General features: G+C 38.9%; 49 protein-coding genes and 1 pseudogene (1 of these 50 only partly in view). 24 read left to right on the top strand and 26 right to left on the bottom strand.

Annotation, left to right across the window (positions count from 1 at the left end; genetic code table 11):
- On the bottom strand, nt 1-297 hold the 5' portion of the coding sequence (gene adhE / locus BTO22_RS03995) for a bifunctional acetaldehyde-CoA/alcohol dehydrogenase (RefSeq protein WP_105054375.1). It extends 2,355 nt beyond the left edge of the window; 297 of the gene's 2,652 nt are visible here — the first part of the coding sequence; its start codon is at nt 295-297; the stop codon falls past the left edge of the window.
- 584 nt (nt 298-881) lie between these two features.
- Between adhE and BTO22_RS03990 the strand changes: the two genes are divergently transcribed.
- Nucleotides 882-1,727 carry an ion transporter gene (locus tag BTO22_RS03990; protein WP_105054374.1) on the top strand — a complete coding sequence of 282 codons (846 nt, stop codon included), beginning with the start codon at nt 882-884 and terminating at the stop codon, nt 1,725-1,727.
- Between the two features lie 23 nt (nt 1,728-1,750).
- On the opposite strand, the gene BTO22_RS19915 is transcribed toward BTO22_RS03990, so the two are convergent.
- Together BTO22_RS19915 and BTO22_RS03985 are read right to left on the bottom strand one after the other, a co-directional pair.
- The gene (locus tag BTO22_RS19915) at nt 1,751-1,900 is read right to left on the bottom strand and encodes a hypothetical protein (RefSeq protein WP_181044556.1); all 150 of its coding nucleotides are present in this window, start codon (nt 1,898-1,900) and stop codon (nt 1,751-1,753) included.
- A 137-nt stretch (nt 1,901-2,037) separates the two neighbouring features.
- On the bottom strand, nt 2,038-2,322 hold the full coding sequence (locus tag BTO22_RS03985) for a YeaC family protein (protein ID WP_181044555.1): 285 nt from the start codon (nt 2,320-2,322) through the stop codon (nt 2,038-2,040).
- A 118-nt stretch (nt 2,323-2,440) separates the two neighbouring features.
- Between BTO22_RS03985 and BTO22_RS03980 the strand changes: the two genes are divergently transcribed.
- Nucleotides 2,441-3,283 (top strand): DUF2989 domain-containing protein, encoded by an 843-nt coding sequence (locus tag BTO22_RS03980; RefSeq protein WP_105054372.1) that lies wholly within the window; start codon nt 2,441-2,443, stop codon nt 3,281-3,283.
- A 57-nt stretch (nt 3,284-3,340) separates the two neighbouring features.
- Here BTO22_RS03980 and msrB read toward each other — a convergent pair whose 3' ends face one another.
- Nucleotides 3,341-3,751, bottom strand: a complete 411-nt coding sequence (gene msrB, locus BTO22_RS03975; RefSeq protein ID WP_105054371.1) for a peptide-methionine (R)-S-oxide reductase MsrB — start codon at nt 3,749-3,751, stop codon at nt 3,341-3,343.
- Nucleotides 3,752-4,086: 335 nt separating this feature from the next.
- On the opposite strand from msrB, the gene gap reads away from it, so the two are divergent.
- The gene (gene gap / locus BTO22_RS03970; protein WP_105054370.1) at nt 4,087-5,079 is read left to right on the top strand and encodes a type I glyceraldehyde-3-phosphate dehydrogenase; all 993 of its coding nucleotides are present in this window, start codon (nt 4,087-4,089) and stop codon (nt 5,077-5,079) included.
- A gap of 197 nt (nt 5,080-5,276) precedes the next feature.
- The gene (locus tag BTO22_RS03965; RefSeq protein WP_105054369.1) at nt 5,277-6,152 is read left to right on the top strand and encodes a D-hexose-6-phosphate mutarotase; all 876 of its coding nucleotides are present in this window, start codon (nt 5,277-5,279) and stop codon (nt 6,150-6,152) included.
- Nucleotides 6,153-6,233: 81 nt separating this feature from the next.
- Here BTO22_RS03965 and BTO22_RS03960 read toward each other — a convergent pair whose 3' ends face one another.
- Nucleotides 6,234-7,538: an inosine/guanosine kinase gene (locus BTO22_RS03960; RefSeq protein WP_105054368.1), complete on the bottom strand. Its 1,305-nt coding sequence runs from the start codon at nt 7,536-7,538 to the stop codon at nt 6,234-6,236.
- A 183-nt stretch (nt 7,539-7,721) separates the two neighbouring features.
- Between BTO22_RS03960 and BTO22_RS03955 the strand changes: the two genes are divergently transcribed.
- Nucleotides 7,722-8,045 (top strand): HI1450 family dsDNA-mimic protein, encoded by a 324-nt coding sequence (locus BTO22_RS03955; protein WP_105054367.1) that lies wholly within the window; start codon nt 7,722-7,724, stop codon nt 8,043-8,045.
- Nucleotides 8,046-8,188: 143 nt separating this feature from the next.
- A complete protein-coding gene (trxC, locus tag BTO22_RS03950; protein WP_105054366.1) occupies nt 8,189-8,623 on the top strand; it encodes a thioredoxin TrxC in 435 nt (144 codons plus the stop codon).
- A gap of 88 nt (nt 8,624-8,711) precedes the next feature.
- Here trxC and serS read toward each other — a convergent pair whose 3' ends face one another.
- The 5 genes from serS to lrp all read right to left on the bottom strand — a co-directional run bounded on the left by serS (nt 8,712) and on the right by lrp (nt 16,198).
- Entirely contained in the window at nt 8,712-10,019 is a 1,308-nt protein-coding gene (gene serS, locus BTO22_RS03945) for a serine--tRNA ligase (protein WP_061028376.1), read from the bottom strand.
- A 121-nt stretch (nt 10,020-10,140) separates the two neighbouring features.
- Nucleotides 10,141-11,487 carry a replication-associated recombination protein A gene (locus tag BTO22_RS03940; protein ID WP_061028374.1) on the bottom strand — a complete coding sequence of 449 codons (1,347 nt, stop codon included), beginning with the start codon at nt 11,485-11,487 and terminating at the stop codon, nt 10,141-10,143.
- 29 nt (nt 11,488-11,516) lie between these two features.
- Complete coding sequence (gene lolA / locus BTO22_RS03935; protein WP_105054365.1) at nt 11,517-12,128, bottom strand: outer membrane lipoprotein chaperone LolA; 612 nt, start codon at nt 12,126-12,128, stop codon at nt 11,517-11,519.
- A gap of 30 nt (nt 12,129-12,158) precedes the next feature.
- Nucleotides 12,159-15,428 (bottom strand): DNA translocase FtsK 4TM domain-containing protein, encoded by a 3,270-nt coding sequence (locus BTO22_RS20445; RefSeq protein WP_181044608.1) that lies wholly within the window; start codon nt 15,426-15,428, stop codon nt 12,159-12,161.
- Between the two features lie 278 nt (nt 15,429-15,706).
- Nucleotides 15,707-16,198, bottom strand: a complete 492-nt coding sequence (gene lrp / locus BTO22_RS03925; RefSeq protein ID WP_045101653.1) for a leucine-responsive transcriptional regulator Lrp — start codon at nt 16,196-16,198, stop codon at nt 15,707-15,709.
- A gap of 156 nt (nt 16,199-16,354) precedes the next feature.
- On the opposite strand from lrp, the gene ald reads away from it, so the two are divergent.
- The 4 genes from ald to cydC all read left to right on the top strand — a co-directional run bounded on the left by ald (nt 16,355) and on the right by cydC (nt 22,241).
- Nucleotides 16,355-17,473: an alanine dehydrogenase gene (ald, locus tag BTO22_RS03920; protein ID WP_105054363.1), complete on the top strand. Its 1,119-nt coding sequence runs from the start codon at nt 16,355-16,357 to the stop codon at nt 17,471-17,473.
- Between the two features lie 154 nt (nt 17,474-17,627).
- A complete protein-coding gene (gene trxB, locus BTO22_RS03915; RefSeq protein ID WP_105054362.1) occupies nt 17,628-18,593 on the top strand; it encodes a thioredoxin-disulfide reductase in 966 nt (321 codons plus the stop codon).
- 152 nt (nt 18,594-18,745) lie between these two features.
- The gene (gene cydD, locus BTO22_RS03910) at nt 18,746-20,527 is read left to right on the top strand and encodes a heme ABC transporter permease/ATP-binding protein CydD (protein ID WP_105054361.1); all 1,782 of its coding nucleotides are present in this window, start codon (nt 18,746-18,748) and stop codon (nt 20,525-20,527) included.
- Nucleotides 20,520-22,241 (top strand): heme ABC transporter ATP-binding protein/permease CydC, encoded by a 1,722-nt coding sequence (cydC, locus tag BTO22_RS03905; RefSeq protein ID WP_105054360.1) that lies wholly within the window; start codon nt 20,520-20,522, stop codon nt 22,239-22,241. Before cydD ends, cydC begins: the two co-directional genes overlap by 8 nt.
- Nucleotides 22,242-22,407: 166 nt before the next feature.
- On the opposite strand, the gene serC is transcribed toward cydC, so the two are convergent.
- Nucleotides 22,408-23,490, bottom strand: coding sequence for a 3-phosphoserine/phosphohydroxythreonine transaminase (gene serC / locus BTO22_RS03900; protein ID WP_105054359.1), 1,083 nt, complete (start codon nt 23,488-23,490; stop codon nt 22,408-22,410).
- A 209-nt stretch (nt 23,491-23,699) separates the two neighbouring features.
- Complete coding sequence (locus BTO22_RS03895; protein ID WP_105054358.1) at nt 23,700-25,001, bottom strand: DUF945 family protein; 1,302 nt, start codon at nt 24,999-25,001, stop codon at nt 23,700-23,702.
- Between the two features lie 275 nt (nt 25,002-25,276).
- Here BTO22_RS03895 and BTO22_RS03890 point away from each other — a divergent pair, with 275 nt between their 5' ends.
- Complete coding sequence (locus BTO22_RS03890; protein WP_105054357.1) at nt 25,277-25,828, top strand: hypothetical protein; 552 nt, start codon at nt 25,277-25,279, stop codon at nt 25,826-25,828.
- A 75-nt stretch (nt 25,829-25,903) separates the two neighbouring features.
- Here the strand turns inward: BTO22_RS03890 and BTO22_RS03885 are convergent, their stop codons facing one another.
- Nucleotides 25,904-26,488 (bottom strand): TfoX/Sxy family DNA transformation protein, encoded by a 585-nt coding sequence (locus BTO22_RS03885; RefSeq protein ID WP_105054356.1) that lies wholly within the window; start codon nt 26,486-26,488, stop codon nt 25,904-25,906.
- Between the two features lie 427 nt (nt 26,489-26,915).
- Here BTO22_RS03885 and BTO22_RS03880 point away from each other — a divergent pair, with 427 nt between their 5' ends.
- The 7 genes from BTO22_RS03880 to BTO22_RS03850 all read left to right on the top strand — a co-directional run bounded on the left by BTO22_RS03880 (nt 26,916) and on the right by BTO22_RS03850 (nt 34,774).
- Nucleotides 26,916-27,842, top strand: coding sequence for an HDOD domain-containing protein (locus BTO22_RS03880; RefSeq protein WP_105054355.1), 927 nt, complete (start codon nt 26,916-26,918; stop codon nt 27,840-27,842).
- Between the two features lie 90 nt (nt 27,843-27,932).
- Complete coding sequence (locus BTO22_RS03875; RefSeq protein WP_105054354.1) at nt 27,933-28,832, top strand: lysine exporter LysO family protein; 900 nt, start codon at nt 27,933-27,935, stop codon at nt 28,830-28,832.
- A gap of 104 nt (nt 28,833-28,936) precedes the next feature.
- Nucleotides 28,937-29,449, top strand: coding sequence for a hypothetical protein (locus tag BTO22_RS03870; RefSeq protein WP_105054353.1), 513 nt, complete (start codon nt 28,937-28,939; stop codon nt 29,447-29,449).
- Between the two features lie 176 nt (nt 29,450-29,625).
- The gene (gene panP, locus BTO22_RS03865; protein ID WP_105054352.1) at nt 29,626-31,269 is read left to right on the top strand and encodes a pyridoxal-dependent aspartate 1-decarboxylase PanP; all 1,644 of its coding nucleotides are present in this window, start codon (nt 29,626-29,628) and stop codon (nt 31,267-31,269) included.
- A gap of 328 nt (nt 31,270-31,597) precedes the next feature.
- Nucleotides 31,598-32,452 carry a MurR/RpiR family transcriptional regulator gene (locus BTO22_RS03860; RefSeq protein ID WP_105054351.1) on the top strand — a complete coding sequence of 285 codons (855 nt, stop codon included), beginning with the start codon at nt 31,598-31,600 and terminating at the stop codon, nt 32,450-32,452.
- 230 nt (nt 32,453-32,682) lie between these two features.
- A complete protein-coding gene (locus tag BTO22_RS03855) occupies nt 32,683-32,946 on the top strand; it encodes a GrxA family glutaredoxin (RefSeq protein WP_105054350.1) in 264 nt (87 codons plus the stop codon).
- 145 nt (nt 32,947-33,091) lie between these two features.
- The gene (locus BTO22_RS03850) at nt 33,092-34,774 is read left to right on the top strand and encodes an aspartate:alanine antiporter (RefSeq protein ID WP_105054349.1); all 1,683 of its coding nucleotides are present in this window, start codon (nt 33,092-33,094) and stop codon (nt 34,772-34,774) included.
- Between the two features lie 123 nt (nt 34,775-34,897).
- Here the strand turns inward: BTO22_RS03850 and fabV are convergent, their stop codons facing one another.
- The 6 genes from fabV to BTO22_RS03820 form a co-directional block, all read right to left on the bottom strand.
- The gene (fabV, locus tag BTO22_RS03845) at nt 34,898-36,100 is read right to left on the bottom strand and encodes an enoyl-ACP reductase FabV (RefSeq protein ID WP_105054348.1); all 1,203 of its coding nucleotides are present in this window, start codon (nt 36,098-36,100) and stop codon (nt 34,898-34,900) included.
- Between the two features lie 537 nt (nt 36,101-36,637).
- Nucleotides 36,638-37,783: a Na+/H+ antiporter NhaA gene (nhaA, locus tag BTO22_RS03840; RefSeq protein WP_105054347.1), complete on the bottom strand. Its 1,146-nt coding sequence runs from the start codon at nt 37,781-37,783 to the stop codon at nt 36,638-36,640.
- A gap of 165 nt (nt 37,784-37,948) precedes the next feature.
- Nucleotides 37,949-39,070: a lipocalin-like domain-containing protein gene (locus tag BTO22_RS03835; protein ID WP_105054346.1), complete on the bottom strand. Its 1,122-nt coding sequence runs from the start codon at nt 39,068-39,070 to the stop codon at nt 37,949-37,951.
- A complete protein-coding gene (locus BTO22_RS03830) occupies nt 39,070-41,523 on the bottom strand; it encodes an ABC transporter permease (protein WP_105054345.1) in 2,454 nt (817 codons plus the stop codon). Before BTO22_RS03830 ends, BTO22_RS03835 begins: the two co-directional genes overlap by 1 nt.
- Complete coding sequence (locus tag BTO22_RS03825) at nt 41,504-42,175, bottom strand: ABC transporter ATP-binding protein (protein ID WP_105054344.1); 672 nt, start codon at nt 42,173-42,175, stop codon at nt 41,504-41,506. Before BTO22_RS03825 ends, BTO22_RS03830 begins: the two co-directional genes overlap by 20 nt.
- A 125-nt stretch (nt 42,176-42,300) precedes the next feature.
- Entirely contained in the window at nt 42,301-43,680 is a 1,380-nt protein-coding gene (locus tag BTO22_RS03820) for an MATE family efflux transporter (protein WP_105054343.1), read from the bottom strand.
- Nucleotides 43,681-43,806: 126 nt separating this feature from the next.
- Here BTO22_RS03820 and BTO22_RS03815 point away from each other — a divergent pair, with 126 nt between their 5' ends.
- A complete protein-coding gene (locus tag BTO22_RS03815) occupies nt 43,807-45,249 on the top strand; it encodes a DUF2867 domain-containing protein (protein WP_105054342.1) in 1,443 nt (480 codons plus the stop codon).
- 88 nt (nt 45,250-45,337) lie between these two features.
- Here BTO22_RS03815 and BTO22_RS03810 read toward each other — a convergent pair whose 3' ends face one another.
- The 5 genes from BTO22_RS03810 to BTO22_RS03790 form a co-directional block, all read right to left on the bottom strand.
- Nucleotides 45,338-46,027 carry a DUF2913 family protein gene (locus BTO22_RS03810; RefSeq protein ID WP_105054341.1) on the bottom strand — a complete coding sequence of 230 codons (690 nt, stop codon included), beginning with the start codon at nt 46,025-46,027 and terminating at the stop codon, nt 45,338-45,340.
- Nucleotides 46,028-47,233, bottom strand: coding sequence for a Bcr/CflA family multidrug efflux MFS transporter (locus BTO22_RS03805; protein WP_105054340.1), 1,206 nt, complete (start codon nt 47,231-47,233; stop codon nt 46,028-46,030).
- A gap of 210 nt (nt 47,234-47,443) precedes the next feature.
- Nucleotides 47,444-48,148 carry a 16S rRNA pseudouridine(516) synthase RsuA gene (gene rsuA, locus BTO22_RS03800; protein ID WP_105054339.1) on the bottom strand — a complete coding sequence of 235 codons (705 nt, stop codon included), beginning with the start codon at nt 48,146-48,148 and terminating at the stop codon, nt 47,444-47,446.
- A gap of 69 nt (nt 48,149-48,217) precedes the next feature.
- Nucleotides 48,218-49,822, bottom strand: coding sequence for a DHA2 family efflux MFS transporter permease subunit (locus BTO22_RS03795; RefSeq protein ID WP_105054338.1), 1,605 nt, complete (start codon nt 49,820-49,822; stop codon nt 48,218-48,220).
- 2 nt (nt 49,823-49,824) lie between these two features.
- The gene (locus tag BTO22_RS03790) at nt 49,825-50,865 is read right to left on the bottom strand and encodes an HlyD family secretion protein (RefSeq protein WP_105054337.1); all 1,041 of its coding nucleotides are present in this window, start codon (nt 50,863-50,865) and stop codon (nt 49,825-49,827) included.
- A 159-nt stretch (nt 50,866-51,024) separates the two neighbouring features.
- Between BTO22_RS03790 and BTO22_RS03785 the strand changes: the two genes are divergently transcribed.
- The 4 genes from BTO22_RS03785 to secF (BTO22_RS03770) all read left to right on the top strand — a co-directional run bounded on the left by BTO22_RS03785 (nt 51,025) and on the right by secF (BTO22_RS03770) (nt 55,398).
- Nucleotides 51,025-51,939 carry a LysR family transcriptional regulator gene (locus tag BTO22_RS03785; protein ID WP_105054336.1) on the top strand — a complete coding sequence of 305 codons (915 nt, stop codon included), beginning with the start codon at nt 51,025-51,027 and terminating at the stop codon, nt 51,937-51,939.
- A gap of 105 nt (nt 51,940-52,044) precedes the next feature.
- Nucleotides 52,045-52,551 carry a hypothetical protein gene (locus BTO22_RS03780; RefSeq protein ID WP_258132433.1) on the top strand — a complete coding sequence of 169 codons (507 nt, stop codon included), beginning with the start codon at nt 52,045-52,047 and terminating at the stop codon, nt 52,549-52,551.
- A gap of 120 nt (nt 52,552-52,671) precedes the next feature.
- Nucleotides 52,672-54,495: a protein translocase subunit SecD gene (gene secD / locus BTO22_RS03775; protein ID WP_105054334.1), complete on the top strand. Its 1,824-nt coding sequence runs from the start codon at nt 52,672-52,674 to the stop codon at nt 54,493-54,495.
- A gap of 3 nt (nt 54,496-54,498) precedes the next feature.
- Nucleotides 54,499-55,398 carry a protein translocase subunit SecF gene (secF, locus tag BTO22_RS03770; protein ID WP_105054333.1) on the top strand — a complete coding sequence of 300 codons (900 nt, stop codon included), beginning with the start codon at nt 54,499-54,501 and terminating at the stop codon, nt 55,396-55,398.
- 125 nt (nt 55,399-55,523) lie between these two features.
- Here the strand turns inward: secF (BTO22_RS03770) and BTO22_RS03765 are convergent, their stop codons facing one another.
- Nucleotides 55,524-56,303: a hypothetical protein gene (locus BTO22_RS03765; protein ID WP_105054332.1), complete on the bottom strand. Its 780-nt coding sequence runs from the start codon at nt 56,301-56,303 to the stop codon at nt 55,524-55,526.
- Entirely contained in the window at nt 56,296-57,408 is a 1,113-nt protein-coding gene (locus BTO22_RS03760) for an AAA family ATPase (RefSeq protein ID WP_105054331.1), read from the bottom strand. The genes BTO22_RS03765 and BTO22_RS03760 overlap by 8 nt, the downstream gene beginning before the upstream one ends.
- Nucleotides 57,409-57,554: 146 nt before the next feature.
- Between BTO22_RS03760 and secF (BTO22_RS20110) the strand changes: the two are divergent.
- Nucleotides 57,555-57,668, top strand: a pseudogene (secF, locus tag BTO22_RS20110) (protein translocase subunit SecF); the annotation flags it as partial.
- Between the last annotated feature and the right edge of the window lie 3 nt (nt 57,669-57,671).

Here is a 57,671-nt window from a genome sequence, read left to right as displayed (position 1 = left end):
AGTGATCGTGCCGCCTTCATCGTTACGGTCGATGATGCCACACGTAAGCTCGTCTTTGTATTTATTGTAAATAAACTCAGAAGCAAAATGGTTTTTGATTACTTTGTCTTCCATGATACCCATGCCAGACTCAGTTGCCGCCATTTTTGCTAGTTCAATACGAGCTGTTGAAGCTGCTAGAGACGCTGCACGGAAGATTTCATCAACTTTCTCTTGTGGAAAGTTCGCAAATTCTTTTTGCGCCGCTTTAACGCGTGCTACTAGAGCATCAAGTTCAGCTAAATTAGTTACAGGCATATTGTTTCTCCTAAAAATAAAAACTATAAAATTCATTAAAAACTATTTAGTAAGGACTCTGCTTTTCATCCTTGTTCGCAGTTAAGCTTAACCATTTGTCTTGGTTATCTTGCTTTACCTTCTTAGTAAATTGCTTTCAAAACTGATTATATTCTTTCACAATTTGAAAAGTATTGATTCAGATCAGTTATGAGAATTTATTTACCACTTTCGACTTACCCCTAACGGGTAGCACAATATAATTATGATTTAGATCAAATAGTTACATCTAATCACAATCCAATTCAAACTAATTACTATTAACAATTCAATTGTTAACAAAATCACAAGTTGTAATAAAGTTACACAATTGCGGTCGTAAATGACAGATTATGGCGAAATACTCGTGCCACTAAAGAGTAGTATAACTAGAATAAAATTCACATCTTTTATCTTTCAAATAACTTGCTCTAGATCACTTTATTATTATTCTTTTATGCATGAATAAGAGCCAATCTAGATTGAAAAACAAATATATAGTGGAGAGACGCTCTTTTTTTCATTATTCTTATTTAAGAGCAATAGGTTGGAATGCAGTGATAACTATGAAAACAAAACGTATAAAACATTATTTATATACCACTATCTTTGGTACACACACTAAAGGAGGGAAAAGATTCGATATCACATTGATAATCTTAATCCTTGCCTCTCAAGCTACGTTGGTTTTAGATTCGCTCAGCTCAGTAAAAGCGGTTTACGGGGATGTATTGTGGAGTTTAGAGTATATTTTTACCGCTATATTTACTTTGGAATATCTTCTAAGACTCTATTGCTCTCCAAGACCAAGTTCTTACGCTAAAAGTTTTTATGGTGTAATTGATTTACTAGCGATTTTGCCTACCTACTTAGCTCTATTTTTCCCAAGCGCAAGTTACATTGCTATTATTCGATTACTTCGTGTGATGAGGATTTTTAGAATTCTAAAACTAGTACGCTATCTGCAAGATTCTAATATTCTTTTACGATCATTATTGATGGCGAAAAGAAAAATACTGATTTTCTTTAGTACCGTTGCAATTTTAGTGACTGTTTTTGGTTCTTTGATGTTTGTAATCGAAGGGCCTGACAATGGCTTTAGCAGCATTCCACAAAGTATCTATTGGGCAATAGTGACAATAACAACTGTAGGCTATGGGGATCTTGTTCCCCATACCGCATTAGGAAAAGCAGTCGCATCACTCACGATGTTACTAGGTTATTCAATTTTAGCGGTACCAACAGGTATTATTACTGCAGAGTTAAATCAAGAAATGAATGCGCACAGAGATTTAGTGCGCTGTCCGAACTGTGTCAAAGGTGGGCATGAATCTGATGCTATGCACTGTAAGCATTGTGGCAGTGAACTTCCTGAACCACATAAAAGAATAGTGAATACAAGCTCACATTAATCAAACTTAGGTGGTTGGCGCTGTTATTCTGAATACAGCGTTAATGACCCTTGCGATATGTTATTTTCAGACCCATTATCAAGAAATTTTGGTGCTGCAATAACAGCAAGTAATACAAATACAACAGCAAATGCTGCAAATTTAGTCAGGACTTGTCCCTTAGTCTTTTTCATTATTGTTTTTCTTAAATTTATTAAACTGCCGATAATCTACTTGAGTAAGCCCTTATCGACAATTTTATAAATTCTTTTTGGGATCAATGTGGCATTAAAATTCTTATTGTTGAGATATTAAGCAAAAAAAGATAAAATCAGTCAGATGACACATTTACACGAACAATATCTTCTTGCCCTTTAGTAAACTGTTTTTTTAATTCAGATTTTGATTTAAAACTAATTTCACCACCTTCAGCAACAGTCATATGTTGTGCCTCTTTATTATGCTTTGATTGATACAACATCATCGCTTGCATACAAGTACTTCTTTGCTCAGCAGACAGTAAAGTTCCGTTATGCCATTTCCCTGTTTCGACTGCATATTGCAAATTTTCAAAGACTTCAGGTGTCATTGATTCTAATAATTTATTAATATCCATTATTCACTCTCTATATTAACTGCCCACAAACGATAGCTTTTCATTAATGTTAGTCAACAAGGTGCCGATAAATAGGTGTAATGGATCACGTTTCCTTTTTTCTATCTATAGGATCATCATGTTTTTAACTATTCAACGACTTTCTTTTCTTACTCTGAGTACCCTCTTACTATCTGCCTGTTTTGGAGTAAAACCAACAACCGAACAGTTGTGTGAAGATCATGAAGCTTTACAGTGTAGTCAATTAAATATGCGTGATGGTCAATGTCGCTATCAGCGTGATTCTCTCATCCTTAGTCGATTTGATGTATTAAAAAACAATAGCGATTTAGATAAATTAAAAACAATTAAGGCGACCCATGAATATCAAATCTGTTTAACCTCTGCTGCACAAATTGAGCCTATTACAGCAAAAGAAATTAAATCTAAGCGCAGCGAAGCATTACTTCATTCTTACGATGCTATTGATGCATTATCGTTAGAGCTGCAACATTCTAAAGAGCCTAAAGTTCTTTTCTATCTTTGGACGACAGGTGATAAAAATGCATTACGCGAGTTTTTACAATTAGAAGGAAGCAAAGCTCTTGAATCGACCGAGATGCAATATGCACTTGCAACTTTCTATACTCAAAGAGACGGTAAGAAGACCATCTCAATCTTAAATCATTCATTAGAATTGTTAACAGAGCAAGACTACAAGGATGGCCGACATGCGATCATCATTAAATCATTAGCTAGCATTAATCATAAAGAAAATAATAAAAAACTTGCTTATGTATGGGCGTTAGTCGGTAAAGAATTTAAACTAAAAGTCGCTTCAGAAAAACAACTTAACTTATTATACCAATTCTCTGATGCCGAAAAGACACAATTAAAGCTTACAAGTGACGTAATAAAAGAGAACATTGATAATCAAACATTCAGATCTTCATTATTGCCAAATTTAGATAAGACGATTTAGAGCGGACTATATTATGATTTACAAAAGGAGCGTGTTTCGCTCCTTTTTTTTAAGTGATTATTCCGCTTCACCATCAAAACGTAAAGAGACCGAATTAACACAAAAACGCTCACCTGTTGTTTTAGGTCCATCATTAAATACATGGCCTAAATGACTATCACAATGACAGCATCGGATTTCAATTCTTTCCATTCCATGACTTGTATCTTTAATATAACGAATAACTTGATCATTAATTGGTGCATCAAAACTTGGCCAACCACACCCTGAATCATATTTGTTATCAGACTCAAATAAAATCGTCTGACAACACGTACAAGCATAAGAACCGGTTGATTTATTGTGTAATAATTTACCAGAGAAAGGTGCTTCAGTTCCTTGTTTGCGACAAATATTGAACTCTTCTTGCGTCAATCGTTCCTGCCAATCGACTTCTGTAAGTTCTAAAAATGGTTTTGATTTATTCATCTGAAATACTACCCCTTAAGACTTATTTAAATTAAACCTTGCTAACTATCACCTTTGTAGCACATAATTTGCTAAAGTAATTTTACAGCAGCCTAGCAAAATGACATTCATAGTTATGTAACTTTTTTTCATAACATGTCATTAAGGTCACTAAATAACCGACTTTTCTATAAATTACGTAAGATTTTTTCTTTATGTTAACAGAATAAGGTGTTTTTTTTGATTTTAAACAAGATAAATGGCATTTTCGCTTGCAGGTTGGCTCAGGATTTTGTAATTTTACTACCAGTTAATTTAAACCTGAAAATCAAATTTAAGTTGTGGAGCAACATATAATGACTATCAAAGTAGGTATTAACGGTTTTGGCCGTATTGGACGTTTTGTTTTCCGTGCATCTGTAGAGCGCAACGACATCGAAGTTGTTGGTATCAACGACCTTATCGACGTTGAATACATGGCTTACATGCTTAAGTACGACTCAACTCACGGTCGTTTCAACGGTACAGTTGAAGTAGTTGACGGTAACCTAGTAGTAAATGGTAACACAGTACGTGTAACTGCTGAACGTAACCCAGAAGATCTTAAGTGGGATGCAATCAACGTTGACGTTGTTGCTGAAGCAACTGGTCTTTTCCTTACTGACGAAACTGCTCGTAAACACATCACAGCTGGCGCTAAGAAAGTAGTTCTTACTGGTCCTTCTGGTGACGTTCCAATGTTCGTTATGGGCGTTAACGCTGCAGATTACGCTGGTCAAGATATCGTTTCTAACGCTTCTTGTACTACTAACTGTCTTGCGCCAATGGCTAAAGTACTTAACGACAAGTGGGGCATTGAATCTGGTCTTATGACTACAGTTCACGCAACTACAGCGACTCAAAAAACTGTAGATGGTCCTTCTGCGAAAGACTGGCGTGGTGGCCGTGGTGCTTCTCAAAACATCATCCCATCTTCAACTGGTGCAGCTAAAGCAGTAGGTAAAGTAATTCCTGAGCTTAACGGCCTTCTAACTGGTATGGCTTTCCGCGTACCAACTGCAAACGTTTCTGTTGTTGACCTTACTGTTAACCTAAAAACTGCTGCAACTTACGAAGAAATCTGTGCTGAAATGAAGCGTGCTTCTGAAAACGAATACGCTGGCGTTCTAGGCTACACAGACGAAGCTGTTGTTTCTCAAGACTTCATCGGCGAAACACAAACTTCAGTATTTGATGCTGCAGCTGGTGTTGCTCTAACTGACAAATTCGTTAAGCTTGTATCTTGGTACGACAACGAAATCGGTTACTCAAACAAAGTTCTTGACCTAATCGCTCACGTTTCTAAGTAAGCATTAGTTTAGACTTTCTTTGAAAGCTAACTTAAAAGATTTTAGTATCTTTTAAGAATGAAAGGCGACTTTATTGTCGCCTTTTTTGTATCTGTTATTTAGTCTCCCCCCCAATAAGTATCTATTCTTTTTCTAGGCCATTATTCCGCTCTTCTGCCTGAAAAAAGAATATGTATTTATCATTTTAGGAGTTACCTATGAACATTACTCACCTTCCAACAATCAGTGTGTTATCTGATAGTGTTACTATTGCTCAACTTGATGACATTAAGATTGTACGCATCATCCATGAAAAAGCAGAGGCAGCGATCTCTTTGCATGGTGGCCATGTTTTATCTTTCACTCCAAAAGGCCAAGAAAACCTTATTTGGATGAGTAAAGAAGCTATTTTTAACCCAGAGAAAGCAATTCGTGGCGGTGTTCCTGTTTGTTGGCCTTGGTTTGGTCGCATTGCAGATCCTGCTCATGGCTTTGCTCGCAATAGCACTTGGTCACTAATTGAGCATCGTGAAAATGATAACGGCGTTATTGTGGTTCTTGGTTTAAAAGCATCAGAAGAAACCAAAGCTATTTGGCCTTTTGAGTTTGAGGCTCGCTTGACTGTCGAAATTGGCGATGAGTTACTTATTACTCTAGATGCGAAAAATACAGATGATAAAGCGTGGAACTGCTCAGGTGCATTGCACACATACCTAAATATTTCAGATATTAACACCACAACAATTACTGGTATGGGTTCAAGCTATATTGATGGCTTACAGGAAGCTAAAGTATGCTCTGGCGGCGATACGCTATTTATTGATGCCGCTATTGACCGTGTTTACACCCAACCAGAAAATACAGTTCTAATCTCAGATACACAACGTACGCTATCTATCACTAATGCTGGACACAATGCAGCGGTTATCTGGAATCCGTGGGGTGAAGGCGCTGAATCTATGGGTGACATGAATAATGATGGTTATCAAACGATGGTGTGTGTTGAATCAACGTATCATGCAACAAGCCTAGAAACAGCTAAGGTTATCCCACCGGATGAGTCGTTCCTATTAACGACTACAATTAAGGCTTAACCTTAAACTACAAATAAAAACGGAAGCACTTAGGCTTCCGTTTTTTATATCATCAATTCTTATAATAAGTAGATACTGAAATTATCTTTCCCAGTATGACTCTTCTAATGAATCTTCACGTTCAGGTAAACCACGAGACAAACGTGGTGAATGCTGCGCTAATACTTCAAAGCTTACACGGTTCGAATACTTACATACTTGAGAGAACGAAGAGTATGTTAAGTAAGAGTGCTGGTGCTTGCTTGAATTAGGCACATTATTACGGTGGTAATGATTTGCTGCCATATCATGCAATAACGCAGATAAAGCGCCATCACCAGCTCCATTGGTGTTCTTAATTTTCTCTGGTCCACCCATGTATGGTGAAATATGAGAATACACCTTCATTGGATTTTCACAGCTGTCTTTAATCGCAGGACGACTAAACTCAAATTGGTTGAATTCTGGGATCGTACCAGGAAGTAATGGCAATGAAGTCTCACGCTTCGCTTCATCCTCTGTATAACCTGCCATATAAAGGCCTACAGGGCCCGCAGTACATAATACAAGATCAACCCACTCAAGTGCTTTATCTGCTGCTTGTAGGGGATCTGAAGCACCAGTAAGCGCCTCACCTTCCTCTTCATTCATTGCAACAACAGTTACATGATCATTTAAAAAGTCACGCCAGTATTGTGGATCATCTTGAACAACAAACTTAGTTCCCATCGTTAATACCACTGGTACATCGTATTTTTTAGCGTACTCAATCGCTTTCATGGTCGCAGCTGGCATTGGGTCACCATCTTTACAGCGAACTAAGTAAGCAGTTAATACAAGTGCTGATGCATTTTTGAAAATCTTTTCAGGAATACTTTCTGCACGAAGTTGATTCATATCGCCTTCACTGATCGCAAACGTACGTTCACCGTCTTGGCTGATAAGAGCAAAACAACGGCCAATTGCGCCCGGGACCGGTTGAAGATAATTCAAATCCATACGGCTAGACGTATTACATAGGTAACGATATGAGTAGCTACCAATATGAATGTCTTCACTCATCACACCTAACAGAGTTGATTTATCATCAGCCAATACTGAATAGTTGTGAAGTGTATTACCAATCGTACCACCAGCGAACTCGTTGGTGATCATATTGTTATCTTTAAGCTCGTTATAAAGCATTTCCGCTTTATCATTATCGATAACCAGAGAGTGTCCTTTACTCAAGCCATACTTTTCAATAAAAGCATCATCAATTCGAGCTTCAATATCCACTAACGTTTGATCAATACCAATAATGTGCGTACGCGACATTTTTTTGGTTTCTTGAGCTTGGCTAACTAATGGATCACGAGCGTGAACTGGGAAATAATGCTTGGATTTACGCTGACCTGGAAATTTCATAAAATAATCATTCAACTGGCTAATGGAAGAAGTGCGAAGTTTAGCCGCTCAATAACTCTGCCGCAACTACTGATATTAGCCCCAACGAAAGGCAAACGTTTGCTCTTTCTATTTGTTGATAGCTCTAGCCTTATAGAGGACATTCGTGATAATTTATGGGCGTATTTTTTAAAGGTAATCACCATGACAACTGAACTAATTAGCTATGATGACGTAATCGAAGTCGCTTACGATATTTTCCTTGAAATGGCTCAAGACAATCTTGAACCGGCTGATGTTGCATTATTTACTCTACAATTTGATGATCGCGGCGCTGCTGAAGTTGTTGATACTCGTGATGATTGGGCTGGGCACGTTGGCTTTGAAGTTGATGGCGAAGTATACGCGGAAGTTCTCATTGGCTTGGTCAATGAAGAATCAGACGTATTGGATGATGTATTTGCTCGTATGCTAGTCAGCCGTGATCCTGAACACAAGTTCTGCCACATGTTATGGAAACGTGATTAATTTTATCGTTCATCTTTAACATACTAAGGAGCTATCATTTGCTCCTTTTTTATTATCCTCTCTCATTGAATCTCTTACTTTACACCCCCATTATTTCTTTATGCTCACAAACTGCTTATTGCAGAAAATAATAAAGGAATACCATGTCTCAATTTCAATCTAGATGCCCATCATGCAATGGACTCAACCGCCTTCCTATTGAACGCATTAATGACACACCTACTTGTGGTCGCTGTAAAGAACACCTATTAGATGGAAAGCCGCTAGAAGGTACCACTGATAATCTTGCTGCTTTAATGAATAGTGATAAACCTGTTGTTATCGACTTCTGGGCCCCGTGGTGTAATCCATGCGTTGGATTTTCTCCGGTATTTGAAGACGTTGCTGCCGAACGCAATGGCCAAATTCGCTGTGTAAAAGTAAATACGGAAGCCCAACAACAAATTGCCGCACAATATCAGATCCGCTCTATCCCTACGATCATGGTCTTTAAGAACGGCCAACGTGTAGATATGATTAATGGTGCATTACCAAAAGGTCAATTTGATCAGTGGTTGAATCAAGCATTAACGAAATAGTACAGCTATATAAATACTAAGATCAAAAAAGCCCCTTTACTGGATAACCAATAAAGGGGCTTTTAATTTCTATCTATTTAAAAACAGATTAACCGATGAATTCTACACCGTTCATGTACTTACGTAGTACTTCTGGGATAGCAATCTTACCGTCAGCTTGTTGGAAGTTCTCTAAAATCGCAACCATTGTACGACCTACAGCAAGACCTGAACCGTTCAGTGTGTGAACTAGTTCTGGCTTCTTCTCACCTTGACGACGGAAACGCGCTTGCATACGACGAGCTTGGAAATCCCACATGTTTGAACAAGAAGAGATCTCACGGTACGTTTCTTGTGCTGGAACCCATACTTCTAAATCGTAAGTTTTACGAGAACCGAAGCCCATATCACCTGTACAAAGCACTACTTTACGGTATGGAAGCTCTAGAAGTTGAAGTACTTTCTCAGCATGGCCTGTTAGCTCTTCAAGCGCTGCCATTGAATCTTCTGGTTTCGTAATTTGAACTAATTCAACTTTGTCGAATTGGTGCATACGGATAAGGCCACGAGTATCACGACCGTAAGAACCCGCTTCAGAACGGAAACATGGTGTGTGAGCCGTCATTTTCAGAGGTAAATCAGCTTCTTCAGTAATTGTGTCACGAACCATGTTTGTTACTGGAACTTCAGCTGTTGGGATAAGTGATAACATCTTAAGAGGAACATCACTCACTTGCTCTGTTAATGGGCTTGTGTGGAATAGATCTTCACCAAACTTAGGTAATTGACCCGTACCATATAGGCTATCGTGGTTTACTAAGTAAGGTACGTACATTTCCATGTAACCGTGTTCTTCTGTATGAAGATCAAGCATGAATTGTGAAAGTGCACGGTGAAGACGCGCAAATTGACCTTTCATTACGATAAAACGAGAACCAGAGATTTTAACTGCGCTCGCAAAATCAAGGCCATCAGCCATTTCACCAAGCTCAACATGATCTTTTACTTCAAAGTCATACGCTAGAGGGTTACCCCAACGCAATACTTCTACGTTTTCTTCTTCATCTTTACCAAACGGTACTGAATCATCAGGAATATTTGGAACAGACAAAGCGATAGTTTCGATTTGTTGTTGAAGATCTGCAAGTGCTACTTTTGCTTCATCTAATTCAGAGCCTAGGTTTGCAACGTCAGCCATAATGCGATCTGCTTCTTCGTGATCGCCCTTCGCTTTTGCTTGACCAATGGACTTCGAACGGGAATTACGCTGCGCTTGAAGCTCTTCAGTTTTAACTTGAAGGGACTTACGTTGTTCTTCAAGATTGCGAAGTGTCTCTACGTCTAGCTTAAAGCCACGACGTGCCAGTTTCTCTGCTGTTTCATCCAGCTCTGTACGAAGTAATTTTGAATCAAGCATTTGTAATCCTATGCCTTATGGTCATTGTGTATTCAAATAATACAGAACACACTGAGTAATAAAATTTTATGCAATTTTCAGTTCCAAATTGCGATTCGAATAAGATACCGAAAATGGCCTTTTATTGGTAGCGTTTTAAGGTGCTGTTTTGATCTAATTGGGCTAAATATTCTAGCTTTTCGCTAATTTTGGTTTCTAAGCCACGTTTTGTTGGAAAGTAGTACTTACGATCCTGCATTTCTGGTGGAAAATAATTCTCACCAGATGCATACGCATTTGGCTCATCATGAGCATAACGATAGTCTGCACCATACCCCATATCTTTCATTAATGACGTAGGCGCATTACGTAAATGGTTTGGTACGTCGTAATCTGGTGAGTTAATCGCGTCCATTTGTGCTTGTTTCCACGCGGTATAAACAGCATTACTTTTAGGAGCACATGCCAAATAAACCACCGCTTGAGCAATCGCTCTTTCGCCTTCAGCAGGACCAATGCGAGTAAAGCAATCCCACGCATTCATCGCTATTTCCATTGCTCTTGGATCAGCATTACCAATATCTTCAGAAGCAATAGCCAATAAACGACGAGCAACATACAAAGGGTCACCACCAGCGGCAATAATACGCGCAGTCCAATACAAAGCCGCATCAGGATTAGAACCACGAATTGATTTATGAACCGCTGAGATTAAGTCGTACCACATATCCCCTTTATTATCGAAGCGCGCCAGTTTTTCACCTGCTACTTCCGCTAATAAAGGCAAATCCACCACTTTCTTACCATCATGATCTTCTTCTGCCATGTCATGCAGAAGCTCAAGATAATTGAGTGACATACGAGCATCACCCGAGACTAAATCTGCTAGCTGTAATTTCACATCATCAGGAAGTACAAAATTATCATCGTTTAAGCCACGATCTTTATCTAAAAGCGCCTGATCAATAACCTGAACGATATCTTGCTTTTCTAATGACTTTAATTTGTATACTCGTGCACGCGATAGCAAGGCGTTATTAAGTTCAAAAGAAGGATTCTCAGTCGTTGCACCAATAAAGGTGATCGTGCCATCTTCGATATGTGGTAAAAAAGCATCTTGCTGACTTTTATTAAAACGATGGACCTCATCCACAAACATGATGGTTCTTCGGCCTGTAGTTTGATTCTCTTTCGCTTTTTCTATTGCAGCACGAATGTCTTTCACACCAGAAGTGACAGCCGATACTCGCTCCACTTCTGCATTAGTATAATTCGCTGCAACTTCAGCCAATGTTGTTTTACCAGTGCCAGGAGGGCCCCATAAAATCATAGAATGGATTTGACCCGCCTCAAGTGCACGGCGCAACGGCTTACCAACACCTAATAGATGTTGTTGACCAATATATTGCTCAATATTTTGAGGGCGCATTCTAGCAGCAAGGGGACGAAAATCGTCCCCTGCTGAAAAATCTAAACTAAAATTACTCACGTTTATCCTTTTAGTTGCTTAGGCATCTATTAACGTTGATCGTCAATATCAACACCCGCAGGGACCGTAAAGCTAAAATTATCCTGTGCTGGTTTTTTTGCTTCAAATTTTGAGAAGCTAAAATCACTGCGTTGTCCATCTTGCTCAACGACAGAGAAACCTGTCACTTCACCTGATGCTTGAATACGTACAATGAATTCGCTTTTAATTGCAGAGTCAGCTTTAGGTGAAACCGTAAATGCATCACCATTTTGAGTAACTGAATAGTTATCCCAGTCAGACGCTTTATTACGAGTTAACAAAACAAATGGCGTTTGTGTCGTTGCTTTGTCTAGCCCCATCAGTGTCACTTGTTCGACAAATGGGTTGTAATACCACAATGTTTCACCATCAGTAACTAACAGATTTTTATCAGGTGTTTGTGTATGCCAGCGAAATAAATTAGGACGTAATATTTTTACATCTCCCTCACCTTGCATTAATACATCACCCTCTGGGCTCACTACTTTCTGAGTAAAATCAGCTTCAAAGCCTGCATTCTGATTTAAACGCCCTGTTAATTCACTTTGAGGTGAAGCGAACACTGTCGCACTAAACATACCTGAACTTAATAAACACAAAGAAATCAAAAACTTTTTCATTATTAATTATCGCTTATCTAAAAGAGAGGATTAATCGCCACTGCCTACTGGAGGCGGGGCAATTACTTCACGGTTACCATTATGGCCCGGAGTACTAACAATACCGTGAGCTTCTAGCTGCTCAACAATTCGAGCTGCACGGTTATAACCAATTCTAAATTGTCGTTGAACACCTGAAACAGAACCTCTTCTAGAGGTCGTTACAAACTCAACCACTTGATCAAACAGTTGATCAAGCTCTTCTTCACTGTCTGATTTTTCACCTGGAAGCAAAGATTCAGCGCCTTGCTCACTCTTAGTAATCGCTTCAATGTAATTTGGACGACCACGCGCTTTCCAATCATTAACCACTGCATGTACATCATCATCAGATGCAAAAGCACCGTGAACACGAACGGTATGGTTAGATCCTGGTGCTAAATACAACATATCACCCATACCGAGTAGTGATTCCGCACCACCTTGGTCAAGAATGGTTCTTGAGTCAGTTTTCGTTGATACCGTAAACGCGACACGTGTTGGAATGTTCGCTTTAATCAAACCCGTAATAACATCCACCGATGGACGCTGTGTTGCTAATATTAAGTGAATACCTGCCGCACGAGCTTTTTGAGCCAAACGAGCAATCAGTTCTTCTACTTTCTTACCAACAACCATCATCAAATCAGCAAATTCATCGACGATAACAATGATAGATGGCAGTTTTTCTAACAATGGTGGCATCTCATCCATGCTGTCACCCGGTTTCCATAATGGATCATGGATTGGGTGCCCTGCTGCTGCTGCCATTTTCAATTTATCATTAAAGCCTTGTAGGTTACGAACCCCTAACGCTGACATTAATTTATAACGACGTTCCATTTCACCAACACACCAACGCAATGCATTACCCGCGTCTTTCATGTCAGTGACAACTTCAGTCAATAGATGTGGGATTCCTTCATAGATAGAAAGTTCCAACATTTTTGGATCGATCATGATAAAACGTACATCTTCTGGGGTTGCTTTATACAACACACTCAAAATCATGACGTTTACACCAACCGACTTACCAGAGCCGGTAGTACCAGCAACCAGTACGTGAGGCATTTTAGCTAAATCAGCAATAACCGCTTCACCGGCAATATCAAGCCCCATAACGACGGTTGTTGGCGATTTTGCATTTTTAAATGTATCACTGCCAACCACATCAGAGAAAAATACCGTTTGACGATTAAAGTTAGGTAACTCTAGGCCTACATAAGGCTTACCCGGAATCACTTCAACAACACGTACCGCCATCGCAGATAAAGAACGCGCTAAATCGGTTGCAAGGCCTGAGATACGGCTTACCTTAACACCAGGTGCTAAATCTAATTCAAAACGAGTAATCACAGGGCCAGGGAAAATATCCACCACTCGCGCTTTAATTTTGTAATCAGCCAGTTTTGCTTCAACTAAACGAGCGGTATGCTCTAATGATTCTCGAGATTCCATTTCTGCACGGCTATCTGGAGCAAATAACAAATCTAACGTTGGCATCGGCGCAGTTGGTTTTGGTAGATTAGGCTCAGAGTTAACTAAGAACGGATTCTGCAGTGCCGCTTGCGTTGCCTTTTCTTTGACGACTAAAGCTTGGAACGCAGCAATATCCGCATCTGAATGCGTAGGCTCATCTTCAACAAGAACCTCTTCAATCACAACATCATTGACGACAGGGATTTCTTTTATTTCTTGAGTTTCTTCTTCATCAAAAGAAGAGTCAACCGCACTAATATGCAATTCATCAACATTTTCAAGTTCAACCTCTTCCTCGATGGCATTAAACGTCGATACCGGTACTTCTTCTACAGGACTAATCGTTTCTTGCTCTGAACTGTTAACCAGTGACTCCAGTTCAGGAGATAAATAGGTTTTCTCTTCATCGCCAATTGAAGGCATTGTTACCGTAGTTTCTTCAACAAACGGTTCAATCACAACATCAGAACGTTGCTCTTCATATTGATTACTCTGTTGTTCATTGTATTGCGAGCTTAATGATTCAAGGTTCTCTGCCGCTAATGTATCCTCAGAAGAGTCAACAAGCTCAGGCATATCAATAACACTGATGTCTTCAGCGCCCACAGCCATTGCACTTGAGCTTACTGCCGCTACAGTCGATGTATGTACAAAAGCGTGCTCTGCATCAACCTGACTTAATAAAGGGTCTTGATCTAAAGCTTCAGTATCAAGTTCTGCAATTGTCGCATTACTTCGCATTGCCAAGTCAATGCCATCTTCTAGCTGTTCCGGTTCTGCAATTTCTTTTAAGACAATTGAAGCCGTTGGTTGACTGCTTAACTCTTGAGGGTTTTCTATCGATGGCGACTCTTCTACTGCCAAAGGCGTATCATTAAATTCTGGTTCTTGCGTTTGTACAAAATCCATATTCGTACTAGGCGCTGAAAATAGAGGATCATCTGTATAATGGTCATTCGTTTCAAACGAACGTGTATAGTTATCTTGTTCTGCATCTGGTGTATTGGCAAACATTGATAACTCACGAGAAGAAATCTTTGGTGTTTCAAATGGATCAGCATTAATCTCTGACTGCTCATTTTCCGCAGTTTCAAAAGCCGAAGCAGCATTAGTAGGTGCTTTCTTATGCTCTACCTCATCTTCAACTTGATAGGTTTCATCTTCAGTTTTTCTTAATTTATTAACACATTTCCTAGTTATTTCTAAAACAAACCCACCTAAATTATCAACAATCGTTAGCCAAGAAACCCCGGTAAATAGTGTTAATCCTGCTCCCCATAAAAACATGAAGATAAGAGTCGAGCCTAATAAATTAAGAACAGGCGTGGTAATACTAGTAAGTACATCACCCACAACTCCACCAGAAGAGAAGTACCAAAGATCATCAAAGTTGATATCAGCAAGTGCACAACTGGTTAGGAATAAGATCAACAAACCAAGAATACGTGTTCCAATCATCATCAAATCGAGTTCAGTCTCTTGGTCTTCGTCTTTTTTACGAAAAGTAATCCATGTACTGCCTAAAAGAATAATAGGCAATAAGTAAGCTAGAGAGCCAAAAGAAAAGAAAAGAGTGTCAGCTATCCATGCCCCAAAAGAACCACCTGCATTCTGCACCGTTCCGGCCCACGCAGTTTGTGTCCAAGATGGGTCTGCAGGGTCAAAACTAAATAAGGAAATGGTAATAAAAATAGTAGTAAGTAAGCCAACAATAAACAGCGCCTCTTGTAAACGTTGATTACCATTAAGTCTTGCTTTTTCAGGTTCGGCAACCGACTCTACTTTTAACGTTGTTAGCTGCATCTTTCTTTCAGCGATTTTTTCTTTAATCTTTGTAAACAAAATACTATCCAATGTTACTGTGCTTAGATTTAGTCATCCCTCTTTAATGATAAATGCATTCGAAGAGAAAAAAGTAAGGATCACTAAATCTGTAGAAATTAAAAACAAGTCGAGCGGCATAACGCCGCTCGTCATTACTTAAAGGCGTAATAGATAGAATATACCTAATAGCCTTTAAGCACTTCAAGATTTTGTAAATTAAAAAAAGAAAATTCTCTAAATTTACAACCTTGATTCAATTAGCGAGTTTTAATCACTAAATGATTGGTTTGCTTTACTTCTTCCATAACGACATACGTACGAGTGTCGTTTACCCCAGGAAGACGTAATAGTGTATCACCAAGCAATCGACGATAAGCACTCATATCTGATACACGAGTCTTTAAAAGATAATCAAAATCACCTGAAACAAGGTGACACTCTTGAATATCATCTAATAGTTGTACCGCCGTATTAAATTGCTCAAATACATCTGGAGCACCACGATTAAGAGTGATCTCAACGAAAACGAGGAGTGATGCATCAAGATATTGCGGGTTCAACAAGGCTGTATAACCATTGATGTACCCTTGACGTTCTAAACGACGAACACGTTCTAAACATGGAGTTGGCGACAAACCGACTCTTTTAGATAATTCAACATTCGAAATTCGTCCGTCTTTTTGGAGCTCATTCAAAATATTGCGATCGATACGATCCAGTTCCTTGGATGGTTTCTTATTATCTACCATTTTTTATTCCACCTTATTACTTCCTTGCAAAAAAATATACTACAACTTTTTAATATTTAGCATCAAATTTTGCCAATTACAATCTATACTAGATAAAAACTCGAAACAAAAACCCTACAAGCAGTCAAAATAACTATAACATACAAGGAAATCAGGATGATCATTGGAGTACCTAAAGAAATAAAAAATCACGAATACCGCGTTGGTATGATCCCAGCAAGTGTTCGAGAATTAATATCTCATGGCCATAACGTTTTTGTCGAAACAAAAGCGGGTTTAGGCATTGGTTTTACCGACGATGATTATATCGCGGTAGGCGCATCCATTCTTCCTACAGCTGAAGACGTTTTTTCTCAAGCTGATATGATAGTCAAAGTTAAAGAACCGCAAGCAGTTGAGCGTGCAATGCTCCGCGAAGGGCAAATTTTATTCACGTATTTACATCTTGCACCAGATTTTCCACAAACAGAAGACCTAATCAAGAGTAAAGCAGTCTGCATCGCATATGAGACTGTAACAGATTATATGGGTCGTCTGCCACTATTAGCACCAATGTCTGAAGTTGCAGGCCGTATGTCTATTCAAGCAGGCGCTCAAACTCTTGAAAAATCAAACGGTGGCCGAGGCTTACTTCTTGGTGGTGTACCCGGTGTTGAACCAGCAAAAGTGGTGGTTGTCGGTGGTGGTGTTGTGGGTGCTAATGCTGCACGTATGGCAGTAGGCATGCGTGCTGATGTAACGATTTTAGACCGTAACATCGATACACTACGCGCACTTGATGAAGAATTCCAAGGTCGCGCAAAAGTCGTTTATTCAACGGTAGACGCAATAGAGAAACATGTATTAGAAGCTGACCTTGTTATTGGTGCTGTTCTTATCCCGGGAGCTGCAGCTCCTAAACTGGTTACCGCTAACCACATTAAACGCATGAAACCAGGTGCTGCTGTTGTTGATGTTGCCATCGACCAAGGTGGTTGTTTTGAGACCTCTCATGCAACAACACATGCAGATCCTACTTATATTGTTGATGACGTTGTTCATTACTGCGTAGCAAATATGCCAGGCGCAGTTGCTCGCACCTCAACATTTGCTCTCAATAATGCGACACTTCCGTATATTATTAAATTAGCAGACAAAGGTTACAAAGTTGCTCTTCTTGAAGACAAAGGTTTCCTTGATGGCTTAAATGTGATTCACGGAAAAGTAACTTGCAAAGAAGTCGCTGAGAGTTTTGATTTAGAATATGTCACTCCAGAAACCGCACTAACTGCTTAAAATACATATCCTATAACAAAATCATTTTAGGGCCCCCATCGCGGTGCCCTTTCTTTACGTTAATAAATTCCCTACAATCATCCCACACTGAGGATGATGAACGCTTCTTGTTCTCACCCTACTTTCTTTTTTTTGATTTTAGCTCGGAGATCCTATGAGCAACGTTAAGCATTCTAAATTATTGATCCTTGGCTCTGGCCCTGCAGGCTATACTGCTGCTGTGTATGCTGCACGAGCAAATTTAAACCCAGTGATGATCACGGGTATGCAACAAGGTGGACAATTAACGACAACAACAGAAGTTGAAAACTGGCCTGGTGGCGCTGCAGATATGACTGGCCCAGGTTTAATGGAAGAAATGAAAGCACACGCTGAACGTTTCAATACTGAAATGATTTTCGACCATATCAATGAAACTGATTTTAGTCAGCGTCCTTTTCGCTTAAAAGGCGATTCAGCTGAATACACTTGCGATGCGTTAATCATTTCAACGGGTGCTTCTGCAAAATACCTAGGTTTAGAATCTGAAGAAGCATTTAAAGGTCGTGGCGTTTCTGCTTGTGCTACCTGTGATGGTTTCTTTTACCGCAATCAAAAAGTTGCCGTTATCGGCGGTGGTAATACCGCTGTTGAAGAAGCTCTCTATTTATCAAACATCGCCGCTGAAGTTCACCTAATTCACCGTCGTGATACCTTCCGATCTGAAAAGATCCTCATTGACCGTTTAATGGATAAAGTTAAAAACGGCAATATCATCCTACATACCGACCGTACGCTAGATGAAGTGCTAGGTGATGAAATGGGTGTTACTGGTGTTCGATTAAAAGACACAAAATCTGATGCCACTGAAAATTTAGAAGTGATGGGCGCATTCATTGCTATTGGTCATCAACCAAATACCGCTATTTTCAACGGTCAACTTGATATGGAGAATGGCTACATTAAGGTGAAATCAGGCCTTGAAGGCAATGCGACTCAAACTAGTATTGAAGGTATCTTCGCTGCGGGAGACGTTATGGACCATAATTATCGTCAAGCAATTACCTCTGCAGGTACAGGTTGTATGGCTGCATTAGATGCAGAGCGCTTTTTAGATGCGTTAGAAGCAAAAGAAAGTTAAACTATCTACCGTTAACGTTAAACCCGAAGCGAATACTTCGGGTTTCTTTTGCTCATCTTATTTTACTGATGTACATATGGTTTCTTATATTCTAATTATTAAAATAGATACTGTACGTATGTAAAATAATACAAAACGTAAGCCTTCATATTATGGATAAAAATCAACAGCGCGAGTTAGGACAATGGCTCAAGGGCCAAAGTAAGCTTGCAAAAAAATGGCTAACCCTCTCTATCGGGCTTGGCTTCCTTTCTAGTATTTTCCTTATTATACAAGCTGCATTGCTTGCTGATATCTTGCATCAATTAATTATTGAGCAAGTTGATAAATACGACCTTCTCTCACATTTCGTAGCCATTCTTGTCATTGTCGGGATCCGAGCGGCTTGCAGTTGGGGACGTGAGATTGCAGGTTATCGTTGCGGCGAACATATTCGTATTCATATCCGCCAATTAATATTAAATAAACTCCAAGAATTAGGCCCCGCATACATTAAAGGCAAGCCTGCTGGTACTTGGGCAACCTTATTATTAGAGCAAGTCGAAGATATGCAAGATTTCTTTTCTCGCTATCTGCCTCAAATGTCGTTATCCGTGTTAATTCCATTTGTCATCCTTATTGTCGTTTTCCCTCAAAACTGGGCTGCAGGCCTAGTCTTTTTACTTACCGCACCATTGGTTCCATTATTCATGGCACTCGTAGGGATGGGAGCTGCTGATGCTAACCGTCGTAATTTTAAAGCATTACAACGTTTATCTGGCCACTTCTACGACCGTTTACAATCAATGACAACCATTCGTTTATTTAATAAAACGGCGCAAGAAACGGAACACCTTCACGGTGCCTCTGAAATTTTCCGTAAACGAACAATGGAAGTATTACGATTAGCTTTCTTATCCTCAGCGGTATTAGAGTTTTTCACTTCTATCTCAATTGCTATTGTGGCTGTGTATTTTGGTTTTACTTTTATCGGTGAACTTGATTTTGGTCATTACGGAACCACCGTTACGCTATTTACAGGATTATTTATCCTCATTTTAGCACCAGAGTTTTATCAACCATTACGTGACTTAGGCACTTTTTATCACGCAAAAGCTCAAGCCGTTGGTGCTGCTGAATCTATTGTTGAGTTCTTAGCTATTGATAGCAACATTCAAAACAGTGATGAAGCTAAAAACCAAAAAGTATCCCAATCCACCACACTTGATATTGAAGTTACAGACCTCATCGTAACAAGTCATGATGGAAAAACATTACTTGGCCCAATTAGCTTTCATCTTCACGAAGGATCTCAAACCGCATTAGTTGGACCTAGCGGGGCTGGTAAAACAAGCTTAATTAATGCGATTCTTGGGTTTCTACCTTATCAAGGGAGTATTAAAATCAATGGTTCTGAACTCTCTGAATTAGATAAAAAGCTTTGGTACCAAGACATCAATTGGGTTGGACAAAACCCAACATTGGTTCATGGAACCATTGAAGAAAACATCACTCTTGGTAAACAAGATATTTCTAAAGAACAGTTAAATTTAGTTAGCCAACAAGCGTTTGCTAATGAATTTATTGATGATCTTGGCTATCAACACCAAGTATCTGATCGTTCTGGTGGATTATCAGTTGGCCAAGCACAACGACTAGCATTAGCAAGAGCCCTATTACAGCAAGGCCGCTTATGGATATTAGATGAGCCAACAGCAAGTCTTGACGCCAAAAGTGAACGCCTAGTAATGAAAAGCCTTAATGAAGCAACTCAAGGCCTAACGACATTAATGATCAGCCATCGTTTAGATCAACTTCATACGATGGATACGATTCTTGTCATGGATAAAGGCCAAGTCGTTCAGTCCGGTTCATTTGAAGAAATTAAAGGCTCTGGCTTATTTGCAACCATGCTAACTGCAAAACAACCAAAGCAAGGTGATCTTGATGCGTGATTTATTACCCTATATTAAATTATATAAGAAACATTGGTTTGGCTTAACATTAGGCATGATCTTAAGCTTTGCTACCTTGTTTGCTTCTATTGGATTACTGACTATTTCTGGTTGGTTTATTTCAGCGTCTGCCATTGCTGGGTTAACGATTGCTCGAGAAACCTTTAACTACATGCTTCCTGCGGGTGCAGTACGAGGTTTTTCTATTGGTCGAACGGCTGGCCGATGGGGAGAGCGTGTTGTTAGCCATAATGCGACATTTAAGCTACTCACTGAGTTGCGTATTTTCTTCTTTAAAAAGTTAATTCCGCTAATCCCGGGGCGATTTTCAAAACTACGTGATGCAGATTTACTAAACCGTCTTGTTGCCGATGTTGATGCAATGGACCACGTCTATTTGCGCCTTATCAGTCCAATTATCGTTGGAACATTGGGCATTGTCGGATTAACCGCTTTTCTTGCTTGGTTTGACGTCACTATTGGCTTAACACTTGGGGCAATTTTATTTTCTCTATTATTAATTTGGCCTACACTTTTCTATAAACTTGGTAAAAAGAATGGTGCCGAATTAACTCAAAATAAAGCCACTTTACGTATAAAAACATTAGATTGGCTACAAGGTAATGCAGAGTTACGTATCTTTGGTGCTGAAGACCAATATCAACAACGTATTCTTGATGCCCAAGTTGCACTGCTCTCCAATCAACGCCACATGGCGACATTAACGGGCTTAGCTAATGGTTTACTATTGCTAGCTAACGGTTGGACATTACTGCTAATGCTATGGATCTCTGCCGATGGTATTGCTGGTATGACGCCTGATCCAATGGTCGCTATGGTTGCTTTTGCGACAATGGCAAGCTTTGAGTTATTAATGCCAATTGCAGGAGCTTTCCAATATTTAGGCCAAACACTAAGCTCTGCTCGTCGCTTAAATGAAATAATCACAGCCACTCCTGATACTGTATTTGATGAAAATGGGGTAACTCAGACAGTCAAAGGTAATTTAACGATTTCGGATGTTAACTACCAATACCTAGATGCAGAAACAGACGTTATTAAACATGTCTCATTAGATTTACTATCAGGTCAAAAAATGGCGATAGTAGGTCAAACTGGTTCAGGTAAATCCACCTTATTACAATTGCTAACTCGTCAATGGGACCCTAAATCAGGCTCTATTGCAATTGATGGTGTTCAATTACCTAAATGGAAAGAATCAAGTCTACGTAGTGCTATGTCAGTCGTAAGCCAAAGAGTTGATATTCTTAATGGTTCTTTACGAGATAACTTAAGGCTCGCAAATGATTCCGCCACCGATGAACTACTAGCTCAAACACTTGAGAAAGTAGGCTTGTACGACCTAGCTGTTGATGAAGGCTTAAATGCGTGGCTTGGAGATGGTGGTCGTCAACTTTCTGGTGGTGAACGTCGTCGAATTGGTATTGCTAGAGCTCTACTACATGATGCCCCTATTGTTTTATTAGATGAACCAACCGAAGGGTTGGATCAGAAAACGGAACAGCACATCATGACTGTATTAAATGAACACATTAAGCATAAAACCGTAGTATTTATTACTCATCGCCTAGTAAATTTAGAAGCGATGGACCAAATATGTTTAATGGATCATGGTGAGATTGTCGAGCAAGGTACGCACGAAGAATTGCTTGTTCTGAATGGTGCTTACCATCAATTATGGCAGCGTTTTTAACCAAAAAATCAAACTAAGTACATATAATACCAATCGTAGTAAATGATTGATCACTTACTTACTCTGATTGGTATTATTTAGATTGAAATAAAAATTAAAAACAAAAAAAAGCCGAGACTGTTTACCAGTGTCGGCTTTTTAATATTATTTTATCGAAATATAAAGCTTACGCGTATTGCGCTTCAAATGCTTTCATGAAATCGACCAACGCTTGAACACCTTCTAGTGGCATTGCATTATAAATAGATGCTCTCATTCCACCGACAACTCGATGCCCTTTCAATGCTTTCAACCCAGCTTCATCTGCTAATGTAAGAAACTGAGCATCTAGCTCTGAATTCGCTAGTTGAAATGGAACATTCATTAAAGAACGGTTGTTCGTATGAACCTCGTTACGATAAAAATCAGACTGATCGATGTAATCATATAGTGCAGCCGCTTTCTTACGATTACGGGCTTCCATCGCTTCAATACCACCGTTTAGTTTTAACCATTTAAAAACTAAACCTGCTAAATACCAAGCATACGTCGGAGGAGTATTAAACATAGACTCTTGATTTGCTAACACACCATAGTTTAATACACTTGGGAGCGCTTCAGCAGCAAGATCAAGTAAATCATCACGTACAATAACAATCGTTAATCCTGCAGGACCAATGTTCTTTTGAGCTCCTGCGTAAATAACACCATATTTAGACACATCAATTTGACGAGATAAAATCGTCGAAGACATATCAGCAACAATAGGTCTATTCGTTATTGGCAGATCATTAATTTCGATACCATCAATGGTTTCATTTGGGCAAAAATGCACATAAGCAGCATCGTCACTCAATGGCCATTCTGCCGCCGCTTTTACTGCTCTTTTACCATCAATTTCTGTAATTGCGTCAATGACATTTGGTTGGCAATATTTTTTTGCTTCAGTCACTGAACTTTGCGCCCAATAGCCAGCATCAATATAATCAGCCTTAGTATTATTGCCCAATAAATTTAATGGTACTGCTGCAAACTGAGCACGAGCACCACCCTGGCAAAACAACACTTTATAATTATCTGGAATCGACAATAAATCACGTAAATCTTGTTCAGACTCTTCCGCAACTTTAATAAATTCTTTACTACGGTGGCTAATCTCCATCACTGAAGTGCCTAAACCGTTCCAATTCACCAATTCCTTTTGAGCTTGGGCTAGAACGTCTGCTGGCAGCATTGCTGGACCAGCACAAAAGTTAAATACTTTTTCCATGTTTCTCAAAGGCTCCTGCTATTTATAAAAATCAATCATATCAACTTAGATAAATCATTGATTAAATATTTATCTAAGTTGCTATTAGTTAATATTGTGTAGAAATTAATACCACCTTTTCTCTTACAAAGAAATCAGAAAGTGATCTAATTCACTAAATAAAAAAATAGCCCACCTTAGTGAGCTACTTTAACTTAATATATCCGCTATTAACGTAGGTAACTTAAAAAACCCAACAGCATAAATAACGGCATTTTTTGCCCATTAAGCAATTCAATTTGACCGTCAGCGATTTTAGCTGACAAACGGTAATTATCTCCGTCTTCTACTGCAAATTCATTAATTAACAACTCATCCATTTGCATGCGAAGCTCGGGAGTTTCATCCACTAATTTCTTCGCAATAACGAGCTCGGCATTACCCTGTAAAGTTTGAACCAGTTTATCCGCATTTTGTGATGCTCTTGCAGTGCCCGCTGGTAATGTCATTAATACTTTACTATCAACTTTGCTGCCTAACACATTTGCACTGAACTCATTAATATTTAATGAAAAGCCTTTTGCTGCTAATAAATCAAATGACAACATCAATTGTTCAATATTTTCATTTGTTAACTCTTGCTCTTGAAGCAAAGGAACCAGTTTAAGAATTGCATCATAATTTAGATTTTCAAAACTAATATCAAATACACCCTCTTTTAATACACCAGCACTTGTTGTGGCCTCTGCCAGTGTTAACGTATTTTTAGATGTAAATGTATTTTCTTCCGCTTTATCTTTTACTTCATTAATTTGGTTAACGCTCGTGTATTTAAATCCTTTAACTTCATTGTTAAGTTTAGTTTCAATGTCATTGAATACTAATTTATTAAATCCAACACTCGCTTCACCAATGAAAATGTCATCCACATAATGACCAATACTTTGACCTGCAACATTATCAATTGTCATTTCAGATTGATTGTCTAATCTTAATTCTGTTTTAGGCAATTGGTAAGAGACACTAAACTGCCCATCCTTTGCAACTGTCGCAGAGACTTGGCTCGCCGCTAAAAAGAGTTTTTCAACACCTTGGGCTTTTAAATCATCTGTTGCAAAATCAGTATCTTCACTTGTTAGTAATAAGTTTGTGGTTCCAGTTAATTGACTTTCAGTCGTTAGTGTTAAACCTTGAATAAACTCTGATGTATCTTCTTTACTTACAAACGTTGACGTCGAAGATATTGAGAATAAGCCATGAGATATATCATGTTCAACCAGAATTTCAGTTGGGTATCCCGCTTCTTTTAGCTCTTCACTTAAGCCTTTATCAACAACATGAATTCGACTTTGAGCCGTCGAACTTAAGTAACCACGATCATATGAGATTGACTCAACCTCAATGATAGAGTTGCTGTATGACGCAATCCCATCTTTAAAAATCGCTTCACCTATCTTCCCTGTAGCAAACGGCCAACACGCAACCAGTGCAACTGCGCCACCAATGGCTGCATATTTTCTTAATTCTTTCATTTCATTATCCACTTTTAACGATTTAAATTAGTTTACCTAAGACAATAAGATCAATACACCTCTATTTAATAAGATAAACAAACTTTAATAGCTCTAGGTTACTTAACTTGGCTTATATTTTGCTTAATTAAAGTATATAAATAGCACGTTAATTTTTTGACTAATTGCTGTTGTTCCAAATTTTGTAGACTCGCTTCTAGCAAAAATACCTATTTCTGTTAGTATTTGACGTATATTTTTGGTTACAGCACTCACTTTGATAGGTTTCAAATATCATGATCCGTAAGACACTTTTAGCTTCAAGCCTAATGTTTATTTCAGCAACATCAATGGCTGCAGATAATGATCCAAACAATGCCATCATGAGCAACTTTAGTTATGACTATGCTGAAGCTCGCATTGGATTTAGCCCTTCAACATTTGGTGCTGGTTTTAGCAAATCAATCCACCCTAACGCACACGCTATTGCTTCTATCGACTCAGAACTAGATGGCGATTACGATTTAGCTGCTGGTCTAGGCTTTCACGCTCCAGTAAATAACTGGGCTGACATTACAGGTGAAATGCTACTTCGTGTTGTTGATGATAACAAACACTACAAAAATGACACAGGTATGGAGCTTAACTTAGGCGTTCGTCAATGGTTAGGTCCTCAACTAGAAGTTGGTGGTAAAGTAGGTTACCTATCTATTGAAGATAATGACGATACTATTTTCTCTGTTTACGGCCGATTCCACTCAACAGAATTGTTCTCTATCGGTGCTGAAGGTCGTTTTAATGGTATCTATGGCGATCAACTGTTACTGACAGCTCGCTTTAAGTACTAATTAAATTTAGCTAAAAAAAACCTCGTTATACCTTAGACAACACAAGGAATAACGAGGTTTTTTTATTTATTCAAATTAAACTTGTTGAAGCAACGCTCTTTTCATTGGTTCTTGTAATAATGTCCAATGAACGCCTGATTCTGCTCCTGCAAATTTCCATAAAAGTTTTACATCCACATCACCGCCATAAGTCGTATTTACTTTTCTAAATACATCAACAGCACCGATTTCTAAAAAGGCATCAACATCAGGAACTCCTGATTTTTTTACCATTCTTTCTAGTGTTAATTGCATATTTGGCAAATCACGCAAACGACGATTCTCTTTTGATTTTTTAAACTCACGCTCTAAACGTGAATTTTCCATCACCTCTTTGATGATACTAAGCAATAAGGCTGGTTTCTTTTCAAAAAGCTCACTGATGTCAAAATAGTTAACTGTCGCGATTGTCGTTTTTTTCACGTGTTTAAAGCGTTCGCATCCTAATTTTTCAAACTGTTCATCGACTAATCCACCACCTCGAACATATAAGCGTCCTTCAGTGACTAATGAAAACATCGCATCTTCGGTAAACAAACCAACGCCACCAAACATCGAGCGTTTATTAAATTTTCCCAGTTTTTTTACAAAATTAAAAAAGCGTTCCTCTAAATGGTTCATCTCGATCTCCTTGATCTTAAACTTACGACCCCCGTCCCTGTCAGAAAATTGACATCAAGCAATTGAATATTAAACATACAATAAATAAGTTTCTAGCCTTTTTACATTAACTGCTGAATCTACAGCATATTCCTTAAGTCCGATCACATCTTTAAGTATTATTTTATGTAACAAACTAAGTTTTTCTTCAGGCTTCTATCACATTATAGTCTCACAACTTAACCTATCGATTCATTGATGAGGCTCACAAGATTAATTTACAACACCAATAATTTGACTCTTATTTATCTATTAATAATAACTTTTCTTCTTTCTGAAAGTAAAAAACCTTAATTTTTTCGCAAACGGTCTCATTTATTTGACTTTTTTCTTAGAAATCAGAAAAACGCTGTATGATTAACTCATTATTTTAAAATATGAATTAAGAATGACTCATTTATCGTTTTTCTGGCTGTCCCACGATAAAGACAAAGTACTGACTGCATTAAGAACTGAATTTAGTCGATTAGCGTCGAAAAGTATCTCATCAGGCAAAATAAAATTGCCTCCTATCCCTGATGTTGTACTGAAAATTCAAAAGTTATGTACTCTTGAAGGCACAGTAATTAAAGATGTCTCAGATACTTTATTAGAAGACCCAAGCCTAACAGCTATTGTTATACGCATGGCTAACTCCGTTGTATTTAATCGCAGAAATATTACCTGTACTGATGTTCTAACCGCCGTATCTCGATTAGGGATATTCCGTGTACGCGACATCGTTACAGCGCAAGCAATAGAACAGCTAAAGCATTCAAGTGATTTGAATAAAGAATGCAATGCACTGCTTCGTAAAAGTGCAGCACGCTCACGTGAATTCGCCGCAGTTATGACGATGATTTGCGAAGAGATGATAAATGAGAGTAAGGATACATCTCTTGATTATCTTGAACCCGAAAAAGCATTACTCACGGGTTTACTTGCCGATATAGGGCTTTTTTGCCTAGTAAACGAATATTATGACTACCTTGAGCAAGGGAATTATCTTGATCTTGAGTTAGCGATTTATATTTTTGACAATGAATGCAATGCAACTAGCTACCACGTGTTAAACCATTGGCAATTTGATGTCGATTTTTTAGCAGTAGCCACTAACGAAAACAAGGAAAAAGGCACTGAGCATCCGATTAATTATTTAGATATCGCACGTATTGCTAGCCACCTTTTAATGTTTAGAAATAAAGACGATGCCATTGATGAACACGAAATAGAAATTACACTTGAAGGCGCTGAAGCACTTTATACATTAAGTAATTTAACTAATAGTCAATTCAACAACCGCATTAAAGAAACACTAAGAAGCAGTGGCTTGTAATTAAATTACAATAAATCGAATAACTTATATTGATGTCATTTAGAAGCCTTGATATTCTCAAGGGCTTCTTCATGGACGAGATCGATAATCATGCTTTCTGGAATGCTATTTGTTTTTTTACCACTCGTATTTGGCTACTTAATTCCACTTCATTCTCAGAAGCCTCTTCAGCGAATTAATGCCGCAACAAGCCATTTAGTAACGATCATTCTTGCATTAATGGGGCTCAGCCTTGCTGCTTTGGATAACCTCGCCCAAAATTTAAATCAAATAATAACCATTACTGCTGTTTTCTTTATTTCTATTAGTTCTTGTAATTTAGCCGTTCTTCCTATTATGGACAAACTCTTCCCGCTTAATTCTGAAGGAAATAAAAATACGCTGCCTCTTTTTAAGATGATTTTAGAGTCAGCAAAACTACTACTCGCGGTTGCTGCAGGCTTAGTTTTTGGTTTACTCAGCGGAATTGACCTTACTTGGGTTGAAAATGCAAGCGAGCTAATTTTATTAGTTCTTCTTTTTCTTATTGGCATCCAGTTACGAAATAGTGGGTTATCACTTCGCCAAATACTTCTAAATAAACACGGAATAATTATTGCAGCCGTGATTTTATCAACCTCACTCATTGGTGGACTAATTGCTGCTCTCTTTTTAGATATTCCACTGAATCATGGATTGGCTATGGCATCAGGGTTTGGCTGGTACTCTCTGGCTGGGATCTTAATGGGGGACGCGCTTGGCCCCGTCTATGGTGGCGCTTCTTTTTTAAATGAACTAATGCGTGAGTTAGTCGCTCTTTTATTAATCCCGACGCTTATTCATCGTTATCCCGTCACTTCTATTGGTTATGCAGGCGCAACAGCGATGGATTTTACACTGCCGGTTATTCAAAACTGTGGTGGTATTCGCTGTGTTCCTATCGCTATTGTTAGTGGCTTTATTTTAAGTCTGTTAGTTCCTTTTTTAATGCTCTTTTTTGTGTCCTTATAATAAGTTCGTAGGGAGGCATCACATTGTGAGTTGTTTCAATTGCATTTAGTTATCTGATGCCTACAATCACATTCAATAATAATGATTCATTCTAAGGATTTGTAATGAAACTAGCTGCCCTTCTTCTACCATTCGCTTTGTTAACAACGTCTGCTCAAGCAGCTAATACGGAATGCCTAAGCAATCAATACAGTCAATATGTTGATGCCTCTTTAACTTGGTATAAAGAATTAATTTCAATTACGGTCAAAAAAGATCCTAATTTAGAAAGTGTCGGTAATTGGTTTTTAGAAGGACGCCAACATCACTTTGAGTTAAATCGTGCTGCAGTAGATTTTTATCTAAAGAATGATGCATCTAAAGTCAAAACAAACCAGTCTATTGAGTCTTGGTTACAGCTAGATCAAAAAGAGATAAAAACACTCGCTTCAAATAATGACGAGTTAGGAAAAATAGCAAAAGTGACTTTTGATGATCGCCAAGCTCAACCTCACAAACAAAACTATGAATTACGCTCAGCGTTTGCAGATATCCTAAGCCACCCTAAAGAAATTGAGGCTCCACTAAACGCATACAACCAAAAAATGAGCGAAATTAGTGAAATAAACTGCAAATAAATTGGTATTTATTTCACCAACAACACTAATTTGATACTAATTACCTCTATCAAAAATCGATGTGGCGCATTTTAAACAAGACATTTACGTGATTTTGTTCTAAATTGTGCCCTTATTCGTAGGTAAAGAGATCGCCCACTTTGCTTTTCAATCATCAACAGAATAGAACAGATACCATGGTAACAGACAACAAAACAGCGGATGCCAACCTAGAGAGCATGTTGCGAATTTTTACTGTTCCGGAAGCTCCCGATTCGACGCTTGGAAAAATTGAACAAGAACTCTCTCAAAATCTGAATAAATTCTTAAGAGAACATATCGTCGCTGAAGAAAAACCACTGACAGAAATCGAAAAAGATTTTACTGATTCTTCAATGCCAGAGTCTCCGACCTATGTATCAGAGCACACTGAGCACCTATTAGATACGGTAGTCTCTCAGTCTGTTCATACCTCAGCACCAAGCTTTATTGGCCACATGACATCTGCATTGCCTTATTTTTTAATGCCGTTATCAAAAATCATGATTGCCTTAAACCAAAACTTGGTAAAAATTGAAACCTCTAAAGCTTTTACGCCGTTAGAGCGCCAAGTACTAGGTATGCTACATCGCCTAATTTATGGTCAAAAAGACAGCTTCTATAATCATTGGATGCACAGTGCAGACCATTCTCTTGGTGCTTTTTGTTCTGGCGGGACTATTGCCAACATCACCGCATTATGGGTAGCAAGAAATCGCTTATTACAACCTGATGGAGAGTTTGAAGGCATTGCAAAACAAGGCCTTTTTGCAGCTCTTACTCATTATAAATGTAATGGGCTTGCTATTTTTGTTTCCGAGCGTGGTCACTATTCCGTTAAAAAAGCCGCGGATGTATTAGGCATTGGTCAAGATGGTGTTATTGCAGTAAAAACTGACAACAATAATCGTATCTGTCTGGCTGACTTAAACAAAAAAATTGCCGCCGTCAAAGAAAAAAACATTAAACCCTTAGCTATTATTGGCGTTGCTGGCACAACAGAAACCGGCACTATTGATCCATTACGCCAATTAGCACAAATAGCCCAACAAGAAGGATGTCACTTTCATGTTGATGCCGCTTGGGGTGGTGCTACATTAATGTCGAATACTTATCGACACTTACTTGATGGTATTGATCTAGCCGATTCAGTTACTATTGATGCACATAAACAGCTCTATGTCCCTATGGGTGCTGGAATGGTTATCTTCAAAGATCCTGAATTAATGTCATCTATCCAGCATCACGCTGAGTATATCCTCCGTAAAGGCTCTAAAGATCTAGGTCGTCACACACTGGAAGGTTCACGCAGTGGCATGGCAATGCTGCTCTACTCTTGCTTTAACGTAATTAGCCGTCCAGGCTATGAGCTACTGATTAATCAAAGCATTGAGAAAGCAAAATATTTTTCAGAATTGATCAAACAACAAGATGATTTTGAATTAATCTCTGAGCCTGAGCTATGCTTACTGACTTACCGATACGTTCCTAGTAATGTAAAGGCCGCTTTGTTACTAGCAACTGCTGAGCAACGAGCAGAATTATATGAGCATCTCGATAACCTGACTAAATACATTCAAAAAACACAACGTGAAACGGGTAAATCTTTCGTTTCTCGTACTCGTTTAACACCTGATGCTTATCAGTCTCAACCTACGATTGTATTTAGAGTAGTATTAGCCAACCCGCTAACGACTAAAGAAATTTTACAGAATGTACTTATCGAACAAAGAGAGATCGCTAGTAGCAGTGAGATTTCACTACCGCAGCTTATAAAACTCACCAATTCAATCCTCAAATAATTCATATATTTTCTAAAGCAGGTTGTTTTATCACAAGAAACAATCTGCTTTTTTGTAATTATGTTCCTTCAAGTCTGAAATTTAATCACACAAATTCTAGAAAAATAACGATAATCTCGTATTTATAAAAAAAACACTTTCAATTTGGAAAGTATTTTTAGAGTTCTGTCATACTATTGTTATAAAAATACAATCAAGAAGGGCATTTGTTAGAGACAAGCAACACAAACGTATATACTTAGATTAACTCGAATATTTATAGCTTTAACCAGAGTAAATCATGATTACTCTGGCTAAGGCTATAGCAAACAAATGTAGAAGAGCGCATATGAATACCATTGAGAAGATACAAAACAATTTAGACAACTTCAGTAAGTCAGAGCGCAAAGTAGCTGAAGTTATCATGGCTTCACCACAAACAGCCATCCACTCTAGTATTGCTACCTTAGCTAAAATGGCAGATGTCAGTGAGCCTACTGTTAACCGCTTCTGTCGTCGACTAGATACAAAAGGCTTCCCTGACTTCAAACTTCATTTAGCACAAAGCTTGGCAAATGGTACACCTTATGTGAACCGTAATGTTGAAGAAAATGACGGCCCAGATGCCTATACTCATAAAATTTTCGAATCAACAATGGCTTGTTTAGATGTCGCTAAAAATAGCTTAGATCCTATGCAAGTAAATCGTGCCGTTGATCTATTAACTCAAGCAAAAAAGATTTCATTTTTTGGTCTTGGAGCGTCCGCTTCTGTTGCTCATGATGCAATGAATAAGTTCTTCCGCTTCAATATTCCAATCACTTGTTTTGATGACATTGTAATGCAACGAATGAGTTGTATTAACAGTACAGAAAACGATGTTGTTGTACTAATTTCTCATACTGGACGCACAAAAAGCTTAGTTGAAGTAGCAGAACTTGCGAAATCAAACGGCGCAACAGTTATCGCAATTACAGCGAAAGACTCCCCCCTTGAAAAAATGGCGTCACTTGCGATTTGTTTAGATGTTCCAGAAGATACTGATGTTTATATGCCAATGGCAAGTCGTGTCGTACAAATGACAGTGATTGATGTATTAGCTACGGGCTTTACATTACGTCGTGGGGCTGGCTTTAGAGATAATTTGAAACGTGTTAAAGATGCACTTAAAGACTCTCGCTACGAAAAAGATAATTCACACTGATTTCTTTTTAGTATCCTACTGTACCTTAAGAACTGGCCAATTTGCTGGTTCTTTTTTTATAAAGCTTATTGATTTCATTCATTTTCCTTCCTTATAATCAAACAGACTAACCGATAGGTTTTAACTATTAATCAAAGAGGCAAAACCATCTTTACTTTGTTTACATCAACAGGCATAGTGTACCTATTGATTGCGAGTAATACGCATCCCTTACTATTTGGAGTAAAGCTATGTTTGTTGTAATTTTTGGTCGTCCTGGCTGTCCATTCTGTGTTCGTGCAAAGGAGCATGCTGAAACACTAAAAGAAAAACGTGAAGATTTTAACTACCGCTATGTAGATATTCATGCAGAAGGGATTTCAAAAGCAGATTTAGAAAAAACAGTAGGTAAGCCTGTTGATACTGTTCCTCAAATTTTCATCGGCCAAGACCATATTGGTGGCTGTACAGAATTTGAAGCGTATGCAAAAGAAAACCTAGGCCTTTTTGATTAATCTATAGCCTATACCAATGTATTTTAAATCACCGCTCTTTAGCGGTGATTTTTTTTCATTTTATTTATAAATATGGTTATACATTAGCCATTTTTAAGTTAGACTTACATCACATTTTCTTCTTCCATATTTCAGGCAAAATACAGTGAACATTGATGTTGCGACCTTGTTATCGCAAAACGATATATTACTTTTATTCGTTGTTCTCGCTCTTGGCTTATTTATCGCTAAAGTTAAAATCGGTAGCTTTCAATTAGGCAGCTCTATTGGTGTTCTTATCACCGCCCTATTTATGGGAAGTCTCGGCTATACCTTTACTGCTGATTCACTCAATATTGGTTTCATGCTGTTTATTTTTTGTGTTGGCATTGAAGCTGGTCCAAACTTCTTTGGTATATTCCTTCGTGACGGTAAGCATTATTTATTGCTTGTATTAGTTGTCTTAATCTCTGCAATTTCTCTTAGTTTCTTAATCGATCATTACTTCAAATTAGACTACGGTCTTTCTACTGGAATGATGGCAGGCGCTCTGACTGCAACGCCAGTGTTAGTGGGTGCAAAAGATGCCTTAAATTCAGGTTTAGCCGTTTTGCCTGAAGGTGTCGATTTCAGTAAAGTAATTGATAACCTCAGTGTCGGTTATGCTTTCTCTTATCTTATTGGTTTAACAAGCTTAATTTTATTAGCTCGATTACTTCCACAGTTACAAAAACAAAACCTACAAGACAGTGCAATGCAAATTGCTCAGGAACGTGGTATAGGCAGCGCAGGTCAACGAAAAGTCTATTTACCAATCATTCGAGCTTATCGTGTTGGGCAAGAACTAATCGATTGGACTGATGGAAAAAATCTCCGCGAGCTCGGTATTCACCGTCAAACTGGTTGTCACATTGAGCGTATTCGTCGCAATGGTATTCTTGCTAACCCAGATGGCGACTATATCCTTCAACAAAGTGATGAAATTGCTTTAGTAGGTTACCCAGATAGTCATGCTCGTTTGGATCCAAGCTTTAGAAACGGTAAAGAAGTATTTGACCGCAACCTATTAGATCTACGTATCGCGGAAGAAGAAATTGTTGTAAAAAATGACAATATTGCAGGTAAACGTCTTTCGGAATTAAACCTTTCAGAATACGGCTGCTTCTTAAACCGTGTTGTTCGTGCTCAAATTGAAATGCCAATTGAACATGATATCGTGTTAGCTAAAGGGGACATTCTTCAAGTCAGCGGTGAAAAAAGCAAAGTTCATCATATTGCCGATAAGATTGGTTTCATCTCTATACACAGCCAGGTTTCAGATTTATTAGCTTTCTGTAGTTTCTTTATTCTTGGCATTATGTTCGGCATGATCACCATGAGCTTTGGGCAAGTTACTTTTGGTTTAGGTAATGCAGTTGGCTTATTGATCTCTGGTATCACCTTAGGCTTTTTAAGAGCAAATCACCCTACTTTTGGTTATGTACCTCAAGGAGCTCTTAATATGACCAAAAACCTTGGTTTACTGGTTTTCATGGTTGGCATTGGTCTTAGCGCTGGTGGTAACATTGTTGAATACTTCTCTGAAGATGGTTTAAAAGTATTAGCGGCTGCTCTCATTGTCAGTGTCGTTCCTGTAATACTTGCCTATCTTGTTGGTGCTTATATTTTAAATATGAACCGCGCATTGCTGATAGGTGCCATCATTGGTGCTCGTACGTGTGGCCCAGCAATGGATGTTGTAAATGAACACGCACGCAGTACAATCCCTGCGCTTGGTTATGCAGGTACTTATGCCATCGCTAATATCTTGATGACCGTTGCTGGTACTATAATGATCTTACTGGCTTAACTAATTTATACTGATGCCATTAATGAAATTGGTATAATAATCCATAGCCAATAAAAAACCCCAGAATGATAATTCACTCTGGGGCTTTATTTTATCTGTAATTAATTACCTCAAGGGCATTAATTAGATATCAGCAACATCAAACTCAACAATTGGGTTTACGTCTGCGTCGTAATCAACACCATCAACGCCAAAACCAAACAGTTTTAAGAACTCTTCTTTATATTCAACGTAATCAGTTAAGTCTTTTAGGTTCTCAGTCGTTACTTGAGGCCATAACTCACGACAATGCTTTTGAATGTCTTCACGTAATTCCCAATCATCTAAACGTAGACGGTTTTGGTCATCAACTTCAGGAACTGAACCATCTTCTTTATATAAACGTTGGCTAAACATACGTAGGATTTGCTCTTGGCAACCTTCATGTACGCCTTCTTCACGCATTTTCTTAAATACCATTGCGATATAAAGAGGCATAACAGGGATAGCTGAACTTGCTTGAGTTACAACTGATTTAAGAACAGCAACATTTGCAGTGCCACCTGTCGCAGACAATTTCTCGTTTAGCGCTGTCGCTGCGCGATCTAAATCCATCTTCGCTTTACCTAGCGCGCCATCCCAGTAGATAGGCCATGTAAGCTCAGTACCGATGTAGCTATAAGCAACAGTTTTACAACCATCAGCCAGAACGCCTGCATCAGATAATGCATTCATCCATAATTCCCAATCTTCACCGCCCATTACCGTTACAGTATCTTGGATTTCTTGCTCTGTTGCTGGCTCAACCGATGCTTCAATAATCGCATCTTTATTTGTATCAACAGCAGTTGCAGTATACGTTTCACCAATTGGTTTTAGTGAAGAACGAATAACTTCACCCGTTTCAGGCATTTTACGTACTGGAGAAGCCAGAGAGTAAACCACCATATCAATCTGACCTAAGTCTTCTTTGATTAAGTCGATCGTTTTCTGTTTTGCTTCATTAGAGAAAGCATCGCCATTCAAACTTTTTGAGTAAAGACCTTCTTCTTTAGCAAGCTTGTCAAAAGCAGCCGAATTATACCAACCTGCAGTACCTGGTTTTTTCTCTGTCGCCGCTTTCTCAAAGAAAACACCGATAGTTGATGCACCGCCACCAAACGCAGCAGTAATGCGAGAAGAAAGACCATAGCCACTTGAAGAACCCACAACTAATACACGCTTTGGTGCATTAACAATTGGGCCTTGCGCTTTAGTTAGGGCGATTTGCTCTTTCACGTTGTTCTCACAACCAACTGGGTGAGTGGTTGTACAAATGAATCCACGAATTCTAGGTTTGATGATCATGTTCAACTTTCCTTTTAATAATTACCTCTAGGATAAAAGGTTCTTATCCAGTTCGCATCCCATTTATGACAATTTTTGTCAAAATAGTGAGTGGTTGGAGGTGTCAGAATATATTTTAATAAAAAATAGCATTATCTTCGTATTTTTTTGAACTATCTAAATAAAGTGAAGTCTGATGTTATGTTCATAATTCCACTGCTTTTTCTTGATTGATTCAAGTAACCCGTTATCTCGCTTTTAGCGCTTATAGATAACGGGTTTTTCTTTTTTAGTCATTATAAAAAAGAAACATAAAAAAGTTGAACTAACTTAAATATCGTAAGTCTGAATAAGTACCCGTTGATGATTAATGATTGAAATTTAGCAGGCCGCCAAGTTTTTTTATTATCAACTGCATAGCTTTTTCATAATTCCTATATTCCTTTTGCCCATTCATTTGTTTGGGCTTTTTTTTGTCTAGCGTTTAGCCGCACAATATTAACTTAGACAAAAAAATACCCCGCCTAAGCGAGGTACCTATTTTAACTTAACGATTCATTATGCTTTTTTAGGTAGGCTAATGTGCAATAGAACATAACCAACCACTGCTGCTAGAGTAGACCCCATCAAGATGCCCAGTCGAGCGAGCTTATCAAACTCAGGATTCACACCACCAAACGCCAGTGATGAGATAAAGATCGACATTGTAAAACCAATACCACAAAGAACTGAAACCGCGAAGATATGCTTCATGTTTACGCCTTTAGGTAGCTTAGCAACCCCTGATTTCACAGCAACATAACTAAAGCTAAAGATACCTAATGGTTTACCAAGGAACAGACCTAACGCAACACCTAATGGTAACGTTGTTGTTAAACTGTCTAATGATACGCCTTCTAATGAAATACCCGCATTAGCAAATGCAAACAAGGGTAAAATAGCAAATGCAACATATGGATGTAATGCATGTTCCATGTGTTTCAATGGAGAACGTTCGCCTTTGTTACCTTTGAGTGGAATAGCAAAACCAAGAACAACACCAGCTAAGGTAGCGTGAACACCAGATTGAAGTACACTTACCCACAAGATAAAGCCAACCAATAAATACCAACGGATCTTCGATACGTGCTTCGCGTTTAGTAAGAATAGAATCCCTGTCATAATAAAGCCAATCACAAGCGCTAAGATAGATAGATCACTCGTATAGAAGAAGGCAATAATTACCACAACACCAAGGTCATCAATAATTGCTAGAGCAAGTAAGAATACTTTTAAGCTCACAGGGACACGATTACCAAGTAATGCCATAATACCTAAAGCAAACGCAATGTCCGTTGCTGCAGGAATAGCCCAACCAGAAAGCGCTTCTGGATCACTCATATTAAATACGACATAAACCAGTGCTGGTGCAAGCATACCGCCCACTGCAGCAATTGCAGGGAAGATAGCCGTTTCTTTAGATTTTAAAGCACCTTCAAGTAGCTCTCTTTTTACTTCTAAACCAATAAGGAAGAAGAAGATAGCCATCAAACCATCATTAATCCAATGCGAAACAGACATACCACCAATATAGGTATGTAAAAAAGTATCGTACATTGGAGCAAAAGAAGAGTTTGCAATCATCATTGCGATCGCCGCTGCAATCACTAATAGAATCCCACCGGCGGATTCTAGTTTAAAAAAATTCTTAATAACATCACTCATAAGATGTCCTTCACTTATAATTATAGTTTACGGAAAAACGAAAAAGAAAGTCTACCCGTTGTTTAAGATCAAGAATAATCGCTTGTTCAGAGTGAATAGTTCGGAAATACCGAAGTATTCACCACTATACTCTTATTTATTCGCATCGATAATACCGTCCTTGTATCAATACCCTGTTAATTGCATAAACCCCGTAGCTTCATTAGAACCAGTCGTAGTTATCGGCCCTTGCCAATAAGGAATATGCGTATCGAGCCACTGCTCGTTTCTTACTACTTGTGTTGTTAAATTAATATTATATTTTGGAACATTGATTATCCATTCTAATGGCAATTTGCGCCCATTACTTAACTCCCGAGCAGGTAACGTTTGTAGTGTAAAATCAGAATCATCTAACGCTACAGAATTACCATTTTTATATAATAAAGCACCATATTTATATGGCATTTGACCCGTATGTCTATACTGCGTAACTAATAACTTACGATTCTGGTCTAAATTAATAATAAACCAATCCCATCCTTGCTGGTACTCGTCTAAAAATCCGCTTGCCCATTCATGCTCTAAGATCGCCCTGCCAGAAATCGTATAGACCTCATTACCTAACATAATATTTCCACGCACAGTAAGAAAGGGAACAATGTATTCATAAGAAGCAATTGGAAGCAAATCGTGCTTTTTAGAGTAACCTTTTTCACCTAATGGAATGGGATCACTGTTTGAATTAATCGATAATTTTAATGAAAAATCATTTGATACAGCCGACAGTAAACCAGGAAAAGGACTCTTCCCTAAACTTCGCCATTGCCAATCATCAATCCACACTCGATATGGGCGCTTGTTAATGCCCGCTTGCCCAATACCACCTCTAGCCAAGCGTTCACCCACCCACTTTTTATTCTTGGTTGTAATCACAACTTTAGCGATATATAAACGAGGGTCTAGCCACCCTTTCGTTTCTCTATCATCGCTTGAAACTCTAAACATCGTCCATTGAATACCAACACTGTCACCACGTTGATTAATGGCATTAACCGTCATTGCCCATTTTTCATGCTGAAAGCCTGCGTGCTCATAATAATCTTTTGGAAAGCTTAACCCTGAATTAGGGAGAACAGGATTAAAATAGAAATTATTCGACTGTGCAAAAATTGAGTTAATCTCATTATTCCCTTCCGTATCGACACCTTTCCAATTCACATAATAGGCAATCGCAGAGCCTAAAATAAGAACGACAATAAAAAGCGATATCCTTATACTACTTTTATTCATATGATTTGGCTGCATTATAAGGATTCCCTTAATGAAACAATAGCTTGCCGTTTCGTCACTCTCCAGATCGTAGCCGCACCAGCTAATGTTAGAGCGAGCAATGTCCAAGAAAATGTCGTGAGGTATTCTAGCGGAAAATAATTAATTTCCATCGTCCAACCAAACGCATATTTCATTACGATATCAATTAATAATTGAGAAAGCACAATTCCCAATGGCAAAGCAATTAACATGGTAAACAGTCCAATCATTAATAATTGTAAACCGCCTAATAATACTAATTCTTTCCCTGATAAGCCTAAACATCTTAATAATGCAGTTTGCCTTTGTCGTGATACCTCACCAACTAAAGTGGCAAAAAACAACCCAAATACAGCGATAACGAGAGTTAAATTACCCAAGGTGCCAGTCACAATAAAGGTACGGTCAAACACTCTCATCGCTTGAGTTTGAATATTATTATTATCACTGACTTGCTCAATCGGTAGTCTGTATTTTTTCAAAATCCGGCCGATCAACTCCGTCCGTTTTTCCTTATCAGTTAAAACAACCCCTATTCCTGTCTTACCTTGCCCACCAAAAACTTTTAGCCAAGCATGGTGAGAAAGTAATAATTGGTTATAAGGGTTACCGTAATCATAATACACACCGGAAATCTTCCAATTATCCCCCATAGGCGTAGGTAAATCTAAATGATCCCCCGGCTTTAAATTCCATTTCAGCGCCATCGACTCGCTGATCAACACGCTTCGCTCATGATGAAGTGAATACCAAAATTCAGGGATAGCCACCTTCATTGTCAACGCACTTTTTTCACCTAAGGTTGATCCTGTACTTAAAATTTCTAATTTCCCATACTCTGTCTGATAATCAATGGTCCATTGCCTCCAAACCGATTCAACTTCAGGTTGTTTCTCTAACCAATAACTGATCCTACTCGCAGAAGCTTTACTTGGTTGAATATAAACATCAGCAGCAAGACGCTGCTCTAACCAGTTATTCGTCGTTGCTCTAAAACTTCCGACCATGGTTTCCACGCCAATATTAGAAGCCAGAGCCAACATAAAGGCCATAGCTGCAACACCACGATAACTTAAACTTGCCGCAGAATCTGAGAAAAACCAACGGGCTTTTGCTGATGGCAATCGATAAGACAACCAATCAAAAAGCTTCCAAAGTATAAAAGGCGTTAACAAGCCCACACTGATCATTAAGAAACCAATTAACATAAATCCATTTTCATGGCTATGAGGTAATAAATTCATTAAATAAGCAGCAATACAAAAGACACAAGCCACAATAGCTTGAACTTGAAACTCTTTACCTGCAAAACGTGCTAAAGATAGACGTGCAGTTAAACGGATTGGTTCTGTACTGAGTAAGCGATAAAGCGGCCAACCACAGGCTAAAACACAGCCTAAAACTGCCATCCATAGACTTTGGTAACTCCAACTCCAACTCCACGTGACCAATAAATCCACATCAGCGTTATATAAAGAGTACAAACTGTTTGATACCGCAGGGATTAATTGATTCGCGAGTAATAATCCAAAAAAGTTACCGCTTATCCAGCCAATGATCGCCCATAAACCAACTTCAAAGCTCATCGCTACAATGAGTTCTTTTGTCGAAACACCGATTTGTCTAAGCGTACCAACCAATGGCTGTCTTTGAACAAAAGAAAGCGACATTGCTTGATAAAAGATAAATAAACCAACCACAAAAGAGAGCATTCCCATCGCTAATAGATTGGTATGAAACGCTTTAGTTAATGCTGTTAATCCTGATTCTTTATGTGTTTCTAGTTGCAACCCTCTAGGTAACATTCTCTCTAAACGGTCAGTCTGACTTTCAGACATTTCACCACAAAGAATAATATCAAACCCCGATTTGTGCCCTAGCATTTTAGTTAACGCAATATCAGAGAACATTCGAGAGCCAGATAAACGTTGAGCCTTATCAATAATAACAGGGCCAACCTTAGATTTATTTTGCAGCGTAATAGAGTCGCCATCGTCCAAGCCAAAATAAGAAGCAAGGGGTTGACTCACTAAAATAGGAAACGGAGGATGCATGAGTGCAAGCATATCGACCGTACTAGCAAGATTATTCGTCGATATTTGCATTAAAGCGACAGGATCGATACCAATTAACGAGATATCAATATCATCATCAGTCTCCAAATGTAAGGTTTGGATAGGCATACAAGAGGTATAACCGGCACGACGTAAATTAATATAAAACGCTTGAGGAATAGAGATATTTTCTTGAATAGCGCGAATACGATTAGGAAAAGGATTTGAAAATAATTTTTCGCCCGCACTGTAACTGTTTTTAGCGTGATGGTTTATCGCAAGAACACCAACAAGCAGTGCCACACCAAGTGTTAAGCCAAGCCATACTAAAAATATTTGTAGTGGATGTCGACGGTAGTGTCCAAGAAGTGCTTTAGCTACCGGAAATAACATTTAACTGTCCTCCCTGAAGCCTCACGAGTCCATCCATATGATTGGCTACTTTTTCACTGTGCGTAACCAACAATAACGTACAATGAAGATCACGAGATAAGCGAGTTAACAATCGCATTACCGCTTCAGCATTTTTTTCATCCAAGCTGCCTGTAGGCTCATCAGCCAACAATAATTTTGGTTCCATATACAAAGCGCGAGCAATTGCAGCTCGTTGCTGCTGGCCACCAGAAATTTCTTCAGGGTAACGACCCAATAAAGGCATAAGATCCAATGCTGAAATAATTTGACGCCATAATGCATCATCATCCCTCAACCCTTTGAGTTGACGGCAAAAACGAATATTATCAGCAACGGTTAACGTAGGGAGTAAATTAAACTGTTGAAAAACAAGTCCAATATTATTTCGACGATAGGACGTTCGAGAACTTTGCTTTGGCGAGTGCATAGAAAATCCAGCAAGATCGATCTCGCCGCTGTCTACACTGTCTAAGCCAGCAATAAGGTTTAAAAGAGTACTTTTGCCCGAGCCACTTTCGCCCATTAATGCAATTTGAGCGCCCTGCTCAATTGTTAATTCTGCCCCTTGAAGTATTGGATGAAACTCTCCGCCATCCAAATACCCTTTATTCAGGTTTGTCAGTGTTAACATGTACCCTCTCAAAAGATGTTTTGTGATATCGGTAACAGAATTTACACTATAACCCCTCTTTCAGAAAGCTTTTTATGCCCTTAAAACCCCCTGCTTACCGATACCAACCAAAAAACCATCTTTTCTTACGCATCTACCAGATTTTTAATCCATTTTTTAGATTTCATTCGATAAATTGAACCAAACCATTTCACTATTTCTTCCACCACAAACAGTGCATAAACGTACTCAGGAGGAAATCCTAAGAGTAATGCACCAATCGCAGCAATAGGTATCCCTATAAACCATTGCGAGACAATATCCTGATATAAGCAATATTTAACATCACCACCAGCACGTAATACGCCAACAATAGCCGTAAGAGGTACACTGCGGATCACAATGATAATGGCTAAAATTGCCATGAATTTCTCAGCTATGGCACGGGTATCCGCCGTTAATGCTGGGAACATATCTAAAATTTGATGCTGAAAAATCATCACAAATAAAGCAATAACAATACTCGTCATGACACTAAGTGCTAACACGCCCCAGCTTTGATAATAAACCGCTTCGTATTTTTTTGCGCCCAACTGATTACCAATGAGCACTGACGCTGCACCTGCGGCACCGATAAGGAAACTCAATGCTATCGATTCAATCGGAGAAATCACAGACAACGCAGCCAACCCTTGCACACCTGATTGACCCATAATGGCATGGTAAGTAAAGATACCCGCAGCCCATACTAAAAAGTTAAATGTTGTTGGCAAAGAAAGGGAAAGAAACTTAGAAATTTTAGGCCAATTCAACACCGCTTTTACTTCTTCTAAACCAAAGCTTAATAAATGCGAGCGACTATAGAGATAGCCATAAAGGAGCACAATTTCAATAACACCACTGATCAACGTTGCTAATGCCGCCCCTTTAATCCCCATAGCTGGCGCGCCTAAGTTACCAAAGATTAAGACCCAGTTAAAAAAGATGTTTGCAACAATACCAATGCCACTAAAAAACGTGCTGACCCCAGGCTGATGAATAGAACGCAGGCCAACTGCCATGCTACTGCCACAAGACACAACATACATGGTTAACGCGGTGATAAATAAATAATCAGCACCTAAATCGATAACTTCTTGAGAGTCTGTCGCCAGTGACATAATTTGATGAGGGATAAGTAAAAACAACACAACAGGGACTGTTGCCATTGCCATGCTTACCATCCAAGTCAATGCAGTACTTTGACGAACCCCTTCTTTATTTTGAGCTCCCCAATATTGAGCCGTTAATAGAGCACCACCAGTCGTTACCCCTACCAACATGATAGTCGTAACAAACGTCGCTCGGCTGGCAACACCAACCGCCGCAATCTCAGCTTCACCTAATTGACCAAGCATGAGAACATCAACTAATCCTCTGCTTGAAAACATGATATTTTGTAGAGCAATCGGGATTGCGATCATAATTAATCGCTTAAGAAAATCACCCCGAGTATGACCAATGACATTAGCAAGAAAAACAGACATGAAGAACCTCAAATAAACAACAAATTAACCATTTGCACTACACAAGATCCATTAGGTATATGCTTACAAATTGTACTAGAATCAAAACGTAATTAATATTTATATTCACAAGGTAAAGGAGCAATCTTGAATAAAAAAAGCACAATCCTAATCGTTGGTGCCTCTGGGTATGTAGGCTCACAATTAATCCCACAATTATTACAACAAGGGCATAACGTTATTGCATGCGCTCGTAATATTGATTACCTACTTGATAGGGTTGTTGACCATCCAAATTTGCACTGTAATTACCTTGATTTAGAAGATGCCAGTACTATTCTTCCTATGATGGAAAACTGTGATATTGCCTATTTCTTAGTTCACGGAATGTCCCACGGTCATGATTTTATTGACTATGAAGTCTCTCTTGCTGAGAATTTCAAAACTGCCGCAAAACAATCATCTCTAACTAAAATCATTTATTTAAGCGCATTACAGCCAGAAGGCTATCAATCACAACATTTGCTTGCACGTAAAAAAACAGGAGAATTACTGCGTTCAACAGGTATACCAACGATTGAAATCAACTCAGGAATAATCATAGGGACAGGCTCTGCCGCTTTTGAGATCATGACCGATTTTGTTAATCATTTTCCATTATTAATCTGCCCTATTTGGATTAACTCACAAGCCAACCCTATTGCGATAGAAAACCTTAACTATTATTTACTTCAATGTATTGATTACCCACTGACTGAATCAATGACCTTTGAAGCTGGCGGCCCTGAAACGGTTAGCTATCAATCTTTATTTCAACTCATTGCCCAACGTAACCACCGTTCAATTAAAATCATTCCAACTCGCTTGATTAGCCCTAGTTTTGCGGGCTTATGGCTTGGTGTTGTCACCTCTGTTCCTTCCGATTTAGGCAGAGCATTATTGGCCGGTATCGATCATGATCTTATCGCCAACAATACCGACATCCAACGCGAATTCCCTCAACCATTACTCTCGTTATCTGATGCCATAAATAGAGCGCAAGAAACCAATGACGAAACCATCAAGAGTGAAATATGGGGCTTTGACCCAAGTGCTTTAAAACGCTGGAAATCCGACTATGGTTTTTACCCAAAACAAGCAGGCGCAAGCTTTACTACCACAGCATCAGCCGAGCAACTTTGGACGGTCATTGAACGTTTAGGAAGTAAAGAAGGGTATTTCTTTGCCAATGCATTATGGCGCACCAGAGAGTGGTTAGATCCTTTACTCGGTGGTTCATTTCCAATCAGAAGACGACCAGAGTCAGGAAAGGTAAAACTCGGTGACTACATTGATTCATGGAAAGTGATCCGTTGTGAAGAAAATAAATTCTTATCACTGCTCTTTGGTATGACCGCTCCGGGGTTAGGACGACTAGAGTTTTCAATTAAAGACATTGATGAACACCATAAACAGCTAGATGTTCGTGCTTGGTGGCATCCAAAAGGATTCTGGGGATTGATGTATTGGTTTGCTATGTTTCCTGCACACCTATTTATTTTTAAAGGCATGGTTAAAGCCATTTGTAAAAAAGCAGAAGCTGAAAAATAAATGTAATTAAGGGACGCTAACTATCAGACATAAAAAAGCGCAGAAGATCTGCGCTTTTCTCTTTTATAAATAAACAGAAAAATAAATTCTATTTCTTCACATTAAATGAAAACGGCGTTTCACCTAACTGTAAACCATGATTATTCGGGAAAATCAGGTACTCACCGTGATATTTCACTTTTGATTTATAATCCGAACGCTTATGTACCATTAAACCGTGCTCAAAAGCCGATTCAACAAACTCATGGTGATTACCGCGAACATAACACGTTAATGGTTTCACTAAAGATTGAGTTTCTTCATCATCGCCTTCAAAACATGAAGCCAGCTGAGTCGCGCAAATAATTAAAGAGTGATCACCATCTGAAAATAAAGACGCTTTTGCTAGTACTTCATAATCAGTTGTTACACACCAATCTTGCTCTTCCAGTGATTCACACCACGCCATCAATCCTGATTTTGTAATTGGTGTTACCGTATCAGCAGGCGCTAATGCCGCATACAAACGAGAGTAATGCTCAAAACGGACAGGTAATTGTGTTCCTGTACCTTTTGTTCGGCCTTCTTTCTGCCACGTCATCAAATCTTTTGCTACGCAACGTGAAAAACGTTGAGACTTAATCGCAGTTGTCACCCAGCGAATTAAAAAGTGATTTGCGCTCACCGGATTCTTAGGTAAACGTCCGCTATCCTTACTTTCTTGTAAGTCTTTTAGCGCTTCGTTAACGACTTTTTGAATTTCTTGATAATAATTCACTGTGTTTGTTTCTTTACTCATTTACGCTTTACGTCCAAAAACAAAATAAAAACCAAAAGATAAGATTGAGCATGCTGCCATGGAACTCACCATAGGCCAAGCAGAATCAGCAGGAAACATTGCAATACACGCCCCAACAAGCGAGCCAGTACCAAATCTTAATGTTCCTGCAAGCGATGATGCCGTTCCTGCCATTTTAGGGTAGTGGCTTAACAACAAGCCCATGGTATTACTACCAATGGTTGAAATACAACCAACAAATAGCACCACTGGAACCACCGTTCCCCATAATCCCCAATTCAATAATTGCCCTACGACCATCAGTACGCCTGCAAATAATTGAATCGAAAGACCAAATTTAATCATATTATGCGAACCCATTCTCTTAACCATACGACCATTAATCGTGGTCATTACAATTAAGAAAACAACATTCAAACCAAATAGGTAGCCAAAGTTAGAAACACTGACACCATAAATATCGATATAAACAAACGATCCTGCGGTTAAAAATGAAAACATCCCAGCAAAAGAAAAAGCACCAGAAAAGATCAAACCAAGAGACACTGGGTTCTTAAACAATGAACGGTAATTTCTTAATGACGTTATTAGATTAAACGGAGAACGGTTTTCTTCTGCTAACGTTTCAGGAATACGCCACAGAATGGCAAAAATAATCAGAACCGCAAAAACGGCCAATAACCAAAAGATTGAACGCCAGCCAAACCAGACTGCCATGTGTCCGCCAATCATAGGCGCAACCAATGGAGCCACCGTCATAACAAGCGTAATAAACGCCATCATGCGGGCAAAATCTTCTTTATTGAACATGTCACGAACAATGGCTTGAACCACTACCGCTGAAGCCGCGCCTGCAACACCTTGCAATACACGGATATACATCAATGATTCAATCCCACCAACCACTGCGCCTATCACAGCACAAAGCGCAAATAAGACAGTACCTATAATTAATACAGGTCGTCGCCCGTAACTATCCGCTAACGGGCCATGAATTAACTGCGCTATTGCAAATCCGGCCGTATACGCCGTTAATGTCATTTGCACCGAGCCCGCTGACACACCAAGATCTGCCGCAATACTTGGCATTGCAGGGACATACATATCAATAGCAAGTGGCGTTAACGCTGAAATAGCACCTAAAATAATGATCAATAAGATACTTAATGAAGGTGATTCAGGACGATCAGTGGTGTTAGATGGCATAGGTAAGAAACCAAGTAATAATTAGGAACAGGATAGGATTGAGAATATTATCACGCCCTATTACAACATGCTTTTTATATTCTGTATCTTTGCACGATTTTACATAAAAAAACGGTGTCGCATTTCTGCCACACCGTTTTTTATAATGACTGATAAACCGGCTGAATAATACCAATGTAACTAATTAGATGATCATTAATATAATTGATATTATTTGCGAAGAACCGCTTCTGCTTCTTCCGCAGTTAAGTAGCGATATTCACCAGGTTCTAGTGAGTAATCTAAACCTAAACCACCAATTTGAGAGCGGTGTAAGCCTTCTACTTTATTGCCTAAAGCAGCAAACATACGCTTAACTTGGTGATATTTGCCTTCTTGAATCGTTAACAGAAGCTCATTTTCATCTTCATCAACAATTTCCATTACCGCAGGCATAGTTAGGCCAGTTTCGCTCTTAAGTTGAATGCCTTCAGCCAATTGCTCAGCATAATCAGCACCAATAGGTTCTGCTAACCATACACGGTAAGTCTTAGAGCACTTACGCTTTGGTGATGTGATCTTATGTGACCATTGACCATCGTCTGTAATTAATACTAAACCAGTAGTATCAACATCAAGGCGACCAGCGAAATGTAACTTTTCTACATTCACTTCATCTAATAGCGTCAATGCAGATGGGTGTGTGCTGTCTTCATGAGAACATACATAACCATCTGGCTTAAATAGCATAATATAACGAGGACCATGGAATTTAAGCTCGCGGCCATCCAACTCAACAGTTGAATCATCAGTCACTTTTACTGAAGTAACTTTTGTTTTTACGCCATTAACAGTGATGGTACCACTTTTAATAATTCGAGTAGCTTCGCTACGGGTAGCACCTAATGTTTCGCACAAAAATTTATCTAAACGCATGAGAACCTCATTTCAATATTCTGCCGCATTATACCCAAACCACCTAAAGAAGCGAGCGCACATAAAAAATTAATGCGCCCCACCTTCCATTGAGCCTGGATTCGAATTAGATTTAACAAAAAACATCATAAATGCAGCAAAAGCTAAGAAACACGTCATCATTAAAAATACATCATTATACGCCATAATTGCCGCGTCACGTTGCATTGTCATGGTTAATGATGCTTTAGCTTGCAGCATTGCGGTTGCAGGATCACTTCCTTTTGACACAAACATTGCCGCACTTTGTTGTAGTTGATACCAACCATCCGTACTCACTGCTGTTAATGTCTCTTTGATATGCCCTAAATGCTCACGAGTTTTATTATCCAATAACGTTGCAATAATCGCGATACTAAACGCCCCACCCAAATTACGAAGTACGTTAGTAATGGTTGATGCATCCGATACTTGATGCTTTTGAATTTCTTCCATTGCAACTAATGACAGCGGCACCATAATAAATGGGCTACCAATAGCACGCAGTAGCATAGAGAAAATCAGTTGGTCACCACCAAAATCATAGCTCATGTGTGTATTTACAAAACAGCTAATACCAAACATTGAGAAGCCAAAAAATACCAGATACTTAGCTTTAATAATCTGAGTTAGCTTAGGCACTAATGGGAAAATCAATAACTGAGGAAAGCCCATCCACATTAAGACTTCACCAATCTCCAAGGCGTTATATCCTTGAATTTGGATCATATACATAGGTAATACATAAATAGAACCGAGAAGTGCCATCCCTAATATTAAATAAGCTACACATGACATGGCAAACTGACTCTGTTTCAATAGCCGCAAATTCACCAGCGGATTCTTGTGCTGCAACTCATTAATGACAAAATAAATCAAACTAATCGCAGAAATAATCGATAACGTAACAATAAAACTAGAGCTGAACCACTCTTCACGATTACCTTCTTCAAGCACAACTTCCAAACAGCCTAGCCCTATCGCCATGGTTGTAATACCAAACCAATCGGCTTTTAATAAACTGTCTAATTTTAGTGGCTCATCATCAAGGCCGTAATTAACCATGCAGATTAATGCGATAGCTGGCGGGATATTTATATAGAAAATATAGTGCCACGAGAAATTCTCGGTTAACCAGCCACCTAATGTTGGACCAATTGACGGTGCAAATGTTGCTGTCACCCCAAACAACGCCATCCCTACCGCACGTTTATTTAACGGTAATAGTTGCACAACAAGTGAGAAAGCCAGTGGAATTAATGCACCACCACTAAAACCCTGAATAGCACGAAAAACGATCATTGAGCCCATATTCCAAGAAATAGAACACAGCACAGAAGCTACGGCAAAAATAATTGTGGTCCACGTTAAATAACGGCGCTTACCAATAGCAACAGATAACCACCCACTTAATGGGATCGCAATCATCTCAGCCACAAGATAAGAGGTAGATATCCACGAACTCTCATCCATCGTGGCAGAGAGCGCCCCTTGAATATCTTTTAACGACGAGTTGGTAATTTGGATATCCAAAATCGCCATAAAGGCACCAAGCAAACCACCAAATAAAGCAATCCAATGACGTCTTGGAATTTCAGGTTCTATTGGTACATCAGCTAATTCATTTTGGTTTGTCACCGTTAATTCTTGAGTCATAACTAACCTCGAGTATCAACCGTAGCAACCACAGAAAGCCCAGGGATCAACTTACCATCTAATAAATCGGCATTCAGAATACTGATTTTAACCGGTACACGCTGTACGATCTTAGTAAAGTTACCCGTTGCATTCTCTGGAGGTAATAACGCGAATTTAGCGCCTGTTGCAGGAGAGAAGCTATCAACAATGCCTTTTAGGTGTAAATCTGGGTACGCATCAAGATCAACAAATACTTTTTGCCCTTTATGAATATCACCAAGTTGGGTTTCTTTGAAGTTTGCTTCTATCCATACTTCAGTGGTTGGCACTAAACTCAGTAAAGGCATACCGGCTTGAACCAGCAAACCACTGCGTAAACTACGTTTACCAACCACACCATCAATCGGCGCGTAAATATTAGTATAAGACAAATTAAGCTCTGTTTGTTTTAACGCTGCGTTCGCTTGGTTAAGTGCCGCTTCAGCCTGAGCAATCTCACTTTCGATGACATTAATTTGCTCTTCTGACGCTTGATAATTCGCTTTTGCTGCATCGACATTTGCTAATGCAACTTTAAGGTGGGACACATTGTTATCTAACTCATCTTGTGATGAATAATTCTTTTTAATTAACGCTTTAGTACGTTTAACTTGTTGTTGAGTACGTTCATATTCTGCCTTAGTCGATTCAATTTCACTGGCCGCTTGGCGAATACGAATGTCTTGTAATTTACGCTCAGCCGCTAAATTTTTAATCGACGCTGCACTGACTAGCACATTTGCTTCTGCTTTCTCTTTTTCAGCCACAAAATCACGGCTATCTATCGTTGCCAACAAATCGCCCGCTTTAACCACTTGGTTATCTTCTACAAACGTTTTTGCAATGTAACCACCAACTTTAGGGCTTATTGTCGTGATATCGCCTTGCAGATATGCATTGTCTGTTGATTGGAAATATTGCCCATAACCATACCAATATCCACCACCAGCAAGACCACATAGAATAATAACGATTGTCGCAATCAAAGGTGCTTTATTTTTTTTCTTTTGCTGTTCTGCCACTGTGCGTACCTACTTGAAAATGAAGCCACCCAGGTTTGTCATAAACATGAATGTAATAAATAAGAGAAAAACAGTATAAAACGAAAATGATTTATTGATTAGATAGGAAAAAAAGGAAACACTGTTGCATAAATCTTACCAATCAATGGAATTCAGTCTATGATGGATTTAAATAACATCACAATCTTAAACCAAGTCATTGATTCTGGTAGCTTTACTCAAGCTGCTACCAATCTTGGAATGACAAAATCAACAGTAAGTAGAAAACTGGCAGAACTTGAAGAACACCTAGGTGTGAAGCTTATCACTCGTTCAACCAGAAAATTAGGTCTTACCCAGGAAGGAGAGATTTTTTACCAAGCCAGTGTCAAAGTGCTTGATATTATGCAGCAAACCGAACTCGAACTAACAGCAAATCAAAATCTGATCCGTGGTCACCTTAACTTAGCCATGCCAGTAGAGATTGGGCACGGTGTCATGTCTGAGTACATTAATAGTTTTCTTATCCGCTACCCAGAAGTCTCAATAAATGTAGAAATGACCAACCGAGAAGTGGATATTATTGGTGACAGTATTGATCTCTATGTTCAAATCGGTGAAATTAATGACTCATCTTTAGTTGCCAGAACCATCGATTTTTCAGAGCGCGTCATAGTGGCAAGCCCTAACTATTTAAAAACGTATGGCAATATAATCTCCCCAGAGGATCTGCAAGCCCCTCACCATCAAATTAAAGTTGTGAACGCAGTGAAAGTTCCTAACTTGTATTTTAATCAGGTAGATAAAGCCATTCGCGTTAATTTACCCTACCGATTAAAAGTAAATACGATTACCGCCTGTAAATCGGCTTGCTTAAGTGGGTTAGGCATCGCTTCTTTACCTGAATTTTTATGCCGTGAGCACATTAAAAGCGGCGAACTGATACAAATTCTCCCTGATTGGGATTTACCTAAAGCGGCCATCAGCTTGGTCTTTCCGCAAAATAAATTGCTTCCAAAACGATTAAGAGCATTTATCGACCACGTATTAGAACTCTTTGAACTAAAGAAACACTTAGATAAAACGAACGAGTAAAGTTCTAAAATTGCATCAATTTTTATTAATCGTAAGTTATATCTTGTCAGAAACCGCTCTCCATTATAGGATGCGAACTTCTGTATATTGAACGGTGAGTCGGTAGTGATACGATTGTTTCGTATAATAATGATGGTTTGTTGTTTTGGGATGGCCTCGCTAGCTCATGCTTCTGCACATCATGATATTATCAATACGATGCAAGCCCCACTGACTATTGAGCAGCACTCAGCAACTCAACCCAGTACGAAATTCACAACCCCAGTACCTGAATCTACTGATTTTTCAACCTGTCAGGTAATGCAATCACCAGAAAACAATGTCACTAAAAATACACAAAGTTCATCGCTTGGACACAATGTAAACTTAGGCATTGGCTACTCTTCTCGTATGGCGAATTTAGCTCGACATGAACCAGAAGAAGTCACTCCACATTATGAGCTAGCCTCAGAAATTCCTGCTATTCCTGTTGAACAATTGGTTATTGGTTATCAAGAAAAACCAAAACCTACTGTAAATTGGGCACTTAATAGCTACTCTTCAAGCTCTCGTGTGTCAGCTTGGAAAGAAAGTAACCTCCTCTATAGCCAGCGACTGTACCCCCACTCTTAATTTCACAACCAACCGTAATTTATCTACATCGTTTTATCATTCATTAAATAAAAAGTAATGATTTGAGCGACTGTCTATGACTTTTTCGCATGCGATTTTCGTGTGTGAGGTGAAATTAATATGCAAAGAAAACAACCAATACAGCGATTGAACCATTACTCTAAATGGAAATACATCGTACTTATCACGACTCTTGTGATTCTATTATTAAGTGCCATTCCAACTTGGTATGGTGAAAACGCAGCGGTTCAAATTACCGATAAAGACGGTCAAATCCCGTCGATTTTTCAGTTACAAAACACGTTAACCGACCAAGGCATTAACGTAAAACGCATTGAACAAAAAGGCGATAAGACCATCGTTATTTTGCAAGATGAAGCGCAACAAGCCGCAGCAAAAAATGTACTGGCATCTGTTATTGATGACAGTAAAAAAGGCACAACGTTAGCTTTATCTCTTGCGCCAGCAGCCCCTGCTTGGCTGCAAAACATGGGATTTGAACCAATCAAACTTGGCCTTGATTTACGTGGCGGTGTGCAATTCTTACTCGATGTTGATGTAAACCAAGTTTTCCAAGCACAACGTAATGAGCTTTCAGATTCTTTAAAACAAGAGTTACGTGAAGAACGCATTCGCTCAGTTCGCTTCCAAAAAGAAGGCAGCGATAGCTTAGTGGTTCGTTTGCCATCAGAAGAGGCAAGTCATGCCGCTCGTGAGTTTATCCATAAAAATTACCCAACATGGCAAATCTCAAACGGTGACGATTTCGATCTTAAGCTAACACTAAAAGAAACCGAAAAAGTGGCGGTTCGTAACCTTACTGTTCAACAAAACTTACAAACCATGCGTAGCCGTATTGAAGAGTTAGGTATCACTGAAGCCTTAGTTCAGCGTCAAGGTGAAAACCGAATTCGTATCGAGCTTCCGGGTGTTCAAGATCCTGCTGCTGCAAAAAATGTTATTGGTGCTACCGCGAGTCTTGCTTTCTATGCGGTAAAAGAACAAGGCACTGGCAGCACAATGGAAGTACCTGATGAAAATGGCCGTCCTGTACGTGTAGGTAGAAAACCTGTACTAAGTGGTGATCATATTGTTGATGCTCGCGCAAGCTTAGGCGAAATGGGCATGGCAGAAGTAAACATTGTTCTTGATAGTTCAGGTGGAAAAATCATGTCTGAGTTCTCTCGTCACAATGTCGGTAAGCCAATGGCTACGTCGTACAACGAATACGGTCGTAACAGCAAAGGCGAAACCACGCAAAGTAACAAAATCATCAGTGTTGCAACTATCCAAAGTCAACTTGGTAGCCGCTTTAGAATCACAGGTTCTGGTTCACTTCAAGAATCTCAAGAGCTTGCTCTACTTCTTCGTGCTGGCTCACTAACGGCGCCAGTCACTATCGTTGAAGAACGCACTATTGGCCCGACACTGGGGGCTGAGAATATTCAAAATGGTTTTGCTGCTTTAGGCCTTGGTCTTGGTCTAACTCTACTGTTTATGGCGGTTTGGTATCGTCGTTTAGGTTGGGTAGCGAACATCGCGCTTGTCGGAAACATGGTAATGCTGTTTGGTTTACTTGCACTTATTCCGGGTGCTGTTCTTACCCTTCCGGGTATTGCAGGTTTAGTACTGACGGTAGGTATGGCGGTAGATACCAACGTTTTAATATTTGAACGGATTAAAGATAAACAAAAAGAAGGTCGAACATTAGCGCAAGCAATTGATAGAGGCTTTAGTAGTGCATTTGGTACGATTTTCGATGCCAACTTCACCACAATGATCACCGCGGTGGTTCTATACACTATCGGTAATGGTCCTATTCAAGGCTTCGCATTAACTCTGGGCTTAGGCCTATTAACCAGTATGTTCACCGGCATCTTCGCGTCACGTGCCATTATCAATTTAGTTTGGGGTCGTGATTCTCGTCATGATGTTAGGATTTAAGTTATGTTTATAAATATGAAAAATGCAACAAAATGGCGTCACATGACGAGTGTGGTTTCTATCGGTTTGATGATTTTTGCATTATCAATGATAGCGATGAAAGGCCTTAACTGGGGTTTAGATTTCACTGGCGGTATCGTGAGTGAAGTTCAAATTGATAGCAAAATCACAAGCAGTGAAATCGCTCCGTTATTAGATGCAAGCTTTAAACAAGATGTGGCGGTTATTGCCTCTGGTGAGCCGGGTCGTTGGGTTCTGCGTTATGCGATTCCACCAAAAGGCGTTGAGCTTCCACCACTGACTGAGGTTCTTGCTCCGCTGCATTCAAATGTTCAAGTATTGAACACCAGTATCGTTGGTCCACAAGTAGGCCAAGAGCTAACTGAACAAGGTGGCATGGCGTTATTAGTGTCGGTTTTGGTTATCTTAGCGTACTTAAGCTACCGTTTTGAATGGCGTTTGGCTTCTGGCTCTTTGTTTGCCCTAACCCACGATATCGTGTTTGTGCTTGGTTTCTTTGCTGCGACTCAAATGGAGTTTAACTTAACCACCCTAGCCGCTATTTTGGCGATTTTAGGTTACTCGCTAAATGACTCGATCATCATTGCAGATAGGATCCGTGAGCTGTTAATTGCCAAACCTGAGTTATCTATCCAAGAGATCAATAACGAAGCGGTTGCAGCAACGTTCTCTCGTACTATGGTGACATCTGGTACAACCCTAATCACTGTTGGTTCTTTATGGTTATTAGGTGGCGGTCCACTAGAGGGCTTTGCGATTGCGATGTTCATCGGTATCGTGACGGGTACTTGGTCTTCTATCTCTGTAGGTACAAGTTTACCTGAGTACTTTGGTTTGAACTCAGAGCACTACAAGCCAAAACCGATTTCTGAAGAGCCGTAAGGGTTAAGATTAAATAGATAGTAAAAAGCCGCAGATATTTATATATGCGGCTTTTTATTGGGGCTCTGATTTAAGTTAGATCTTTTTTGTGGGTGAAAACGTCACTTCAACTAATAAATCTGATTCTACACAAATCGTAATTTCGACATTAACGCTTGGCCATAATAATCAAAGATCATTAATGGAAATGATGAAATTACCGCAATGTTGCCATTAGGAATGTGCTTATCAAGCTGTTGAGTAAAAATCTCTTGTTGTTCGATTTGAGTCTTAGGAAGTGATAGCTCATTGGTGACTAAATGGTTAGCGCGAGCAAGGTGTTGAGCGACGATTTCTCTCCAAGTATCAAAATCATATGCGCCCCAATTATGGTATTTTTTATCTAGCTCTGCATCCTTGTTAGTCCAAGCCTTGTAGTTACCAAACTCACTTAAAGCATATAATTCTTCGCTATACTCTAAGCTTCTTTGATGCCTTATTGCTTCAACCATCGGGTAGCTAACAATTAACAACCCTTCTTCTTGCGGATTGTTAAACTTATTTAGCATCTCAACTAATTTCTTATCATTAGCATTGCTGCAATGGGCGTCGTAGTCAAATATAAGATAAATATCACTAATTAGGCTTGAATCATCAATATTTAGTACAGCGAGTTCTTCTTCACGTAAATCTCGACCTAACCGCTGTTCTTCTTTTTGCCGCTTTATTAATTCTTCTACCAGTAACTCATAGGTATCTAAATACGGATCTTTTTCAATCTCTGCATATAATTTATAGATATTACAACCATAGGATGCCCTAAGAATAACCTTGTCCTCATCTTGCAAAAGATTCAAACAAAGGTTATTAGTAATATTTGGCTCTGCACGCTTCCCTTCAAATATGCAAAGAACGTAACTACTCATCAAAAGCTCCAGAGCGATACATTTTCTCTAAGTTATGCGCTTTTCTGATTTCTCTATCAGTTAAGTTATAAAGAGGATTTAGTTTCTGCTTGGCTAGAACAAAATAGCAATCTGGTCTTAAAATATTATTAGACATCAATGTACTGTTATGAGTTGTCATAAGGGATTGGCAACTCGTCTCTGATATACGCTCAACAATATGTTGTGATAAATTAAAATGATAATACGCATCAAACTCATCAATGTACGCAAATGAGATTTCGCCAGAGGTAAGCTTTAAATACCAATAATAAAAATTACCAAGAGAAATCGTCCCAGTTGAAGCCGCTTGAGAAAATTCAATACTTCGTTCACCGAAATCAAACTCAATAATTTCTTCATTCTCAGCACCCGATTGTTTCAGTTTACAGGCCACTCCAGAGTCATTAAGAAACTTTTCAAAATCTTCTAGCTTTCCTTGCTCGATAATAGCTTGAGAAACACGCTGCTTACCTGTTGGCTGGCCATAAAACTCTTGAAGCTTAGAAAGCGTTCTAAAAAACACCATTCCATCGACAAACTTCATAAACGTATCAAAGGCATTATTAATAACATGATCATCAAGTAACGCATTTGACTTTATATACTTAACCGGTGAAATATCCTTGCCTTCAAAATCGTTCTTTAATGTCTCTGCACCTGGTAGGTTAAAGTCAGCAATGGATGATACTCTACGGTCAAAATTAACGACCTCAATACCATCAATGATCAATTTTTCATAAACGGTTGTCGTGCATTTTTCTTTGCCATAACGATAAAGCACTTCAATGCCATCAAAATCAAACTGATATTTAAATTCAGCCAGTTTGTCTTTCGAGTTTGCATTTAAGTAGTTAGAGCTCAATCCCGGCTGAAGATTGTTATCTGTTAGATGGCGAGTTACATCAATAATGGCAAGCCCAAGGTTTGACTTACCCTCACCATTAATGCCGTAAATAACACCATGTTTAACGATTTCATTTTGCACTGCATGCTTGCTGAATTCATACGAGCGATCACTTTTGAGATCGATCTCAAACCAGTTTTCAAAGTTACGAAAATTTTTGACGACAAGTTTAGCAAGCATCTTGATTACCCAGTATTAAAGAAATTAACAGCGTTAACTATAGCACACCACTAACCTTGCCGTAATTTTTTTACGGCAAAATTGGAGCGAGGTACAAATCCAAGACTTAGTGAATGATGTGGTTTTAAAGCGTATATTTTAAGATCATTGATATTGTGAGATGTACTTGGTCTTCTATCTCGGTGGGTACAAGTTTACCTGAGTACTTTAGTTTGAATTCGGAGCACTATAAGCCAAAACCGATTTCTGAAGAGCCGTAAGGG

It is taken from the genome of Aliivibrio sifiae (genome assembly GCF_002954705.1).
Classification (GTDB): domain Bacteria; phylum Pseudomonadota; class Gammaproteobacteria; order Enterobacterales; family Vibrionaceae; genus Aliivibrio; species Aliivibrio sifiae_A.
The sequence above is the reverse complement of the archived record's forward strand: the minus strand, read 5'-3'. Positions and strand labels throughout refer to the sequence as shown.

What these genes read in the sequence shown, in the direction of transcription:
- BTO22_RS03990 (WP_105054374.1), top strand. Translation starts at nt 882, where the DNA reads ATGAAAACAAAACGTATAAAACATTATTTATATACCACTATCTTTGGT.
- BTO22_RS19915 (WP_181044556.1), bottom strand. Translation starts at nt 1,900, where the DNA reads ATGAAAAAGACTAAGGGACAAGTCCTGACTAAATTTGCAGCATTTGCT.
- BTO22_RS03985 (WP_181044555.1), bottom strand. Translation starts at nt 2,322, where the DNA reads ATGGATATTAATAAATTATTAGAATCAATGACACCTGAAGTCTTTGAA.
- BTO22_RS03980 (WP_105054372.1), top strand. Translation starts at nt 2,441, where the DNA reads ATGTTTTTAACTATTCAACGACTTTCTTTTCTTACTCTGAGTACCCTC.
- msrB (WP_105054371.1), bottom strand. Translation starts at nt 3,751, where the DNA reads ATGAATAAATCAAAACCATTTTTAGAACTTACAGAAGTCGATTGGCAG.
- gap (WP_105054370.1), top strand. Translation starts at nt 4,087, where the DNA reads ATGACTATCAAAGTAGGTATTAACGGTTTTGGCCGTATTGGACGTTTT.
- BTO22_RS03965 (WP_105054369.1), top strand. Translation starts at nt 5,277, where the DNA reads ATGAACATTACTCACCTTCCAACAATCAGTGTGTTATCTGATAGTGTT.
- BTO22_RS03960 (WP_105054368.1), bottom strand. Translation starts at nt 7,538, where the DNA reads ATGAAATTTCCAGGTCAGCGTAAATCCAAGCATTATTTCCCAGTTCAC.
- BTO22_RS03955 (WP_105054367.1), top strand. Translation starts at nt 7,722, where the DNA reads ATGACAACTGAACTAATTAGCTATGATGACGTAATCGAAGTCGCTTAC.
- trxC (WP_105054366.1), top strand. Translation starts at nt 8,189, where the DNA reads ATGTCTCAATTTCAATCTAGATGCCCATCATGCAATGGACTCAACCGC.
- serS (WP_061028376.1), bottom strand. Translation starts at nt 10,019, where the DNA reads ATGCTTGATTCAAAATTACTTCGTACAGAGCTGGATGAAACAGCAGAG.
- lolA (WP_105054365.1), bottom strand. Translation starts at nt 12,128, where the DNA reads ATGAAAAAGTTTTTGATTTCTTTGTGTTTATTAAGTTCAGGTATGTTT.
- BTO22_RS20445 (WP_181044608.1), bottom strand. Translation starts at nt 15,428, where the DNA reads ATGCAGCTAACAACGTTAAAAGTAGAGTCGGTTGCCGAACCTGAAAAA.
- lrp (WP_045101653.1), bottom strand. Translation starts at nt 16,198, where the DNA reads ATGGTAGATAATAAGAAACCATCCAAGGAACTGGATCGTATCGATCGC.
- ald (WP_105054363.1), top strand. Translation starts at nt 16,355, where the DNA reads ATGATCATTGGAGTACCTAAAGAAATAAAAAATCACGAATACCGCGTT.
- trxB (WP_105054362.1), top strand. Translation starts at nt 17,628, where the DNA reads ATGAGCAACGTTAAGCATTCTAAATTATTGATCCTTGGCTCTGGCCCT.
- cydD (WP_105054361.1), top strand. Translation starts at nt 18,746, where the DNA reads ATGGATAAAAATCAACAGCGCGAGTTAGGACAATGGCTCAAGGGCCAA.
- cydC (WP_105054360.1), top strand. Translation starts at nt 20,520, where the DNA reads ATGCGTGATTTATTACCCTATATTAAATTATATAAGAAACATTGGTTT.
- serC (WP_105054359.1), bottom strand. Translation starts at nt 23,490, where the DNA reads ATGGAAAAAGTATTTAACTTTTGTGCTGGTCCAGCAATGCTGCCAGCA.
- BTO22_RS03895 (WP_105054358.1), bottom strand. Translation starts at nt 25,001, where the DNA reads ATGAAAGAATTAAGAAAATATGCAGCCATTGGTGGCGCAGTTGCACTG.
- BTO22_RS03890 (WP_105054357.1), top strand. Translation starts at nt 25,277, where the DNA reads ATGATCCGTAAGACACTTTTAGCTTCAAGCCTAATGTTTATTTCAGCA.
- BTO22_RS03885 (WP_105054356.1), bottom strand. Translation starts at nt 26,488, where the DNA reads ATGAACCATTTAGAGGAACGCTTTTTTAATTTTGTAAAAAAACTGGGA.
- BTO22_RS03880 (WP_105054355.1), top strand. Translation starts at nt 26,916, where the DNA reads ATGACTCATTTATCGTTTTTCTGGCTGTCCCACGATAAAGACAAAGTA.
- BTO22_RS03875 (WP_105054354.1), top strand. Translation starts at nt 27,933, where the DNA reads ATGCTTTCTGGAATGCTATTTGTTTTTTTACCACTCGTATTTGGCTAC.
- BTO22_RS03870 (WP_105054353.1), top strand. Translation starts at nt 28,937, where the DNA reads ATGAAACTAGCTGCCCTTCTTCTACCATTCGCTTTGTTAACAACGTCT.
- panP (WP_105054352.1), top strand. Translation starts at nt 29,626, where the DNA reads ATGGTAACAGACAACAAAACAGCGGATGCCAACCTAGAGAGCATGTTG.
- BTO22_RS03860 (WP_105054351.1), top strand. Translation starts at nt 31,598, where the DNA reads ATGAATACCATTGAGAAGATACAAAACAATTTAGACAACTTCAGTAAG.
- BTO22_RS03855 (WP_105054350.1), top strand. Translation starts at nt 32,683, where the DNA reads ATGTTTGTTGTAATTTTTGGTCGTCCTGGCTGTCCATTCTGTGTTCGT.
- fabV (WP_105054348.1), bottom strand. Translation starts at nt 36,100, where the DNA reads ATGATCATCAAACCTAGAATTCGTGGATTCATTTGTACAACCACTCAC.
- nhaA (WP_105054347.1), bottom strand. Translation starts at nt 37,783, where the DNA reads ATGAGTGATGTTATTAAGAATTTTTTTAAACTAGAATCCGCCGGTGGG.
- BTO22_RS03835 (WP_105054346.1), bottom strand. Translation starts at nt 39,070, where the DNA reads ATGCAGCCAAATCATATGAATAAAAGTAGTATAAGGATATCGCTTTTT.
- BTO22_RS03830 (WP_105054345.1), bottom strand. Translation starts at nt 41,523, where the DNA reads ATGTTATTTCCGGTAGCTAAAGCACTTCTTGGACACTACCGTCGACAT.
- BTO22_RS03825 (WP_105054344.1), bottom strand. Translation starts at nt 42,175, where the DNA reads ATGTTAACACTGACAAACCTGAATAAAGGGTATTTGGATGGCGGAGAG.
- BTO22_RS03820 (WP_105054343.1), bottom strand. Translation starts at nt 43,680, where the DNA reads ATGTCTGTTTTTCTTGCTAATGTCATTGGTCATACTCGGGGTGATTTT.
- BTO22_RS03810 (WP_105054341.1), bottom strand. Translation starts at nt 46,027, where the DNA reads ATGAGTAAAGAAACAAACACAGTGAATTATTATCAAGAAATTCAAAAA.
- BTO22_RS03805 (WP_105054340.1), bottom strand. Translation starts at nt 47,233, where the DNA reads ATGCCATCTAACACCACTGATCGTCCTGAATCACCTTCATTAAGTATC.
- rsuA (WP_105054339.1), bottom strand. Translation starts at nt 48,148, where the DNA reads ATGCGTTTAGATAAATTTTTGTGCGAAACATTAGGTGCTACCCGTAGC.
- BTO22_RS03795 (WP_105054338.1), bottom strand. Translation starts at nt 49,822, where the DNA reads ATGACTCAAGAATTAACGGTGACAAACCAAAATGAATTAGCTGATGTA.
- BTO22_RS03785 (WP_105054336.1), top strand. Translation starts at nt 51,025, where the DNA reads ATGATGGATTTAAATAACATCACAATCTTAAACCAAGTCATTGATTCT.
- secD (WP_105054334.1), top strand. Translation starts at nt 52,672, where the DNA reads ATGCAAAGAAAACAACCAATACAGCGATTGAACCATTACTCTAAATGG.
- secF (WP_105054333.1), top strand. Translation starts at nt 54,499, where the DNA reads ATGTTTATAAATATGAAAAATGCAACAAAATGGCGTCACATGACGAGT.
- BTO22_RS03765 (WP_105054332.1), bottom strand. Translation starts at nt 56,303, where the DNA reads ATGAGTAGTTACGTTCTTTGCATATTTGAAGGGAAGCGTGCAGAGCCA.
- BTO22_RS03760 (WP_105054331.1), bottom strand. Translation starts at nt 57,408, where the DNA reads ATGCTTGCTAAACTTGTCGTCAAAAATTTTCGTAACTTTGAAAACTGG.